The organism is Streptomyces sp. NPDC055749 (assembly GCF_053617235.1).
In genome coordinates this window covers 1-52,634 of record NZ_JBSHFH010000055.1, presented here as the reverse complement: position 1 = coordinate 52,634, position 52,634 = coordinate 1, and the positions used below count along the sequence as shown (strand labels likewise).

General features: G+C 70.4%; 47 protein-coding genes and 1 tRNA gene. 12 read left to right on the top strand and 36 right to left on the bottom strand.

The annotated features are described in order from the left end of the window. Positions 1–31: 31 nt before the first annotated feature. Together ACWGO0_RS30695 and ACWGO0_RS30690 are read right to left on the bottom strand one after the other, a co-directional pair. The gene (locus ACWGO0_RS30695; protein ID WP_453542281.1) at positions 32–2,302 is read right to left on the bottom strand and encodes an MMPL family transporter; all 2,271 of its coding nucleotides are present in this window, start codon (positions 2,300–2,302) and stop codon (positions 32–34) included. Positions 2,303–2,420: 118 nt separating this feature from the next. Next, the gene (locus ACWGO0_RS30690; RefSeq protein ID WP_453542278.1) at positions 2,421–2,993 is read right to left on the bottom strand and encodes a TetR/AcrR family transcriptional regulator; all 573 of its coding nucleotides are present in this window, start codon (positions 2,991–2,993) and stop codon (positions 2,421–2,423) included. A 171-nt stretch (positions 2,994–3,164) separates the two neighbouring features. Here ACWGO0_RS30690 and ACWGO0_RS30685 point away from each other — a divergent pair, with 171 nt between their 5' ends. After that, positions 3,165–6,527 (top strand): S41 family peptidase, encoded by a 3,363-nt coding sequence (locus ACWGO0_RS30685; protein ID WP_453542275.1) that lies wholly within the window; start codon positions 3,165–3,167, stop codon positions 6,525–6,527. A 117-nt stretch (positions 6,528–6,644) separates the two neighbouring features. Here ACWGO0_RS30685 and ACWGO0_RS30680 read toward each other — a convergent pair whose 3' ends face one another. The 4 genes from ACWGO0_RS30680 to ACWGO0_RS30665 form a co-directional block, all read right to left on the bottom strand. Next, on the bottom strand, positions 6,645–6,845 hold the full coding sequence (locus tag ACWGO0_RS30680; protein WP_453542287.1) for a hypothetical protein: 201 nt from the start codon (positions 6,843–6,845) through the stop codon (positions 6,645–6,647). A gap of 87 nt (positions 6,846–6,932) precedes the next feature. Continuing rightward, a complete protein-coding gene (locus ACWGO0_RS30675) occupies positions 6,933–7,817 on the bottom strand; it encodes an SDR family oxidoreductase (RefSeq protein WP_453542273.1) in 885 nt (294 codons plus the stop codon). Then, positions 7,814–8,743, bottom strand: a complete 930-nt coding sequence (locus ACWGO0_RS30670) for an alpha/beta fold hydrolase (RefSeq protein ID WP_453542271.1) — start codon at positions 8,741–8,743, stop codon at positions 7,814–7,816. Before ACWGO0_RS30670 ends, ACWGO0_RS30675 begins: the two co-directional genes overlap by 4 nt. Further along, on the bottom strand, positions 8,740–10,260 hold the full coding sequence (locus ACWGO0_RS30665) for a flavin-containing monooxygenase (protein ID WP_453542268.1): 1,521 nt from the start codon (positions 10,258–10,260) through the stop codon (positions 8,740–8,742). Before ACWGO0_RS30665 ends, ACWGO0_RS30670 begins: the two co-directional genes overlap by 4 nt. 169 nt (positions 10,261–10,429) lie before the next feature. On the opposite strand from ACWGO0_RS30665, the gene ACWGO0_RS30660 reads away from it, so the two are divergent. Together ACWGO0_RS30660 and ACWGO0_RS30655 are read left to right on the top strand one after the other, a co-directional pair. Beyond that, positions 10,430–11,092, top strand: coding sequence for a MerR family transcriptional regulator (locus ACWGO0_RS30660; protein WP_453542284.1), 663 nt, complete (start codon positions 10,430–10,432; stop codon positions 11,090–11,092). Beyond that, positions 11,089–11,784 (top strand): Crp/Fnr family transcriptional regulator, encoded by a 696-nt coding sequence (locus ACWGO0_RS30655; RefSeq protein ID WP_453542266.1) that lies wholly within the window; start codon positions 11,089–11,091, stop codon positions 11,782–11,784. Before ACWGO0_RS30660 ends, ACWGO0_RS30655 begins: the two co-directional genes overlap by 4 nt. A 12-nt stretch (positions 11,785–11,796) precedes the next feature. Here the strand turns inward: ACWGO0_RS30655 and ACWGO0_RS30650 are convergent, their stop codons facing one another. The 7 genes from ACWGO0_RS30650 to ACWGO0_RS30620 all read right to left on the bottom strand — a co-directional run bounded on the left by ACWGO0_RS30650 (position 11,797) and on the right by ACWGO0_RS30620 (position 21,224). Continuing rightward, entirely contained in the window at positions 11,797–13,419 is a 1,623-nt protein-coding gene (locus ACWGO0_RS30650) for a hypothetical protein (RefSeq protein WP_453542263.1), read from the bottom strand. Beyond that, positions 13,416–14,309 carry a protein phosphatase 2C domain-containing protein gene (locus ACWGO0_RS30645; RefSeq protein WP_453542260.1) on the bottom strand — a complete coding sequence of 298 codons (894 nt, stop codon included), beginning with the start codon at positions 14,307–14,309 and terminating at the stop codon, positions 13,416–13,418. The genes ACWGO0_RS30650 and ACWGO0_RS30645 overlap by 4 nt, the downstream gene beginning before the upstream one ends. Before the next feature lie 238 nt (positions 14,310–14,547). Continuing rightward, a complete protein-coding gene (locus ACWGO0_RS30640; protein WP_453542257.1) occupies positions 14,548–15,225 on the bottom strand; it encodes a vWA domain-containing protein in 678 nt (225 codons plus the stop codon). A 20-nt stretch (positions 15,226–15,245) separates the two neighbouring features. After that, positions 15,246–17,021 carry a vWA domain-containing protein gene (locus tag ACWGO0_RS30635; protein ID WP_453542254.1) on the bottom strand — a complete coding sequence of 592 codons (1,776 nt, stop codon included), beginning with the start codon at positions 17,019–17,021 and terminating at the stop codon, positions 15,246–15,248. Next, positions 17,018–19,333, bottom strand: a complete 2,316-nt coding sequence (locus tag ACWGO0_RS30630) for a hypothetical protein (protein ID WP_453542251.1) — start codon at positions 19,331–19,333, stop codon at positions 17,018–17,020. Before ACWGO0_RS30630 ends, ACWGO0_RS30635 begins: the two co-directional genes overlap by 4 nt. Beyond that, positions 19,330–20,256: a hypothetical protein gene (locus ACWGO0_RS30625; protein ID WP_453542248.1), complete on the bottom strand. Its 927-nt coding sequence runs from the start codon at positions 20,254–20,256 to the stop codon at positions 19,330–19,332. Before ACWGO0_RS30625 ends, ACWGO0_RS30630 begins: the two co-directional genes overlap by 4 nt. A gap of 152 nt (positions 20,257–20,408) precedes the next feature. Then, positions 20,409–21,224, bottom strand: a complete 816-nt coding sequence (locus ACWGO0_RS30620) for an exodeoxyribonuclease III (RefSeq protein ID WP_453542245.1) — start codon at positions 21,222–21,224, stop codon at positions 20,409–20,411. Between the two features lie 66 nt (positions 21,225–21,290). On the opposite strand from ACWGO0_RS30620, the gene ACWGO0_RS30615 reads away from it, so the two are divergent. After that, positions 21,291–21,776, top strand: coding sequence for a GNAT family N-acetyltransferase (locus ACWGO0_RS30615; RefSeq protein ID WP_453542242.1), 486 nt, complete (start codon positions 21,291–21,293; stop codon positions 21,774–21,776). An 18-nt stretch (positions 21,777–21,794) separates the two neighbouring features. Here the strand turns inward: ACWGO0_RS30615 and ACWGO0_RS30610 are convergent, their stop codons facing one another. The 16 genes from ACWGO0_RS30610 to galU all read right to left on the bottom strand — a co-directional run bounded on the left by ACWGO0_RS30610 (position 21,795) and on the right by galU (position 36,308). Continuing rightward, positions 21,795–22,595 carry an alpha/beta fold hydrolase gene (locus ACWGO0_RS30610; RefSeq protein WP_453542239.1) on the bottom strand — a complete coding sequence of 267 codons (801 nt, stop codon included), beginning with the start codon at positions 22,593–22,595 and terminating at the stop codon, positions 21,795–21,797. Between the two features lie 68 nt (positions 22,596–22,663). Then, on the bottom strand, positions 22,664–23,410 hold the full coding sequence (locus ACWGO0_RS30605) for a FadR/GntR family transcriptional regulator (RefSeq protein ID WP_453542236.1): 747 nt from the start codon (positions 23,408–23,410) through the stop codon (positions 22,664–22,666). A gap of 5 nt (positions 23,411–23,415) precedes the next feature. Continuing rightward, positions 23,416–24,468: a D-erythronate dehydrogenase gene (denD, locus tag ACWGO0_RS30600; protein WP_453542233.1), complete on the bottom strand. Its 1,053-nt coding sequence runs from the start codon at positions 24,466–24,468 to the stop codon at positions 23,416–23,418. Beyond that, positions 24,465–25,277, bottom strand: coding sequence for a 2-oxo-tetronate isomerase (gene otnI / locus ACWGO0_RS30595; RefSeq protein WP_453542230.1), 813 nt, complete (start codon positions 25,275–25,277; stop codon positions 24,465–24,467). The genes denD and otnI overlap by 4 nt, the downstream gene beginning before the upstream one ends. Positions 25,278–25,329: 52 nt before the next feature. Then, positions 25,330–26,637, bottom strand: coding sequence for an MFS transporter (locus tag ACWGO0_RS30590; protein ID WP_453542227.1), 1,308 nt, complete (start codon positions 26,635–26,637; stop codon positions 25,330–25,332). 51 nt (positions 26,638–26,688) lie between these two features. Further along, positions 26,689–27,363, bottom strand: coding sequence for a class II aldolase/adducin family protein (locus ACWGO0_RS30585; protein ID WP_453542224.1), 675 nt, complete (start codon positions 27,361–27,363; stop codon positions 26,689–26,691). Next, positions 27,360–28,640, bottom strand: a complete 1,281-nt coding sequence (gene otnK / locus ACWGO0_RS30580) for a 3-oxo-tetronate kinase (protein ID WP_453542221.1) — start codon at positions 28,638–28,640, stop codon at positions 27,360–27,362. Before otnK ends, ACWGO0_RS30585 begins: the two co-directional genes overlap by 4 nt. A 1-nt stretch (position 28,641) precedes the next feature. After that, positions 28,642–29,559, bottom strand: a complete 918-nt coding sequence (gene ltnD / locus ACWGO0_RS30575; RefSeq protein WP_453542218.1) for an L-threonate dehydrogenase — start codon at positions 29,557–29,559, stop codon at positions 28,642–28,644. A gap of 308 nt (positions 29,560–29,867) precedes the next feature. Next, a complete protein-coding gene (locus tag ACWGO0_RS30570) occupies positions 29,868–30,368 on the bottom strand; it encodes a hypothetical protein (protein WP_453542215.1) in 501 nt (166 codons plus the stop codon). A gap of 429 nt (positions 30,369–30,797) precedes the next feature. Then, a tRNA-Ala gene (locus ACWGO0_RS30565) sits at positions 30,798–30,871 on the bottom strand. 86 nt (positions 30,872–30,957) lie between these two features. Further along, complete coding sequence (gene sepX / locus ACWGO0_RS30560) at positions 30,958–32,145, bottom strand: divisome protein SepX/GlpR (protein ID WP_453542212.1); 1,188 nt, start codon at positions 32,143–32,145, stop codon at positions 30,958–30,960. Positions 32,146–32,302: 157 nt separating this feature from the next. Next, on the bottom strand, positions 32,303–32,923 hold the full coding sequence (locus ACWGO0_RS30555) for a GNAT family N-acetyltransferase (RefSeq protein ID WP_453542209.1): 621 nt from the start codon (positions 32,921–32,923) through the stop codon (positions 32,303–32,305). Positions 32,924–32,940: 17 nt separating this feature from the next. Continuing rightward, entirely contained in the window at positions 32,941–33,468 is a 528-nt protein-coding gene (locus ACWGO0_RS30550) for a MogA/MoaB family molybdenum cofactor biosynthesis protein (RefSeq protein WP_453542206.1), read from the bottom strand. After that, positions 33,465–33,965, bottom strand: coding sequence for a cyclic pyranopterin monophosphate synthase MoaC (gene moaC / locus ACWGO0_RS30545; protein WP_453542203.1), 501 nt, complete (start codon positions 33,963–33,965; stop codon positions 33,465–33,467). Before moaC ends, ACWGO0_RS30550 begins: the two co-directional genes overlap by 4 nt. A gap of 125 nt (positions 33,966–34,090) precedes the next feature. Then, positions 34,091–35,401 (bottom strand): molybdotransferase-like divisome protein Glp, encoded by a 1,311-nt coding sequence (gene glp / locus ACWGO0_RS30540; protein ID WP_453542200.1) that lies wholly within the window; start codon positions 35,399–35,401, stop codon positions 34,091–34,093. A 4-nt stretch (positions 35,402–35,405) separates the two neighbouring features. Next, positions 35,406–36,308: a UTP--glucose-1-phosphate uridylyltransferase GalU gene (galU, locus tag ACWGO0_RS30535; protein ID WP_453542197.1), complete on the bottom strand. Its 903-nt coding sequence runs from the start codon at positions 36,306–36,308 to the stop codon at positions 35,406–35,408. 94 nt (positions 36,309–36,402) lie between these two features. On the opposite strand from galU, the gene ACWGO0_RS30530 reads away from it, so the two are divergent. Further along, positions 36,403–37,002 carry a 5-formyltetrahydrofolate cyclo-ligase gene (locus ACWGO0_RS30530; protein WP_453542194.1) on the top strand — a complete coding sequence of 200 codons (600 nt, stop codon included), beginning with the start codon at positions 36,403–36,405 and terminating at the stop codon, positions 37,000–37,002. On the opposite strand, the gene ACWGO0_RS30525 is transcribed toward ACWGO0_RS30530, so the two are convergent. After that, positions 36,999–39,749, bottom strand: coding sequence for a penicillin acylase family protein (locus ACWGO0_RS30525; protein WP_453542191.1), 2,751 nt, complete (start codon positions 39,747–39,749; stop codon positions 36,999–37,001). The genes ACWGO0_RS30530 and ACWGO0_RS30525 overlap by 4 nt on opposite strands. Positions 39,750–40,025: 276 nt before the next feature. On the opposite strand from ACWGO0_RS30525, the gene ACWGO0_RS30520 reads away from it, so the two are divergent. The 6 genes from ACWGO0_RS30520 to ACWGO0_RS30495 all read left to right on the top strand — a co-directional run bounded on the left by ACWGO0_RS30520 (position 40,026) and on the right by ACWGO0_RS30495 (position 46,029). Beyond that, complete coding sequence (locus tag ACWGO0_RS30520; protein WP_453542188.1) at positions 40,026–41,696, top strand: potassium/proton antiporter; 1,671 nt, start codon at positions 40,026–40,028, stop codon at positions 41,694–41,696. A gap of 293 nt (positions 41,697–41,989) precedes the next feature. Further along, positions 41,990–43,270 (top strand): MFS transporter, encoded by a 1,281-nt coding sequence (locus tag ACWGO0_RS30515; RefSeq protein ID WP_453542185.1) that lies wholly within the window; start codon positions 41,990–41,992, stop codon positions 43,268–43,270. Positions 43,271–43,336: 66 nt separating this feature from the next. Then, the gene (locus ACWGO0_RS30510; RefSeq protein ID WP_453542183.1) at positions 43,337–43,693 is read left to right on the top strand and encodes an FmdB family zinc ribbon protein; all 357 of its coding nucleotides are present in this window, start codon (positions 43,337–43,339) and stop codon (positions 43,691–43,693) included. An 85-nt stretch (positions 43,694–43,778) separates the two neighbouring features. Then, positions 43,779–44,636, top strand: coding sequence for an S-methyl-5'-thioadenosine phosphorylase (locus tag ACWGO0_RS30505; protein ID WP_453542180.1), 858 nt, complete (start codon positions 43,779–43,781; stop codon positions 44,634–44,636). A gap of 176 nt (positions 44,637–44,812) precedes the next feature. After that, entirely contained in the window at positions 44,813–45,382 is a 570-nt protein-coding gene (locus ACWGO0_RS30500; RefSeq protein ID WP_453542177.1) for an RcpC/CpaB family pilus assembly protein, read from the top strand. A 113-nt stretch (positions 45,383–45,495) separates the two neighbouring features. Next, positions 45,496–46,029 carry a large conductance mechanosensitive channel protein MscL gene (locus ACWGO0_RS30495; protein WP_453542174.1) on the top strand — a complete coding sequence of 178 codons (534 nt, stop codon included), beginning with the start codon at positions 45,496–45,498 and terminating at the stop codon, positions 46,027–46,029. 32 nt (positions 46,030–46,061) lie between these two features. Here the strand turns inward: ACWGO0_RS30495 and ACWGO0_RS30490 are convergent, their stop codons facing one another. Genes ACWGO0_RS30490 through ACWGO0_RS30465 form a run of 6 tightly spaced genes read right to left on the bottom strand, consistent with a single transcriptional unit; the run spans position 46,062 to position 51,539 of the window. Then, complete coding sequence (locus tag ACWGO0_RS30490; protein WP_453542171.1) at positions 46,062–46,289, bottom strand: hypothetical protein; 228 nt, start codon at positions 46,287–46,289, stop codon at positions 46,062–46,064. Between the two features lie 21 nt (positions 46,290–46,310). Further along, entirely contained in the window at positions 46,311–46,760 is a 450-nt protein-coding gene (locus ACWGO0_RS30485) for a hypothetical protein (protein WP_453542168.1), read from the bottom strand. Beyond that, positions 46,757–47,464 carry a Rieske (2Fe-2S) protein gene (locus tag ACWGO0_RS30480; protein WP_453542165.1) on the bottom strand — a complete coding sequence of 236 codons (708 nt, stop codon included), beginning with the start codon at positions 47,462–47,464 and terminating at the stop codon, positions 46,757–46,759. The genes ACWGO0_RS30485 and ACWGO0_RS30480 overlap by 4 nt, the downstream gene beginning before the upstream one ends. Then, a complete protein-coding gene (locus ACWGO0_RS30475; RefSeq protein ID WP_453542162.1) occupies positions 47,461–48,063 on the bottom strand; it encodes a 4Fe-4S dicluster domain-containing protein in 603 nt (200 codons plus the stop codon). The genes ACWGO0_RS30480 and ACWGO0_RS30475 overlap by 4 nt, the downstream gene beginning before the upstream one ends. 6 nt (positions 48,064–48,069) lie before the next feature. Further along, the gene (locus tag ACWGO0_RS30470) at positions 48,070–50,394 is read right to left on the bottom strand and encodes a molybdopterin oxidoreductase family protein (protein ID WP_453542159.1); all 2,325 of its coding nucleotides are present in this window, start codon (positions 50,392–50,394) and stop codon (positions 48,070–48,072) included. Further along, positions 50,391–51,539, bottom strand: a complete 1,149-nt coding sequence (locus ACWGO0_RS30465) for an MFS transporter (RefSeq protein WP_453542156.1) — start codon at positions 51,537–51,539, stop codon at positions 50,391–50,393. The genes ACWGO0_RS30470 and ACWGO0_RS30465 overlap by 4 nt, the downstream gene beginning before the upstream one ends. A 291-nt stretch (positions 51,540–51,830) precedes the next feature. On the opposite strand from ACWGO0_RS30465, the gene ACWGO0_RS30460 reads away from it, so the two are divergent. Beyond that, on the top strand, positions 51,831–52,577 hold the full coding sequence (locus ACWGO0_RS30460) for a DUF6227 family protein (protein WP_453542153.1): 747 nt from the start codon (positions 51,831–51,833) through the stop codon (positions 52,575–52,577). Positions 52,578–52,634 lie beyond the last annotated feature (57 nt).

Sequence of the window (52,634 nt, the reverse complement as noted above, 5' to 3'; positions counted from 1 at the left end):
GCCCGGGTCGGGGACCCGGGCCGACCGGGTCTCAGACCCGGGTCAGCTCGCGCTCGTCCTTGGCGTCCCCGTCGGACTCCCCGCCGGAGATCTCGGGGGCGTCGGGGAGCTCCTTGCGGAGCCCCTCGCCCTCGACGTCCACGTTGGGCAGGGCGCGGTCCAGCCAGCGCGGCAGCCACCAGGCACGCTTGCCGAGCAGGGCGAGCACCGCGGGCACGATCGCCATCCGCACCACGAAGGCGTCGAAGAAGACGGCGATGGCGAGCGAGAAGCCGATCATCTTGATCATCGACTCGCTGGAGCTGATGAAGCCGGAGAAGACCGCCATCATGATCACGGCTGCAGCCGTGACCACGCGGGCCCCGTGCTTGAAGCCGGTCACGATCGCCTGGCCGGGCGACTCCCCGTGGACGTACGCCTCACGCATCCGCGTGACGAGGAAGACCTCGTAGTCCATGGCGAGACCGAAGACCACACCGACCATGAAGATCGGCATCATGCTCATGATCGGGCCGGTCTGTTCGACGCCGAAGAGCGAGCCGAGCCAGCCCCACTGGAAGACCGCGACGACCGCGCCCAGGGCCGCGACGACCGAGAGCAGGAAGCCGAGGGCCGCCTTGAGAGGCACCAGGATCGAGCGGAAGACGAGCATCAGGAGCAGGAAGGCCAGGCCGACGACGAGTGCCAGGTAGGGCAGCAGCGCGTCGTTCATCTTCTGCGAGAAGTCGATGTTCATCGCGGTGGCGCCGGTGACCAGGACCTCGGCCCCGGTGTCCTTCTTGATGTCACCGCCCGCGTCGCGGATGGAGTGGACGAGCTCCTCGGTCTGCGCGGAGCTGGGCCGGTCCTGCGGGATGACGGTGATCGTCGCGGTGTCGCCGGCCTTGTTGAAGACGGCCGGGGTGACGGCCACGACGTGCGGGAGGGCCTTGATCTCCTCCGAGACCCGCTCGACGGCGGCCTTGCCGTCCGAGCTGTTCTTGGTGTCGACGGCGGCGAGCAGCGGTCCGTTGAACCCGGGGCCGAAACCGTCCGAGAGCATGTCGTACGCCTGGCGCTGCGTGGTGCTCTTGGGCTGCGAGCCCTCGTCGGGCAGGCCCATCTCCAGCGAGGCGGCCGGTACGGCGATGACGCCGAGGCCGAGCACACCGACCAGCAGCACCCACACCGGCTTGCGCAGCACGAACCGCGCCCAGCGGGTGCCCACGTTCTGCTTCGGCGCGGCCTTGTTCAACGAGGTCTCGGACCCGGCCTCGGACTTCGTCAGGGCCTCGGCGGCCTTGCGCGCCTTGCGTCCGAAGACCCGCTTGCCCGCGAAGCCCAGCAGCGCCGGGACGAGGGTGAGCGCGATGAGGACGGCGATCGCGACCGTACCGGCGGCCGCGAAGCCCATCTTCGACAGCATCGGGATGTTGACGACGGCCAGGCCGGCCAGCGCGATGACGACGGTGAGGCCCGCGAAGACAACCGCGGAACCGGCCGTGCCGACCGCGCGTCCGGCCGCTTCCTCGCGTTCCCTGCCCTCGGCCAGTTCGGCCCGGTAGCGGGAGACGATGAAGAGCGCGTAGTCGATGCCGACCGCGAGGCCGATCATCATCGCGAGGGTGGAGGTGGTCGAGCCGAGGTCCAGCACGTTGGCCAGGGCCGTGATCAGCGAGATACCCACACCGACGCCGATGAGCGCGGTGATCAGGGGCAGCCCGGCGGCGATCAGCGAGCCGAAGGTGATGACCAGCACCACGGCGGCGATGGCGACACCGATGATCTCGCCGGCGCCGGTGTGCGGCATGACCTGGAGCGCGTCACCGCCGATCTCCACGGTCATACCGCTCTTCTCGGCGGCCGTACCGGTCTCTTCCAGAGCCTCCCGGGTCGCGTCGGTCAGCTCCATGGAGTTGACCTTGTACGAGACGGAGATGTAGGCCGTGGAGCCGTCCTTGCTGACGGCGTTCGCCGCGTACGGGTCGGCGACCGAGGAGACCTGGTCCGAACCGGACTTCAGCTCACCGACGATCTCCGTGACCTCGGCCTTGTTCGCCGCGTCGGTCACCTTCTCGCCCGTGGGGGCCTTGAAGACGACCCGGGCGGTGGCGCCGTCGGCGCTGCCTCCGGGGAAGCGCTGCTCCAGCAGGTCGAAGGCCTTCTGGGCCTCCGTACCCGGAATCGAGAAGGAACTCGAGGTGGCGGGCGATGCGGAGGCAGCGCCGAATCCGGCGAGCGCCAGCAGTGCCACCCAGACAAGGGCGACATAGCGTCGGCGCCGGAAGGCGAGCCGTCCGAGCTTGTAAAGGAAAGTGGCCACGGGGGCGTACTCCCGGTCAGTCGTTGAGTGGAAATGGGCGTGAGGAACCACCCCGACGACGAGAGCGGCGTGTCAGGTGGGGCTTTGGGGAGAGGGCCGTACGAAACGAACGGGGACGTCAGACGCCGAGGGCGGGGAGGACCACGGAGTCGACATAATCGGTGAGAAACGCCTGGTCGACGGCGCGGTCCTCGACCAGCTGCCGAGCGGCGAAAGCGCCGATCAGCATGTGCGGTACATATTTCAGCGCCGGATTGTCCGGGCGCAGCTCACCCCGGTCCACGGCCCGCTGGAGCAGCGTTTCGAGGCCGGTCATCTCCGGCTCGATCAGCAGTTCCCGCAGCGCCTGGTGCAGATCGGGATTGTCATGGATGGCATGGCCCAGACCCCGCATCAGCGCGGAGTCCTTCTCCATCTGGCAATCGTCCGTACGACTGAGTACGGAGTGGAAGTCTCCGCGCAGCGAACCGGTGTCGATCTCGGCGAGACTCACCGGCTTGTTGTGCCGCAGGGCGGTGACGACCAGCTCTGGCTTGCTCCCCCACTGGCGGTAGAGGGTGGCCTTGCTGGAATGGGTGCGCTGGGCGACGGCGTCCATGGTCAGGGCGTCGTAGCCGACTTCGCGGAGCAGATCGAGCACGGCGGCGTAGAGCTCGCTCTCACGCTCTGGCGTGAGCCTGGTGCGCGCCATGTGCCGACCTCCTCCGGATGCATCCGCGTACGACAGTCGCTCGCCAGTCAATCGAACGAAACTGTTTCGTACACCTGAACCGTACTCCCGCCACCCAGCGAAACGAAATCGTTTCGCTTGTGTGCTGCACCACAAGTTGCCGCGGGCCCTGCGCACCGGAAGCATTGGAGGGTGAGTGACGACGTCGCGTATCTCCGGTTCCCGCACCTCCACCAGGACTTGCTCTGCTTCGCGGCCGAGGACGACCTATGGGTCGCTCCCCTCGTCCCCGCGGGGCATCGGCCCGGCCGCGCGTGGCGGGTGACCGTCGACAGGACGAGAGTCAGCCATCCGCGCTTCTCGCCCGACGGCAGCCACATCGCCTACACGACCTGGCGCACGCTCGACCCCGAGATCCATCTGGCCCCCGTCGACGGCGGGCCCGCCCGCAGGCTCACCTACTGGGGCTCGACCGACGCCCGGGTCTGCGGCTGGAGCCCCGACCCGGGCGACTCCTCCCAGATCCTCGCCGTGTCCTCGCACAATCAGCCGTTCTCGTACTTCGCCTGGGCCTACAGCGTCCCCACCGACGGCAGCCCCGGCGGCAAACTGCCCTGGGGTCCTGTCGCCGACATCGCGGTCGCCGACATCGACGGCGAACGGCGCACCCTGCTGCTCACCGGCACGCCACCGCACGACCCGGCGGCGTGGAAGCGCTACCGGGGCGGCGCGATGGGGCGGCTGTGGCTGCACGGCGAGCGGCTGCTGCCGGACATCGGGGGGCATCTGAACTCGCCGATGATCGTCGGGCGCCGCATCGCGTTCCTCTCCGACCACGAGGGCGTCGGGAATCTGTACTCGTGCGCGATGGACGGCAGCGGTCTGCGCCGCCACACGGACCACGACGCGTTCTACGCACGCAACGCCTCCAGCGACGGCTACCGGGTCATATACCAGTGCGCCGGTGAGCTGTGGCTGGTCGACGACCTCGAAGCGCCGGACGCGGCGCCGCGGAAACTGGAGGTACGGCTCGGCGGGCCGCGGGCCGGGCGGCGCCCCTACCAGGTGCCGGCCGCCACCAACGTCGACTCGCTGTCGGTCGACGAGACGGGCCGGGCGAGCGCCGTCGCCGTACGCGGCAGCCTGTACTGGCTCACCCACCGCGACGGCCCCGCCCGCACGATCACCGACACCCCCGGGGTGCGGGTCCGGACGCCGGAGATGCTCGGCAGCGGCGGCCGGGTCGCGTACGTGACGGACGCGGACGGCGACGACGCGATCGAGATCGCCTACCTGCCGCGGGCCAGCGGCGACCGCGAGCCACGGCGGCTGGCCTCGGGGAAGCTCGGCCGGGTGGAGGAGATGACCTCCGACCCGGACGGCGAGCAGCTCGCGATCGCCTCCAACGACGGGCGCCTGCTCCTCCTGGACACGGCGGAGCCGGAGGCCGCCGAGGCGGAGGAGGAGGGCACCGGTTCCACCCGGGCCGATCTGGTGCAGGCCGTGGACACGGACGCCGCGGCGGATGCCGACGACCGGGTCACCGAGCTGATCCGCTCCACCAACGGGCCGGTCCGCGATCTGGCGTTCTCACCCGACGGGCACTGGCTGACCTGGTCGCACCCGGGCATCGGCCGGTCCCTGCGCCAGATCAAACTGGCGCGGATCACCGGCCCCGGCTCCCCCGTCATCGTCGACGTCACCAACGGCCGCTTCGAGGACGAGAACCCCGTCTTCACGGGCGACGGCCGCTACCTCGCCTTCCTCTCCTGGCGCGGCTTCGACCCGGTGTACGACGTCCACACCGGCGACCTCTCCTTCCCGCTGGGCTGCCGCCCCTATCTGGTCCCGCTCTCCTCGGCCACCCCGTCGCCCTTCGCGCTCTCGCCGGACGGCCGCCCGGCGGCGGGCGGACTCGACCCGGTGGACATTCCCGAGGGCGTTACGGGCGAGGGGGCGACGGTCACCGTCGAGTTCGAGGGCCTGGAGAGCAGGGTCACGCCGTTCCCGGTCTCGGCGTCGAAGTACTCGGCGCTGCACCCGGTCAGTGGCGGCGGACTCGTCTGGCTGCGCTGGCCGATCTCCGGCGCGCTGGGCGAGACGTTCGCGAACCCGGCCGACATGTCGGGGCGGCCCACCCTGGAACACTTCAACATCGCCAAGGCCAGGAAGACCGAACTCGTCGACCACCTCGACTGGTTCGCGGTCAGCGGCGACACGAGCCGGCTGGTCGTCATGGACGAGGGCGAGCTGCGCGCCGTACCGGCCACCGAGGCCGGCGACAACGACTCCACGGTCTATCTCGACCTGCGCCGCATCCTGCACGAGGTGGACCCGCCCGCGGAGTGGCGCCAGGCGTACGGGGAAGCGGGCCGGATCATCCGCTCCTACTTCTGGGAGCCGGACATGTGCGGCATCGACTGGGGCGCGGTGCTCGACCAGTACCGGCCGCTGGTCGAACGGGTCGCGTCCCCCGACGAGTTCGCCGACCTGATGCGCGAGGTCCTGGGCGAACTGGGCACCTCGCACGCGTACGTCTCCCCTGCCCGCCGCAACGAGGGCCCGCCGCACTACCAGCGGGCGATCGGTCTGCTCGGCGCGAATCTGGTGTGCCGGGACGGGGAGTGGCTGATCCAGCGCATCCTGCCCGGCGACTCGTCGGACTCCAAGGCGCGCTCACCGCTCGCCGGTACGGGGATCAGGGAGGGCGCGGTCCTCACCCATGTCGACGGGCGGCCCGTCGACCCGGTGGCGGGACCGTACCCGCTGCTCACGGCGGCGGGCGGCACGACGGTGGAGCTGACGTTCCGGCCGGCGGGTGGCGGGCAGCCGCGCCGCATCGCGATTCTCCCGCTCGTCGACGAGCGACCGCTGCGCTACCAGGACTGGGTGGCCAAACGTCGTGAGGTCGTACGGGAGTTGAGCGGCGGCAGGTGCGGCTATCTGCACATCCCCGACATGGGCGGCTCGGGCTGGGCCCAGTTCAACCGCGATCTGCGGCTGGAAGTGTCGCGTCCGGCACTGATCGTGGACGTACGGGGCAACGCGGGCGGCCACATCAGTGAGCTGGTCGTGGAGAAGCTGACCCGCCGGATCCTGGGCTGGGACCTGACACGTAACGCACAGGCGGTCTCCTACGCGTCCAGTGCGCCGAGGGGTCCTGTGGTGGCCCTGGCCGACGAGGCGACGTCCTCCGACGGCGACATGATCACCGCCGCGTTCCGGCTGCTGAGGCTGGGCCCCGTGGTGGGGCAGCGGACCTGGGGCGGGGTGGTGGGGATGACGGGGCGCCACCGCCTCGGTGACGGCACGGTGATCACGGTGCCGATGAACGCGGCGTGGTTCGACACGTACGGCTGGTCGGTGGAGAACCACGGCGTGGAACCGGACCTGGAGGCGCTGCGCACACCGCTCGACTGGGCGGAAGGGCGGCACGCCGTGCTGGACGACGCGGTGCGGGTGGCGCTGAGCCTGCTGTCGAAGCACCCGGCGTCGACACCGCCGACGTACGCGACGGCACCGAACCTGCGGCGCCCGCCGCTGCCTCCGCGCTAGCGGGGGCCTCCCCGGCTGGGGGGCGGGCACGCGGAAGGGCGCACCCGGTAGACCGGGTGCGCCCCTGCATGCGCGGGCGCGCAGACGCGCAACGCGCAGGTGATCAGGCCGCGGACATCAACGGTCGAAACGCTCGCGCGCCTCGTCCGTCATGTCCTGGGCGCGGTCACGCATCCCGGACTGGTCCGGGCGGCGCTCCGACTGCTCGGCCGAGCGCTCGCGCGCCTCGCCCCGCTGCTTGTCGCCCTGCTTCTTCTGCGGCTTGGCCTGGTCGGCAAGCTCCTGCGCCTTGTCCTTGAACTGGTCGGCGATGCCCATGCTGTTCACTCCTATGTGGATGCTTGGGGTGTGGCCCCGGTGGGGCCTCGACCAGATTTACACGCTAGGACATTCCGCGCATTTCGATCACTTACTCTCCGTACGCGCCGCCTGGTCGGCCGCTCCCCCGGCGCCCACCAGACCCGTGCCGACACTGCCCAGCCGGTCCCCGAAACGCGCCATCTCGCGCTGCCCCCCGATGCCGATGACCGTCGGCAGGTAGCCGCGAATCGACTGCATCCCCCGCAGCCACCACTGCGCGTACACATGCGAGGAACGCCGCTCGATGCCCGCCACGATCCGGTCCACGGCAGGACCGAGCGGGTACGTGCGGTTCATGGGCCACGGCAGCCGCTGCCGCAGCTCCCGCATCACGTCGTCCTCGTCGGCGCCCCGCACCATGTCCGTGTCCGTCCAGGACAGATAACCGACGCCGACCCGCACACCCCGGTAGCCGACCTCGGCCCGCAGACTGTGCGCGAACGCCTCGACACCCGACTTCGACGCGCAGTACGCCGTCATCATCGGCGCCGGAGTGATGGCGGCCAGCGACGCGATCTGGAGGAAGTACCCGCGGCTCTCCATGAGCACCGGGAGGAACGCCCGCCCGGTCACCGCCCCGCCGATCAGATTGACCTCGATGACCCGCCGCCACGCCTCCGGGTCGGAGTCGACGAACGGCCCGCCCGATGCGACCCCCGCGTTCGCGACGACCACGTCGACCTTGCCGAAGCGCTGCTTGACCTCCTCGGCGACCCGGGCCATCGCCACATGGTCGGTGACGTCCGCGTACCAGTGGCCGCTCTCCCCGTGCAGCCGCTCGGAGACCTGCTTCAGCTCGTCCGGCTCCAGGCCGACCAGCGCCAGCGTCGCTCCGCGCGCCGACAGCTTGCGGGCCAGCAGTTCGCCCACGCCGCGCGCCGCGCCGGTGACGACGACGACCTGCCCCTCAAGACTCCGCTTGTTGCTCATGCGACCTCCTCCTTGCCCGTGGCTGCCACCGTGACGTACTCGGTCACCAGTTCCCGGATCTTCGCCGTGACCACTTCCGGTGCTTCCACCGGTGTCATGTGGCCCATGCCTGCCAGCTCGGTCAGTCCCAGGCTCTGCGGCAGCGCCGCGGCGACCGCCCGCGCGTGCACGGGCGGGGTCAGCCGGTCCTCCGTACCCGCGATCACCGCGGTCGGCACCCTCAACTCCCGTACGCCCGTGTCCAGATCGAGGTCCGCGAGCACATGCCCCCACGCCACCCGGGCCCGCCGCGGACACGCGTGCACGATCCGGGCGCAGATGTCGACCCGCTCGGGCGCCGAACCGGCGCCCATGGTGCCGTACTTGAGGATCCGCTTCGACAGCGGCGTGACCGGTCCGAGCGGCGCCCGCGCGCCGAGTACGGCGCGGGTGAGCCGGGTCCGGACGGCGCCGGCCTTCAGCGGGACGACCAGGGACTCGGCGAGCAGCCGCGAACTGCCGGTGCTGCACAGCAGTACGGCCGCCGCGTGCTCCCGGAGCCCGGCCCGCCGCGAGGCGGCCATCAGCGTCATCCCGCCCATGGAGTGCCCGGCGAGCACGGCCTTCTCGCCGGGTGCGAGCGTCGCGGCGAGCACCGCTTCGAGGTCGTCGGCGAGGGCGTTCGTGCTGTAGTCCGCGACAGCGCCCTCGGGTGAGCGGCCGTGTCCGCGCTGGTCGTAGGCGATGACCCGGTGGTCGACGGAGAGGTCCCGGATCTGGGCGGCCCAGAAGTGGGTGCCGCACGTCCAGCCGTGCGCGAGCACGACCGCGGGTGCGCCTTCGGGGCCGTGCAGCTCGGCGTGGATGCGCGAGCCGTCGGCGGAGACCACGGACAGTTCGCGTGCGGGTACGGGCGGGGCGTCCTCGCGCCGCAGCAGCCGGCTCATGCGACAGCCTCCTCGGCCGCGGTGGTCCTGGTCTTCTCAGCCGTCCTCACCCGGATCACCTCGTACTCCGCCAGGTCGACCGTCCGGGTCTCCTTGCGGAACTCGCCGGTCGTCCCGGGCCAGACGGTCGTGTTGCGGCCCTCGGAGTCCAGGTACCAGCTGGTGCAGCCGCCGGTGTTCCACACGGTGCGCTTCATCCGCTCCTGGACCCGGTGGTTCCACGCCGTCACCGCCGACGGCCGCGCGCCGAGCGCGACGCGTCCGCCCAGGACGTCCAGCTGGCGCAGATAGTCGGCCATATAGTTCAGCTGGGACTCGATCATGAGGATCATGGAGGAGTTGCCGAGCCCGGTGTTGGGTCCGATGATCGTCATCCAGTTGGGGAAGCCGGCCGCGGTCGCACCGCGCAGCGACTTCATGCCCGTCTTCCAGTGCTCGGCGAGCGTGATGCCCTCCGCGCCGACGACCCGGTCGGCGATCGGCATGTCCGTCACATGGAAGCCGGTGCCGAAGATGATCGCGTCGACCTCGGTCTCCGTACCGTCGGCGGCGACCACGGTCGAGCCGCGCACCTCGGTCAGACCGGAGGCGACCACGTCCACATTGGGCTGGGCGAGCGCCGGATAGTAGGCGCTGGACAGCAGGATGCGCTTGCAGCCGATGCGGTACGAGGGCGTCAGCTTGGCCCGCAGAGCCGGGTCCTTGATCGACTTGGCGATGTTGGACTTGGCGATCCGCTCGACCAGGCCGAGCTGGTTCGGGTGCTTGGTGAAGGCGCTGACCTGCAACTCCCTGATGCCCCAGAGCAGTCCGCGGCGCGCGGTGCCGGTCAGCGGCAGGGTGCGGTGGAGCCACTTCTCGGCGCCGCTGATGGCCCGGTCCATCCGGGGCATGACCCACGGCGGGGTGCGCTGGAAGAGCGTCAGCTTGGCGGCCTTCGGCTGGATGGCCGGGACGATCTGGATGGCGGAGGCACCGGTGCCGATCATGGCGACGCGCTTGCCTGTCAGGTCGTAGTCGTGGTCCCAGCGGGCCGAGTGGAAGACCTTGCCGGGGAATTCGGCGAGCCCGGGGATGTCGGGCATCTTCGGGTCGGAGAGCGGACCGGTCGCGGAGACGACGGCGTCGGCGGTGATCGTGGAACCGTTGGCGCACTCGATGAGCCAGTGCAGCTCGTCGTTGTCCCAGCGCATGAGGGTCACTTCGTGGTTGAGCCTGATGTGCGGGCGCAGCCCGAAGGTGTCGGCGACGTGGTCCAGGTAGGCACGGATGTGCTCCTGCCCGGAAAAGGTGCGCGGCCACTCGGGGTTGGGGGCGAACGAGAACGAGTAGAGGTGGGACGGTACGTCACAGGCGCAGCCCGGATAGCTGTTGTCGCGCCAGGTGCCGCCGACCGAATCGGCCCGTTCAAGGACGACGAAATCGGTGGTGCCTTCGCGGCGCAGCCGGACAGCGGCACCGAGGCCCCCGAAACCGGATCCGATCACCGCCACTCGTACGTGCTCGTGCTGGGCCATGCTGCCGCCTCCTGCGGTACGTCACACGACTCTGCCAGCAATCACTGGCATTGTTGGGAGGGTAGAGCAGCCCGCGTACTGATGGGTAGGGGTCGGACCAAGGAAAGTTACCGGCGGTACAACATAGGGTGCCCCTGTGGCAGAAGGACGCGAGCATCGTGAGTACCGCATGGAGGAACTGGCCAAGGAGGCCGGTATCTCCGTACGGACCCTGCGCTTCTACCGGGAGCGCGGCCTTATTCCACCACCCCGCCGCGAGGGCCGGATCGCCTGGTACGACGACCACCACCTCGCCCGCCTGCGCACCGTGACGGGCCTGCTGGAACGCGGCCACACCCTCAACGGCATCGCCGACCTCGCCGCCACCTTCGACAGTGGCCGCGATGTCGCCGAAGTCCTCGGCCTGGGCGAACCCACCGAGGAGACCCCGGTCCGCCTCACCCCCGAGCAGCTCGCCGACTACTTCGAGGGCGAGGCCACCCCGGAGAATCTCGCCGCAGCCCTCGACCTCGGCTACCTCGGCACCGACGGCGACGAGATCGTGCACATCAGCCGCCGCCTCCTGGACGTGTCGGCGGAGCTCGTACGGGAAGGGGTGCCGCTCGCCACGGTGCTCGCCACGGGCCGCCGCGTCCGCGAACACGCCGACGCGCTCGCCGAGCTGTTCGTCGAGGTCCTGCGCGCCCACATCGCCGAGCAGGAACCGGCCCAGCTCCGGCCCCTGGCACGGGCCGTGATGGACGCGGAGCTCTCCATGGCGCTGGACCGGAGACTGCGCCGCGACGAGGACACCCGCCCCCCGGGCTCCTCAGGCACTACGGCGGGCGCATGACCGTCCCGGTGCCACGGCGCCCCGGCAGCGCCCCCTTCTGGTCCCTGCTCGACGAGCCCGCGCGGGCCGAGCTGTCCCGCCTCGGCCACCTCCGCGGCTTCGCCCCCCGGACGCACCTGCTCCAGCAGAACGAGATCAGCGACCACCTGCTCGTCGTGCGGCGCGGCTGCGTCAAGGTCTCCGCCCACTCCGCCGAGGGCTATCTCGCCGTCCTCGCCCTGCGCAACCCCGGCGACCTGCTCGGCGAACAGGCCGGACTCGACGGCGGCCCGAGGTCCGCGACCCTGACCGCACTGACCCCGGTCGACGCACTCGTCGTGCCCGCCCTGGCCTTCGACACCGCCGCCCGGACCCTGCCCGTCATCACGGCGGCCCGGCAGCAGGTCCTGTCCGCACGGCTGCGCGAGGCCGACCGGCACAGGGCGGCGGCGGGCTCGGACGCCGTACAGGCCCGCCTCGCCGCGCTCCTGCTGGAACTCGGCGGCGTCTACGGGCGCCGCACGGCCGCGGGCTCCGTACAGATCGCGCTCCCGCTCTCCCAGGACGATCTGGCCGGCCTCGTCCTGTCCTCGCGCCGCACGGTCAGCCGCGTGTTCGAGCAGTGGCGCGGCAGCGGCTGGGTGACCACGGGGCGCAACCGGCTGGTCATCGACGACCCCGACGCCCTGAAGCAGCAGGCCGGGGGCCTGTAGGGCGCGGTCCCTTCACACCTCGTCCCAGGCGAGCGTCCGCAGTCCGTACTCCTCCGCCACCGGATTCCAGCCCGCGACGAAGTCCTTCTTCGCCGTGGTCGCGAGCGTGTTCTGCTCGGTCGCCTCGTCCCAGTCGGACGAGGACGTCACCTGCTCCCTGGTGCAGCCGTCGGCCATGTCGGCGGCCAGCCGCGCGTAGGCACGGTCGGCCGCGGCCGACGCCTCCCAGCCGGCCCTCAGGTCGGAGGTGACTCCGGAGGGCAGCTCGTCGACGGACAGGGCCTCCAACTCCCGTACCAGTCGGTCCCGTTCGTCACCTGCCTCGTCGAACACGTCCTTGGCCGAGGCGAGTTCCCCGGACCCCGGGCAGTTCGTGAGCACCGTCACCGCCGCCGCGACGCTGCCGCGGTTGCCGTCGTTCTCGCGCACCAGGGAATCCAGCGCGTTCGCCTGCGCCTCGCGGTCCCCTTCCGCGCTCGCGCTCTCGCTCCCGTCGGCCGTCGAAGAGTCGCCGGCCGTGCCCCCGCTCGTACGCTCGGAGCTCGTGCTCGTGCCCGTACCGCCGCCGTCCTCGAACGGGCCGAGGTCCAGGGACCAGGCCCCGAACAGGGCGAGTGCGGCGAGCGTGGCGAGCACGCGTCCCGCCCGGCCCTTCGGGCGCTGCGGTGACACCTGCGGGCGGCTGAGGTGGGTCGACGGTGTGTGGGCACGCTGCGGGCCCTGCGGAACGGGAGAAGGCGGTGGGGGTGGTGGTGGTTGCGGGTTCGGTACGGCGGCAGCCGACTCCGCCGCTGCGGACAGCGGACCGAGCCAGGCGGCCATCGCGGGCCGCGCGGCAGGATCGAGCGACAGACCGCGTTCCGCGAGCGCGGCCACGGCCGGGTCCGCACGGCGCAGCGGGCCGAGATCCGCACCGTCCTGCTCGCCGAGGAACAGCCGCACGGCGAGCAGGGAGAACTTGTGGACGACACTCTCGGCCGTGTCGGTCCGCTCGCCCTCCGGCAGACTCCACCCGACGGTCTGCGTCGCGGGCAGCGCCTCCCGGCCGCCGAGCACCATGGAATCGCAGTCGATGACGAAGCAGCTCGTCCGGGGCCGGAGCGAGAAGAGGACGTTCTTCGGGGAGAGATCCCGCAGGACGACCCCCATGCCGTCCAGCCGGTCCAGGGTCCTGGCGAAGTCCAGCAGCAGTTCGAAGCGCTGGCGCGGGGTGACCGCGAGCCCGATCCGGTTGAGGTACGCGTCACCGTTGAGCAGGAACTCGAAGCCCGCCGCCTTCACGGGTGCGCCCCGGGACGGCTCGATGAAGAACGCGTCCGGGATCTGGCGCATCAGATAGCCACAGACGCCCGCCTGGTCGGTCACCAGCATCAGCGGCCAGGAGGTGTGCTCGCTCAGCCACTCGCCCGTGGCGGCCGGCTGCTTCGGCAGATAGCCGACCATGTCGCCGAGCACGTCGGCCCGCAGCCGCTGGCGGCTCCCGGCCTTGTACTCCTTGTACGCCATGGGCCACTTGTTGTTGATCCGGAAGTTGGTGACGGCCCAGACCTGGCCCTCGCCGCCCGAACCGAGCTCGTCCCCCTTGACCAGCCTGTCCACGGAGATGTCCGGCGCGGACCCCGGGGAATCGCTCATGGCCGCTGCTCCTCCAGCCGGTGGCGCGGCCAGACCGCGAGAAGGGTGCGGTCGTCGTCGAAGGTCTCCCGGGAGAAGTCCAGCAGATGGGCCAGCATCCGGGGCTCCCGGGGAGGACGCATCAGCGCATCGGCCATCAGCACGCCGACCTGCCCCGAACCGTCGCCCAACGGGTCCCCGAAACCGTCCGTGCCGACGAGCAGCGTCGCGTCCGGCGGCAGAACGTGCCGCCACACCCGCGGACCGGCCGGGACCCGGGGCAGGGCCAGGACGGCCGAGGTGACGACGGAGTCGCCGTCGTCGCCCCCCTTGCTCGCGAGGAGCGGGCGGTACACGCCGTCGCGGAACTCCCACGCCGCGGTGTCGCCGATCTGCACCAGGTGGACGTCCAGCTCCCCGTGGGGCCGTGCGGTGACCGTTCCTGCCACCAGCGTGGTGGCCAGCTTCCGCTGCGTCTCGGCCCGTTGCGCGGCGGTCGGCTCGGCGCCGCCCGTCACACGCATGAACAGCTGCCAGGCGGCGGCGCTCAGCACGCGCTCCCAGTCGGGCTCCGCCCGGTCCTCGTCCAGCTGGGTCAGCAGATCGCGCACGGCGGTCCGGCAGGCCAGCGCGGCTCCGACATGCGAGTCAGGAGCGCCCGAGACCCCGTCCGCCACCGCGAACACCACCGTCCCGGTCGGCTCGTGCACGGCGACGATCAGGTCGTCCTGCCGGGGCCTGCCGTCGAAACGGTGCGCGTCCCCGCGCACGGAGGCGAGCCGCACCGTGAGGTGCGGGGTGGACCAGCCGTCGTACACCGTGTCGGGGCGGTACGGATCCGATGGCGGCGGCTTCGGCTCGAAGACGGAGGTGGGCCTGCCCACGGGGATCCGGTCCCAGTAACCGGACATCACCGGCTGCCGCCGCGCGGGAAGACGGGGCGGCCGGGCGTGCTGGGGGCGCGGCGGTGGAGGAGAGGGCGGTGGCGGTTCCGTCAACTCGCGCTGCACATAAGGCTGATAGGGCTGCGGGGCGTACACCGGCTCCCCGTACCTCCCAGCACCCTCGGAGCCCCCGGAGCCCCGCTGGGTATCCCTCTCGTCCGGATCCGGCTCGTCCTTCCGGTGGCGGAATGACATGGGCGACACCTCACACCTCGTCGATCAGGATCCGGAAGCCCTCCGGCCGCTCCACCACCAGCTCCGCACTGCCCGCCGCCATCGCGTTCCCCGACTCGACCACGCTCTTGGTCAGGGCCGTGAAGAACTTCGCGATCGCCGGGCCGAGCTGGGCCCCGGGAAGCGAGATGAAGGCGAACTGCGCCTGGGTGGCGACGGCGAGGATGGTCTGCTCCTGCGCCTCGCCGATCCCGCAGGCGATGATGTTGGGAGCCGCCTTGGTCGTCGCACGGTCGACGAGCCGGCGATGCGCCGCCTGCCAGTCCTCCCCGTAGTTGGGCTGCCCGTCGCTGAGGAAGAACACGGCGGGCCTGTGCACCCGGTAGCCCTGGCTCTTGAGCGTCTGCACGTCCTGCGGAATCCGCCGCAGGAGCGCGCTGAACGCCGCCTCGTAACTCGTACCACCACTGGCGGTGAGCCGGGGCAGCTCGTTCTCCGCCCGCAGATCGGCGAGGATCAGGCGCTCCGTAACGGAGTTGGAGAAGCCGAGCACGGAGAACCGCACCTTGGCCGCCGCCATCGGCTCGCCGAGCAGCGACTGGTGCAGCGAGGCCATACCGGCGTTGAGATCACCGACGTACGGGTTCATCGATCCCGACTCGTCGACCAGGACGTACACCGGCAGCAATTGCCCCAGAGTCTCGGCCATGACTGTGTTTCCCTTTCTGCTTACGGAAGTGTCGTGCCGGGGGTCAGTCCCTCCGGGCACTCCAGGTGAAGTTCCATCCGCCCCGCCAGCGCGCTGCGCCCGAGGTGCAGCACCGTGTTCTGCAGCAGCACGGAGAACCGCACCGCCGACTCGGACAGGTCCGAACCGGGCACGGCCACCACACCCAGCTCCGGCAGGCTCGCCAGGCGTCCGGTCAGGTCGGGCCGGGCCGCCGCTCCGATACCGCAGACGACGAGGTGCGGGTGGTAGTGGTGCCGCATCAGCTCCGCGTGGACGGCCGGCCAGTCGCCGCCGTCCTCGGCCGGCTGGGCCGTGAGGAAGAAGACGACGGGGCGCAGGACCCTCGGTACCTGCTCCTTGAGCCGCTCCATGTCGAGCGGCAGCAGTTCCAGGAGGCGCTGGAACACCGGCCGGTACCGGCAGGCCGTACCGGGCACCAGCTCGGGCACGGAGGTTCCCCAGGTCAGTTCGACGAGCGGCATCAGCACCTCCGCGCCCTCCGCGTACGTGAGGACGGAGACCCTGATCGCCGAGGCCACGTCGGGACTGTTGACCAGCGCGGTCTGCAAGGACCGCAGGGCATTGGCCAGTTCGATCCGGCAACCGGCGGCCCCCGGTGAGACGTCGAGGACCACATAGACCGGCATCAGCCCGGTGGCGGGCGGGGACTGCGGTGCTTGTGGGGACTGCGGACTCTGCGGGGACTGCGGTACTTGTGGGGTCTGCGAGCCACCGCTGCCGCCCCACCGCACGGGCGCGGGCACCTGCTGACCGGCCGGTCCCGGCCCCCCGCCGGCCCCCTGCCCGCCGCCCCCGGGGCCCGACAGCTGGAGCGGCAGGGGCAGCGGTGCGGCCAGCGGGTCCATCCCGGCCGCGCCGCCCAGCGCCCCCCGGCGCAGACCCGGCAGATCGATCTCCCTGACCACGCCCTTCTCGATCAGGTACTTGACCATCTCGACATGCCGCTCTTCCCGGATCTCGGCCCGGGCGACCTTCGATTCCTCCAGGCGCATCAGGAGGTTCATGGCCTGCTCCGTATCGGCCGGATGCTTGGCCAGGTGTTCCAGGATCATGCCCCTGAAGTCCAGTTGCAGCCCGGCGAGCACCTGGCGTTCCTGCTGCTCGCGCCTGATCCGCGCCTCGTGCTGGATGTCCTTGAGCCGCTCACCGCTGTGCGTCTGGCCCTCGGCCGTACGGTGCTTCTCCCGGCCGAGCACGCGGCCGCGCTCCGCCTCCAGGAGCTGCTGCACGAAGACGCGCGCCGCCGCGTCCGGTTCGATCAGGACCGTGCAGTGGTAGATCGTGATCCCTTCGGGCAGCGGCATGGCCGTGGCGAAGGCGCGGTTCATGTGGTCCTGCGCGTCGACCGCCCGGTCGATGGCGAACTGCGCCGCGTAGACCCGCATCCGGGCGGTCAGATAGCCGTAGACGACGGCGAGGGCGTCCCGGACGTTCCCGCGGACCACCTGCACCGGGTCATGGACCCGGAACCCCACATCGAAGGTCGCCTCGAAGCGGTGCCCGCCGTCACTACAGGTCAGCGGGGTGTTCGAGAGCCTTCCGGTACGCCGGTGGTCGCTCAGGTCGACGACGTAACAGTCCTTGTTCGCGTGCAGGAAGCGCTGCGTCGGCGAGCGGTCCCGCCTCGTCTCGGTCTCCCACGGGCCGTGCTCGACCGGGTACACGATCGCCACGCTCGGCGGCAGGTTCTCCAGTTTCCCCGCACGGCGGCGCACCACGGGCTGTCCGTTGTTCAGGATGAGAGAGAGCGTCATGTCACGTGCTCCAGGTCGAGTCGAGCGTGTACGGCGGCGGCGACGACCGGCAGCGGGGCCAGGTTCTCCGGGTCGGTCCAGCCCTCGGCGAAGCGCCGCAGGGTCTGGCCCGAACGCGGGTCCTGGTAGGCGATCGCGCCGATCATCAGCAGGAACATGTCCCGCAGACGGACGTCCTTCTCGGCCTGCGCGGCCCAGTCACCGATCACCTGCTCGGCCCGTTCGCGCAGGAAGAGATGGTTGAGCGCGTCGCGCCACAGCCCGACGTACGCCTCCCTCATCCCCTCCCTCGTGTGGGCGAGATAGAGCAGGGCTGGCCAGGCGGGCACCACGCCACCGGTCTGCCACTCGCCGCTGTCCACGATCAACTGCGAGCAGACGATGAGGAAGGCGAGCAGCGCAGTCGGCCGGGCCTGGTGCTTCGCCGCTCCGTCCCGCAGCACCCGCAGAGTCCGTTCCGCCCGCTCGTGATCGTCCGCCAGCAGGTCGGTGAAGCTGCGCCCCACGGCCACCGCGACCGTCCAGTGGTCCACCACCGCGAGCCGGCCCAGCTCCTCCTCCGAGCGGTCCCCGAGCACCCCCATGCCATGCACGCGTGCCGCCGTGGCCTGCCCCATCGGCGCGGTCCGGTCGACCAGCCACGCCTCGACGAGCACCGCCGCCTGCTCCTTGACCCAGGCGTCCTCGCAGCCGACGGACAGGGCGTAGGCCACGGCGTCCCGGAGCTTGGCGTCCTCGCTGTGCGCCCACGCGTGCAGGAGGTGGTCGCAGACATAGGTGTACGACTCGGCGGCTATGACGCCGAGGGACGCGGCGCCGTAGATGCGCACCTGTTCGGCGGGGTCGTTGACCAGAGAGGTCAGCCACTCCAGCAGTTCCGTCTGGATGCCGTACTGGTTCCAGGCGTGCCGGATGACGCGCGGCGGATAGCCGGGGTCCTTGTACTCCAGGGCGTCCCCCGGCTCGCCGCGGTCCCGCTGCACGGTGCGGCCCGCCTGGCGCTGCTTGCCGACCGTGCGGGCGCGCAGGCGGGCCAGCCGTCTCCGGCGCGGCTGCGCGAACGGGTCGTGGACATGGGGGAGGCGGCCGTCGGGTCCCGGCGCTCTGAGGTACGGGGACTTGTCGTCCAGCAGTTGTTCCAGGGTGCGGGCGGCCTGGGCGACGTTCTCCTGGGGCAGGCCGTTGAGCACGGCGAGCGCGAGCGCGAAGCAGCGGGTCGAGCGGTCCGGCAGACTCTCGACCCAGATCTCGAAGTCCTCGTCCGCCAGCCGGTTACGGCTCTCCCTGATCCGCTGCGGGTCCAGCTCACCGGCCTCGTAGTCGTCGGCGAGCACCGCCCCCAGCTCGGCGGCCTGCCGGCACGCGGGGTCACCGGCGAGCAGTTCGCCCAGCAGCTCGTTGACGTCCGCCCGCGCCAGCAGCCGGTCGGCGTGGCGCGCGCCCAGCCGCCAGCGCACATGGGCCCGCGTCACGGCCAGCGTGTCCGGTACCTCGGTCAGGTCGAGCACCCCGGCGAGCAGCTCGCTGTCCGCGACCTCCGTGCTCGCCACGGTCAGGACCATCCAGGCGTTCGCGTGGGACAGCGCCCCCTGGACCTTCTCGTAGACCTCGCCGCTGAGGTTGCCGATGTCGGCGGGCTGGTCGAGCAGGAAGCCCACGCCGCTCTCGATGCCGCCGGCGCCGCTCTCCAGACTGTCGGCGAGCGCGGCGAGCGCGACCTTGCTGTCCAGGTGGTGGATGGGCCCCTCGCAGGCGCCCTGGAGCAGACGGACGGCGAGGGCGCTCTTGCCGTACCCGGGCGCCCCGCGCAGGATGATGATCTTCTGCCGGAGGAGGGCTTCCCGGGCCGCGCCGAACTCCGCCGGCTCGTGGTACGCGTGCCGCACCCGCTCGTCGATGAGCGGGGACAGGACGCGCGGCTCCTTGCGTCCGCCGTCGACGAGGACGTACTTGTTCCCGCCGACCACATCGCCCTGGACGTTCGCGAAGGCGTTCTGCAGATGGCCGTGGCGCATCGAGCCCTGGCCCAGCTGCCCGGTGGCCTCCGAAGCCTCCGGCCCGGCACCGGAGGGTGTGGGGGTGGGCTGGCCCCCGCTGTCGGGCCCGCCACTCTGCGGGGGACCGCCCCCGCCCGGCTGGTCCCCACCGGCGGGCGGCGGCTGACCGGCACCCGGACCCGGACCCGCTCCCTGGCCCGGTCCGGGTGGTGCGGGCGAACCGCCCGCACCACCCGTCGGACCCCCCGTACCGCCCGCCGGGCCGCTCCCCCCTGCGGCACCGGCGGGCGGAGCTCCCCCGGTCGTTGTGGTCATGGCCGCCTCTCGGGACGTGAAGTCCCGTACGAGACGGTCTTGTTGCCCGCCACCTGGTCACCGTGGACGACCCCGGCGGTGAAACTCACGGTGGGCGGGGCGGGACTGGACGGAGGCGCGGCCTGCGCTTCCGGCACGTCCTGCACGTCCTGGACTTCCCGCGCCTCCCGCGCCTCCCCCGGGCCCGACGAGTGCGGCTGCCCTCCCGAGCCGCCGCTGCGGTCCCGCTGCTCGCGGCCGCTCCCCCGCGCCCGACCGGACTGACCCGGTGGCTGGGCCTGCGCCGACCGCCCACCGCGCCGGGCCCCCGCCGGTGGCGCCGTCGCCGTCAGGCCGGGCGGCGCGGGCAGCCCGGGGACGGTCACCCAGCTCTCGATCGTCAGCCCGTGCTTGGCCGCGAACGGCATCCGCAGATACGCCGCCGGGTCGATCCCGCGATGCGCGTGCCGGACCAGGCCGCGGTAGATCTCGTCGGAGACGACGAAGACCATCCGGGACGACTCCGCGGCACTCAGCACCTCGCGCAACGGCCCCGCGTCCACGAGCCGGCAGGCCGTGTTGACCGCGTCGCCCGACCACCCCTGCGGGTCCTTCGTGACCAGCCCCTGATGCAGCGCGAGCCGGAAGCGCATGGCGTACGCCCGGCTGAACATCCTTGCGCACTGGACCAGTTCCTCGTCGAGTTCACGGACGAACGGCCCCACGAGCGCGGCCGGCGCGACCGCCCCCGAGACGATCATGAGGACCCCGTCACCGCGGTCCTCGAAGGAGATGTCACCCAGCTCCACACCCGCCCGGGCCAGCGCGGCTTCGAGGACCTCGTACATCGTTCCCCGCAACGACCGCTGCACCGGATCGGGGCGCGTACTGAAGTTCTCGATGTCGAGAACCATGATCCAGCAGTGTGTGGCTTCACCCGTCATGGCCGTACCTTTCCGGAGCAGCTCAGCTCAGCTGCACCAGTAGTACGACACGAACGCGCGTCCGGTCTACGACAGTTGACTCACAGCCAGATATGGCCGAATCACTACCGTAGAGCTCCGGCCCACGGCGTCACGCCCTCCGACTGCCGGGGTCACCGCTCGTACGTGACCGTCACCGGCGCATGGTCGCTCCACCGCTCCCCGTGCGTGGCGGCACGCTCGACCCACGCCTTGACCGCACGCGCGGCCAGCCCCGGGGTCGCCACCTGATAGTCGATGCGCCAGCCCGAGTCGTTGTCGAAGGCGCGACCCCGGTAGGACCACCAGGAGTAGGGCCCCTCGGCGTCCGGATGCATGGCTCGCACGACGTCCACGTACGCCGCCTCGTCGAAGACCCGGGTCAGCCAGGCGCGCTCCTCCGGCAGGAATCCGGAGCTCTTCCTGTTGGCCTTCCAGTTCTTCAGGTCGGCCTCCTGGTGCGCGATGTTCCAGTCGCCGCAGACCAGGACCTCGCGGCCCTCGGCGGCCGAGCGCTCCCTGAGCCCCTTCAGATACGGCAGGAACACGGCCATGAACCGCTCCTTCTCCTCCTGCCGTTCCGTGCCGACCTCACCGGAGGGCAGATAGAGGCTCGCGACCGTGACGCCCGGCAGGTCGACCTCCACGTACCGACCACTGGCGTCGAACTCCGCACCCTCGGCCCCGGCGAATCCGCCGAAGCCGGTCTGCACCCGCTCCGGCGCGTGCCGCGTATAGAGGGAGACGCCGGCCCGGCCCTTGGCCGCGGCGGGTGCGTGCACGACGTGCCAGCCCTCCGGCTCCCGCACCTCGGCGGGGAGCTGCTGCGGCTCCGCGCGGACCTCCTGGAGGCAGATCGCGTCGGCTTCGGTCTCCGCCAGCCACTCGACGAAGCCCTTCTTCGCGGCGGCCCGGAGTCCATTCACATTTACGCTGGTGACAGTGAGCATCAGGGAACAATACCGACAGGCCCGGATCCCCGGATCGCCAGATCGCATACATGTACCATGTTCCGTATGAATATCCAGACGCGGCCTTTCGACCACCCCGATGCCGTCAAGCTCAACGACCAGGTCCAGCTCGAATACATCGAGCGCTACGGGGACGGGGGTGACGTCACCCCCCTCGACGCCACCATGTTCGACCCCCCGAACGGGCTGTACCTCCTCGCCTACGACGAGTCCGACCGCCCCGTGGCCACCGGCGGCTGGCGCTCCCAGGAGCGGAACGAGGAGGGCTACTCCGACGGCGACGCCGAGATCAAGCGGATGTTCGTGGTGCCCGAGGGCCGCGGACACGGACTGGCCCGCCGCATCCTGGCCGCCCTGGAGGCCGACGCACGCGCCGCGGGCCGTACGCGCATGGTCCTGGAGACCGGCGACCGGCAGCCCGAGGCGATCGCCCTGTACACCTCCAGCGGCTACGAGACCTGCTCGAAGTTCGGCCACTACCGCGACTACCAGAGCAGCATCTGCATGGCCAAGCCGCTCCAGGAGTCCTGATCGGGCTCACAGGCAGGCTCACAGGCAGGCGAGGAACCCGAGCAGGGCCGCGTTGAACCTCTCCGGCTGCTCCAGGTTGGGCAGGTGGCCCGCCCGGTCCACGACGGCGAGCCCGGAGCCCGGGATCAGTCCGTGCGTCACCCGGGCGTCCTCGACCGGCGTGTAGCCGTCGTCTGCGCCGACGACGATCAGGACGGGCACCCCGGCGCCCGCCAGCGACTCCCGGTAGTCGGGCCGCTCGGCACGCCCGCGCAGGGCGGCGGCGGCCCCCTCGGGCGCGGTGCCGCGCATCATGCGCAGGACATGGGCGGCGACTTCCGGCAGCTCCGTGACGTTGTACGGGGCGAGCATCCGGTCGATGACCTCGTCCGCGTACCCGCCCATCCCCTCGGCGAGCAGCCGGTCGGCCATGGCGTTACGGAAGACCCTGCCCTCCTCGGTCTCGGCGAGCGGCGAGGTGTCGGCGAGGACAAGACCGAGGACCCGCTTCCCGTACGCGCGGTGGAACTCCATGGCGATCTGCCCGCCCATGGACAGCCCGCAGACGGCCGCCCGTTCCACCCCGAGGTGGTCGAGGAGTACGGCGATGTCGTCCGCGAAGTCCGACAGCAGGGTGCGGCCCGGTACGACGCCGCTGGCGCCGTAGCCGCGCAGATCCGGCGCGATCACCCGGAAACCGGCCCGTACGAGCACTTCCACCTGCGGCTGCCACATGCTCCGGTCGAACGGATGCCCGTGCACGAGGACGACGGGCAGTCCGCCGGACGGTCCCAGGTCGTCGTAGGCCATGCCGAAGCCGTGCCGCGTGGTGAATTCCATGCCGCTGTGTCCCATCCCCCAGGTCCGAAACCTCTGCGATCACCCTAGGGCCTCGCGTTCGGACCGCGTCAGGGAGCGGCGTCGAGATCCACTTCGAGGTCGTCCGTCTCGGTCCAGAAGCGCTCGTCCGCCTCCTGGAGCCGGCGGGCCGCGTGCTTCATGTGCCGGCGCACGGCGGCGCGCGCCGTCCGGGAGTCGCCGGCCTCGATGGCGACCAGGATGGCGTGGTGCTCCTGCCGTACCGCTTCGATGAAGTCGTCCCGGCGCGCCTCGTTGGCGCGTGTGACGCGGATGCCGCTGCGCAGCACCTCTCCGAGGTAGCGCACCGTCGAGACCATCACCGCGTTCCCGGTCGACTCGGCGATGGACCGGTGGAAGGCGAGATCCTCGTCCACGCCGTCGCCGCCGGCCGCGACCGCCGCGTCGATCGCGTCCAGGGCGAGGCGCATCCGGGCGAGGTCGGCCGGTGTGGCACGGGTCGCGGCGAGGTAGGCCGCCTCGCCCTCCATGGCACGGCGCACCTCAGCGATCTGCAGCACCTTGGACTTGGTGTCGGCGCTCTCCAGGTCGAGCGGCCGGGTGCGCCGGGGCATCACGAACACCCCGACCCCCTGGCGCGCTTCGACCAGGCCCGCGTTGCGGAGCCTGGACACGGCCTCGCGCACCACCGTGCGGCTGACGCCGAGCTGTTTGCCCAGCGCCACCTCGGTCGGCAGCTTGTCGCCCTCCGCCAGCCGCCCGGACTCGATCTCCTCCGAGAGGATCGCCGCGACCCGGTCCGAGAGCCGGACGGAACCACTCACCTTGGAAAACATGGTCTTCAGTCTATCGGCGCGGACCCCGCGGCTCCGGCTTCGTGCAGCGCACCGGCCGTGACCGCGTCGGCGTGGTCGTCGAGATAGTCCCGTACGACCGACTCGAAGCTCGGGTCGGACTCCAGGCCGAGCGCGAGGGCGCGCGCGTTGTCGAAGGCGGCGGGCCACGAGCCCACGATGGCCTCGATACCGGGATCGGGTGCGATCGTGACGAGTCCGGCGACGGCTTCGCCTGCCACCCGTCGCAGGGTGTCCAGCATCTCGGCGACCGTGACGGTGAGCGCCGGAAGGTTGACCGGCACCCCGCCGTCGAGCAGGCCGGGCCCGTCGCCGCGCTCGGCCTCGGCGACGCGGAGGATTCCCTCGACGGTGCGCCGCGGCGAGGCGAGGGCGACCCGGAGGCCGGGGCTCACCGGGCAGATCGCCGGGAGGCCCGCGAGAGGCTCGCGGACGATGCCCGAAAGGAAGCTGGAGGCCGCCGCGTTCGGCTTGCCCGGCCGTACCGACACGGTCATCAGGCGGGTGACGCGTCCGTCGACGAAGCCGCGGCGCGTGTACTCCGCGACCAGTTGCTCGCAGACGAGCTTCTGGGTCCCGTAACTCGACCGCGGCGTGGGCAGGGTCGACTCGCTGACCACCTGCGGCAGCGGCAGCGCGGAGTCGGAGCCGTAGACCGCGACACTGCTGGAGAACACCACCCGCGCCGTCGGCCCGCCGTCGGCCGACTGCGCCCTGGCTGCTTCGAGCAGCGCGCGCGTCGTGTCCACGTTGGCCCGCATGCCGAGGTCGAAGTCCGCCTCGCACTCGGAGGAGACCGCGGAGGCGAGGTGGATCAGCACATCCACCGGCTTCGCGAACAGCTCGTCGAGACGGTCGGTCAGATCGCCCCGCACGATGTCCACGAGCGGGTCGGCCGCCATCGGCGACTCCTGCGGTACGAAGCGGTCGGCGAGCACCAGCGCGTCGACCGGCGTACCGCGGAACGTCCGCTTCTTGAGCAGTGCGGCGGCGACCTGCTGTCCCAGGAAGCCGAAGCCACCCGTGATGACGATCCTCATGCGTTGTCTCCTGTGTAGTCCTTGTAGCCCTTGAGCCAGCCGAGGCCCTCGCTCGTACCGGCCCGGGGGTTGTACTCGCAGCCGATCCACCCGTCGAAGTCCAGGTCGTCGATGACGCCGAACAGATGACGGATGTTCAGTTCGCCCTGGTCGGGCTCGTGCCGGTCGGGCACGCCCGCGATCTGCAGATGGCCGACGCGTCCGGTCGGTACGTCACGGCGCAGGGTCGTGGTGAGGTCGCCCTCGGTGATCTGGCAGTGGTAGAGGTCGAGCTGCACCCGCAGATTCGGGGCTCCCACCTCCCGCACCACGGCGTGGGCCTCGGCCTGTGTACTGAGGAAGTAGCCGGGCATGTCCCGGCCGTTGATCGGTTCGATCAGGATGTCGACGTCCACCGCGGCGGCCCGCTCGGCGGCCCGGGCGAGGTTGGCCAGGTAGGTGTCGCGGTGCCGGGACGACTGCGCGGGCGTCGCGCCCGGCTCCACAAGACCGGCCATCACGTGCACGCGCGGGCAGCCGAGCGCCGCCGCGTAGTCGAGTGCCCTGTCGATCCCGGAGAGGGCTTCCGCCTCGCGCCCGGGGAGCGCAGCGATCCCGCGCTCCCCGGAATCCCACGCTCCGGGAGGCGCGTTGAAGAGCACCTGCCGCAGGCCGTGGTCGTCGAGCCGACTGCGCAGGGCGGTGGCTTCGTACGCGTAGGGGAAGAGGTACTCGACGGCCTGGAAGCCGTCGGCCGACGCCGCCGCGAAGCGGTCGAGGAAGTCGTGCTCGGTGTACATCATGGACAGGTTCGCGGCGAACCTCGGCATGTGCCTGCTCCTGTACTTCGGACCGGGGCCTGACCCGGTCAGCGGTTGACGGTCAGCGGTTGACGGTCTGCTTCTTGGTGGTGAGTACCGCGCCGGCGCCGATGACGAGGCTGAGCGCCAGGATGTACATCGGCAGCGAGGTCGAGCCGGTGGCGTCCTTGACCGCGCCGATCATGTAAGGGCTGACGAAGCCGGCGAGGTTGCCCACGGAGTTGATCGCCGCGAGGCCGGCCGCGGCCGCGGTACCGCCCAGGAACGCGGTGGGCAGCGACCAGAACAGCGGCGCACAGGTCAGCACACCGGCCGCGGCGAAGGACAGCGCGATCAGGGACAGCACGGTCGAGCCGCTCCAGCTCGCGGCCAGCGCGAATCCGACGGCGCCCATGAGGCTCGGGACGACCAGGTGCCAGCGGCGCTCGCGGCGCTTGTCCGCCGAGCGGCCGAACAGGTTCATCGCGATGAGCGCGGCCACGAACGGTATGGCGCTGAGCACGCCGATCTCGAGGCCGCCTTCGATGCCGGTGGACTCGATGAACGTGGGCATCCAGAAGGTCAGGGCGTACTGGCCCATGATGAAGCAGAAGTAGATGAGGCACATCAGCCACACCTTGCGGTCACGGAAGGCGTCCAGGACGCGGCCGTGCACCGAATGGTGCTCGGCGTCCTTGGCGATCGCCTGCTCGACGACGGTCTTCTCCTCTTCGGTGAGCCACTTCGCGCTGCGCACACCGTTGTCGAGGTAGAAGAACGTGACGACACCGATGATGAGCGCGGGGATCGCCTCGATGAGGAACATCCACTGCCAGCCGTTCCAGCCGCTGACGCCGTCGAACGTGTCCATGATCCAGCCGGAGAGCGGGTTGCCGAAGATGCCTGCCACCGGGATGGCCGACATGAACATCGCGATCACGCGGGCACGGCGGTGCGAGGGGAACCAGTACGTGCAGTAGAGGATCACCCCCGGGTAGAACCCGGCCTCCGCGGCTCCGAGGAGGAAGCGGAGCACGTAGAACGTCATCTCGTTCGTGACGAACACGAACGACGCCGAGACCAGACCCCAGGTGATCATGATCCGGGCTATCCAGGTACGGGCACCGATGCGCTGGAGCATCAGGTTCGAGGGGACCTCGAAGAGGAAGTACCCGATGAAGAACAGGCCGGCACCGAGGCCGTACGCGGCCTCGCTCAGCCCGAGGTCGTCGGACATCTGCAGCTTCGCGAAGCCGACGTTGACCCGGTCCAGGTACGAGAAGACGTAACAGAGGATCAGGAAGGGGACGATGCGCCGTACGACCTTGCGGAAGACGGCGTTCTCACGGGCGAGGTCGGGGGCCTCTGGCTTCGTGACGGGGATGGACATGGCGGAAACCCTTCGTGCGGCTCAGGGGATTCTCGGGTGAGCGGGAGTCGGTCACCACGCGGCGTCGAACGTGTCCCTCAGTTCGTCGAGCGCGTGGGCGGGCAGTGGCTCCGGCCGGCGGCCGGTCAGGAGCCAGAGACGTGCGGTCTCCTCCAGTTCTTCGAGTACGGCGAGAGCGGTCGCCGCGTCGGGGCCCCAGACCACGGGGCCCAGCCGGTCGAGCAGGACGGCTCTGATCGGTGTGCCGTTCGCTGCGCGGCCGGCGATCAGGCCGTCCACGAGTCCGGCCACGCGTGGGTCGCCGGGCCGGTGGTAGGGGACGAGCGGGACGTGGCCGACCTTCATCACGTAGTAGGGCGTGAGGGGCGGGAGCACGTCGTCCGGTTTCCACACACCGGCCAGGGTGAGCGCGACCAGGTGCGTGGAGTGGGTGTGAATGACGAACCGGGCCGTGGGGTCGGCCGCGTAGATACGCCGATGGAGCGTCAGGGTCTTGCTGGCGCGGTCGCCGCCGGTCTGCTCGCCCCGGTCGTCGACCAGCGCGAGGCGCCGGGGTTCGAGGAAGCCCAGAGCGGCGTCGGTGGGCGTGATCAGAAAACTGTCGCCGACGCGGGCGCTGATGTTGCCCGCACTGGCGTGGACGTATCCGCGGCCGAACAGGCTGGTGCCCACCCGGACGATCTCCGCGCGGGCCTCGTCCACGGCGGTGTCGGGGAGCCGGGTCACGCGGCCTCCTCGTCCAGGAGGGCGAACGCGGTGGTGAAGAAGCCGGGGCCACCGAAGTTGCCGGACTTGAGGGTGATGTGGAGCGTGTCCCCGTCGGGGAGGGCCGCCGCGCACCACGGCACACCGGGGTCGATCTGCGGTCCGATCCGCATCCCGGTGATGCCGAGCGCCTGGACGACCGCTCCCGATGTCTCGCCGCCAGCGACGACGAGCCGGCGGACTCCCTGCTCCACGAGCCCCTGGGCGATGCGGGCGAGGGTCTGCTCCACGAGCGCTCCGGCCTCGGCGGCGCCGAGCCGGCCCTGGACGGTTCGGACCGCGTCGGGCGCCTCGGTGGAGTAGACGAGGACCGGTCCGTCGGCCAGGTGCGATCCGGCGAAGGCCAGGGCCTGACCCGCCACGTCCTCACCGGCCGCGATACGCAACGGGTCCACGCTGAACGCGGGCCGGCCGCTGCGCAGGAACTCCAGCACCTGGCTGTTCGTGGCGGCGGAGACCGATCCGGAGACGACTGCCTGGTGGCCACCGGCCGGTGGCAGCTGCGCGGCGGCGCGGGACGGCTCGAACTCCCAGTTGGCGGGCAGTCCGATCGCCAGGCCGGAGCCGGCGGTCACCAGGGGCAGCTGCCCGACCGCCTCGCCCAGGCGCACGAGGTCGTCGTTGGACACGGCGTCGACGACGGCGATCCCGATGCCTTGCTTGCGGAGGTCGTCGATGCGGGCCCTGATCGCCCCGGCACCGCCCGCAACGACGGTGTGGTCGATGAGGCCGACCGTACGCCCGGTCTGCGCGCCGAGGACGTTGACCAGGTTGGAGTCGGTCATCGGGGTGAGCGGGTGGTGGCGCATGCCGCTCTCGCCGAGGAGTACGTCACCGACGAAGAGGTGCCCCTTGAAGACCGTGCGTCCGTTGTCGGGAAACGCGGGCGTCGCGATCGTGAAGTCGGCGCCCACCGCGTCCATCAGGGCCTCGGTGACCGGCCCGATGTTCCCGGCAGGCGTCGAGTCGAAGGTGGAGCAGTACTTGAAGTAGATCTGCTCGGCGCCCAGGGACCGCAGCCATTCCAGTGCCCGCAGCGACGCCTCGACGGCTTCTGCGGCCGGTACGGTACGCGATTTGAGCGCGACGACGACGGCGTCGGCGTCCATCGGCAGGCCGGTGCCGTCCGGTGGTACGTCGATCACCTGGACCACGCGCATGCCGGCCCGCACCAGGTTGTTGGCCAGGTCGGTGGCGCCGGTGAAGTCGTCGGCGATGCATCCCAGTCGGATTCCCATGTCAGACCTCCTCCTGCCCGGGCAGGTCGATCCCCGGGAAGATCTTGATGACCGCGCTGTCGTCCTCGGCGCCCAGACCGGCCGCCGACGCGTGGAGGAACATCTGGTGGGCGGTGGCGGCGAGAGGGAGCGGGAACTTCTCCGGCCGGGCGGAGTCGAGCACGAGGCCCAGATCCTTGACGAAGATGTCGACCGCGGAGAGCGGGGTGTAGTCACCGGCGAGCACGTGCGCCATGCGGTTCTCGAACATCCACGAGTTCCCTGCGCTGTGCGTGATGACTTCATACAGCGCCTCGGCCGGCACGCCAGCCCTGATGCCCAGCGCCATCGCCTCGGCTGCCGCGGCGATGTGCACCCCGGCGAGCAGCTGGTTCACGATCTTGACCTTCGAGCCGAGTCCGGCGCGTTCGCCCAACCGGTAGACCGTACTGCTCATGGCGTCCAGCACCGGACCGGCGACCGCGTACGCCGCGGCGGCTCCCGAGGTCATCATCGTGAGCTCACCGGCCGCCGCACGCGCGGCGCCACCGGAGATGGGCGCGTCCAGGTAGAGCACGCCCATCTCCGCCAGGCGCCCTTCCAGCTCGGCGGACCAGCCGGGATCGACGGTGGAACACATCACGAAGACGGAACCGGGCCGCAACCGCTCGGCCGCCCCGTCGGCGCCGAAGAGCACCGACTCGACCTGCGCGGCGCTGACGACCACCCCGACCAGGACGTCCACGACGGCCGCCAGCTCACCGGCGGAGGCAAACGCGGTCCCACCCTCACGGGCGAAGTCGGCCGCCACCTCGGCCCGCCGGTCGTGGACGTCCACGACGTAGCCCGCGTCCCGCAGGCTGCGGGCCATGCCGAGCCCCATGGCCCCGAGTCCCACCACGCCCACGCGCGGCAGCACCGGACTCTCCTGGTCGTTCATGCCTTCCTCATCTCGCTGTAGGGATCGGGTCATATGATGACCTGAAGACAAGGAAGTGCATACTGTGATGCCGGTCACACAGAACAGCGGAAAGCGGCGAACCCGGTGGCATGCCTGGAATCCGCCCGACAGAACTCGTCGAATCCGAACAGGATCTTCATCGGACCGATAGCCCGCCCCCACTACTCATCCGGACTCATCCAGACCTGAGTAGCCACCCCGAAGCGGCACGCAGCGCAGGGCGCGAAGCACGCCGAAGAAACAACCCGCCCGCCCGGTCGCGTGATTTGAGTGAAAGCTCCGTTCCGCTAGGAGCCGGGCGGCAGCAGTTCTCGGGTCAGGGCGAAGGCGGCCGTGGCGGTGGACAGGAGGGCGTTGATCCTTCCGAGGATGCGGGCCGTCTTGTCGGCGTCCTGCGCGTCGACGGCAGAGGCCAGGTCGTCGGCGTACTCCCGCGCCCGCACCGCCTCATCGGGCGTCGCAGTGCCCGCGTCCGCCTGCAGGGCGTCGATCAGGCGCTGGTGGGGGATGTCCGCCGCGTTCGTACGGTTGCCGAAGCCGCCGTGCGCCACCGCTTGAGCGCTGTTGACGTTCGCCACGACGAAGCCGCCCGTTGCCGAGGAGATGTGCACTCCGCCGTCTCCCGTCCAGAGGAACTTGCTCTCGTATTCGGCCCAGCCCTTGCGCGTCACGCCGTACGCGCCGAACCGCCAGCCCTTGACCTTGATCAGTTTGTGCTTGAGCGGCTCGTCCAGGATGCGCATCGCGTCAGCCCGGTTCCATCCTCGCTCGATGAAGTAGTCCGCCATCCTCACGTGCGAATGCGGGCCCACGGCCCGCCGGCAGATCTCGCGGAATGCCTGCCCCTGACACATCTCCAACTGGCCCGGAGCAAGTGACGGCGCGGGCAGCCGCCACCTATGCACGGCTCCGCGGATCCACACGAACAGCGTGTAGCCCGCCCAACAGAGCAATCCGATCAATACAACGGGTGCCAGCTCCACACTCATCACCCTCCCCCGTTGACCTCAAGTCAACGCATGCTAAGGCGAGTTGGTGCGCAATGAAACGGATTCCGGCCGACGAGTGCGGGCGCCGAGGCGAGGGGTGTCTCGAAAGCGCGGCGACTCGGCGCATTCAGTCATTCACCCTGTGTCGCGACAGCTTGCTGCACTCCACTGCCGCACAACAGCTCAAAGCCCCTACCAGGTGAACCCGGTAGGGGCTTTGACGTGCGGTGGACCTGTGGGGATTTGAACCCCAGACCCCCTCGATGCGAACGAGGTGCGCTACCAGACTGCGCCACAGGCCCTTGCAACGAGTGAAACTTTAGCACCCCCACAGGGGTGCTTGGAAATCCGTTCCCCGCTGGTCAGCGGAGTCGGCGTCCCGTGGGTCTCACTCGTTGGCCGCGCGGGGGCGGTCGCCCTCGTCGTACTGGTCGAAGAGCGGGGTCCGGCCGCGGTCGCGGTTGCGGCGGGACTGGTTGCCGCGCTGGCGTGGCGCCGGGTCCACCGGGGGTGCGACGGGGTGCGAGGTGCCCGTCTGGGTGGGTTCCGCGGTGCTGGAGCGCGCGGCGCTCCACGTCTCCGGGTCGTTGACCTCGACGCCGCCCGTGGCGCGCGGGGCGACCGGGGCGGTGACGTAGGTGGGGAGCGGGACGGGGACCGGTTCCCAGCTGTCGCCCTGGACCCGGCCGCGTTCGCGCTGCTGGTCGACCCATTCCGCGTGGTCCGTCTGCTCGACGAGCGCGCGGCGGCCGGCCTCCTGCGGGGAGACGGTGGGGGTGGGTTCCGGCTGGGAGTGGCGCCCTTCGGGCTCCTCGTCGGGCTCGGCGGGAGCCGTCGTCGCGGGCTGGTGCCTGCGGGGGCGGTTCTCGCGGAGCCGCTGGGCCGCGATCTCGGCCCGGCGCCGGTCCATCGTGAAGGCGAACCGGTGCCGCTCCTTGGCGCGCAGATGCACGATGTACGTGCTCAGCAGCACGGCCGGCACGGCGGGTGCCCACAGGAAGCCGAGTCCGCCGACCGCCGCGACGACCGCGCCGAGCGTGAAGGCCAGGAAGAGGACGACGGTGGTACGCCGACGGCGGGCCAGGACCTGCGAGCGCTGGGCCCGCCTGGCGCGCTCGGCATCCGCCTGGGAGGTGCGCGGGCGCCTCACGGGAGCGGGCCGCTCCTGCGCCGCGCGCTCCTGCGCCGCCCGGCGCTCCCCGGACGTGGGATCGGGCGCCTGGCGCTCCGGAGCCGGACGGCCCGGCGCACGCTCCGGAGCGTGCGCCGGGTCGTGCATCCGGGCTTCGGTGTGCGCCGGAGGCGCGGCAAAGGCCCGGACGTCCACGGAATCCATTCGGTCCGTGACGGCGTCCGGGTCGACGTCGGGCGTCGCCTCCTCGGAGGTGCGCTCCTCCAGCTCCTTGGCGTATCGGCGCTCCATGGCCGCCCGTCCGGACAGCAGCCGGATGGCGGTGCTGAAGCGTTCCGTCGGACGTGCTTCGTTGAGCTCGTCCTGCCGGCGAAGCCACATCGGCACCAAGTAGGCGGCCCAGGCCCCGACGATGACTGCGTAGATGAGGCCGCTGCTGCTCACGCTCACACCGTAGAGGGGTTTGCGCGGAGGCATCCGCCAATTGGCCCGGTGTGTCGCACGATCTAGCTGATATCACGGACTTTTTTTGTGATTGTTCAGATCAACAGTCGACGTTTGCGGCTTCGTTAGCTGTCAGAGTGCGATCAATTTCGAACACTTATTTCATTTCACGGGGCGTGCGCGGTGTACTGGGCCTCGACCGGTGCCAACGCCGCAGCAGCCCCTCGGGGACCTCGTCCGCGGTGAGCGCATAGATCAGATGGTCCCGCCACGCACCGTCGATGTGGAGATAGCGTGGCCGCAGCCCTTCCTGACGGAATCCGAGTTTCTCCACAACTCTCCGGCTGGGCGCGTTCTCCGGGCGAATGCATACCTCGATGCGGTGGAGTCCGACGGTGCGGAAACAGTGGTCGACCGCGAGCGCGACCGCGGTCGGCATGACACCCCGGCCCGCCACCCCCTGGTCGACCCAGTAGCCGACATGACCCGAACACATCGAACCCCAGGTGATCCCGGCGACCGTCAACTGGCCGACGAGCTCGCCCTCGTACTCGATCGCGAAGGGCAGCATCCGGCCCGCGCCCGCCTCCGAGCGCAGGTGGCGGATCATCTGACGGTACGTGGGACGGTGCGCCACCGGGCCGCCCGGTGCGGGCGGCGGGACGGTCGCCTCCCAGGGGCGCAGCCAGTCACGGTTGCGCCGGTTGACCTCACGCCATACGCGCTGGTCGCGCATCTTTATGGGGCGCAGGACGATCTCGCCGTCGCGGAGGGTCACCGGCCAGGTCGGGACGTTCAGCTCGGGCTCCCCGGTCGGGGGTGGTCGCCGCCACGCAGCTGGTCGACGGCGTGCACCAGGATCCGGCTCAGGACCGCGAGCCCGTCGCGTACACCGCCGGTGGAGCCCGGCAGGTTCACGATGAGGGTGCCGTTCGCGACGCCCGCGAGGCCGCGGGAGAGCGCGGCGGCGGGGACCTTGTCACGGCCCTCGGCGCGGATCGCCTCGGGGATGCCGGGGATCTCGTGGTCGAGGACGCGGCGGGTGGCCTCGGGGGTGCCGTCCGTGGGCGAGATGCCCGTACCGCCGGTGGTGACGATCACGTCGTACCCGGCTGCCGCTCCCGCGCGCAGTGCGGCCTCCACCGGATCGCCGTCGGGGACGACCTGCGGCCCCTCGACGGTGAATCCGAGACCGGCGAGGGCCTCGGCGATGATCGGGCCGCCCTTGTCCGCGTAGACACCGGCGGAGGCCCGGTTCGACGCGGTGACGACAAGTGCGGTGTACGGGGCGGTCGGCGCGCCGCCGGTATCCGGGCCGCTCATGACTCGACCCCTTCCGACGGCTGGCGCCGGTAGTCGCCTGATTTGCCGCCCGACTTCGCCTCGACCCTGACGTCCGTGATCACCGCGGCCTTGTCGACCGCCTTGACCATGTCGATGACGGTGAGCGCGGCGACCGAGACGGCGGTAAGTGCCTCCATCTCCACGCCCGTACGGTCGGTCGTCTTCACCGTGGCGGTGATCTCCACCGCGTCGTCGGCGACGCTCAGATCGACGTTGACACCCGAGACGGCCAGCGGATGGCAGAGCGGGATCAGGTCCGGGGTGCGCTTGGCGCCCATGATTCCGGCGATCCGGGCCGTGGCGAGCGCGTCCCCCTTGGGTACGCCCTCGCCCCTGAGCAGTTCGATGACGCGCGGCGAGACGAGGACCCGGCCACTGGCCCGGGCGACGCGCGTGGTGACGTCCTTGTCGGACACGTCGACCATCCGGGCCGCGCCCGCCTCGTCGATGTGCGTCAGCCTGTTCTGCGTACTCAACTAACTCCGCCTAGCGGTAGGGCGCCGGTTGCCCGCTCGGCCCGCACCGTGGTGCGGGCCGGGGGTCCGGGGGGTGTCCCCCGGGAAGGCACAGCGGCAGACACCGTACCGCCACCGGGCGGGAGTCAGCGGAGCAGGATGACCTGGGTCGCCGTGCCGGGCTCGGCGGATGTGACGTCCTCGGGCAGCACGATCAGCGCGTCGGCCTGGGCGAGCGCGGCGATCAGATGCGATCCGGAACCACCGACGGGAGTGACGGTGCCCGCCTCCGCGTCGTACGTCCCGCGCAGGAACTGGCGTTTGCCGGCCGGCGAGGAGAGCGCCTTGTCGACTGTGAGCGTCGCGGTGACCGTCGGCCGGTGGACGTCTTCGAGGCCCATCAGGGTGCGGATCGCGGGCCGGACGAACAGCTCGAACGAGACGTAACTGGAGACCGGGTTGCCCGGCAGCGCCAGCAGGGGGGTGTGGTCGGGGCCGATCGAGCCGAAGCCCTGCGGCTTGCCGGGCTGCATGGCCAGCTTGCGGAAGTCGATACCGCTGCCCGGCTCGTCCTCGTCGCCCACCGAGGACAGCGCCTCCTTGACCACGTCGTACGCACCGACGCTGACGCCACCGGTGGTGACGACGATGTCGGCGCGGATCAGCTGGTCCTCGATCGTGGCCCGCAGTGTCTCGGCGTCGTCGGTGACGGCGCCGACCCGGTACGCGATGGCTCCCGCGTCCCGGGCCGCGGCCGTCAGCGCGAAGCTGTTGGAGTCGTAGATCTGGCCGCCGGACAGCTCCTCGCCGGGCTGCACCAGCTCGCTGCCGGTGGACAGGACCACGACGCGGGGGCGCGGGCGCACCTTCACCGTCGACCGGCCGATCGCGGCGAGCAGCCCGATCTGCGGCGGTCCCACGACCGAGCCGGCGCGCAGCGCCAGGTCACCGGGCTGCACATCGCTGCCCCTGGCCCGGACATGGGCGCGGGCCTCGACGGGACGGTGGACCCTGACCTCGCCGCTCGCGCCCTCGGGGGCGTCGCTGTGGGCGCGCATGGTGGCGGCCGGGCCCTCGCCCGTACCGCCGTCGGTCCACTCGACCGGGACGACCGCCTCGGCGCCCGGGGGCAGCGGGGCGCCGGTCATGATGCGGGCGGCCTGGCCGGGGCCCACGACCTGATCGTCGGTCAGTCCGTCGCTTCCCGCGGCGACATCACCGATGACGGTGAGGACGGCGGGGAACTCCTCGCTGGCGCCCTCGACATCGGCGATACGGACGGCGTAGCCGTCCATCGAACTGTTGTCGAAGGGCGGCAGGGCGACCTCCACCATGACGTCCTCGACCAGGACACAGCCCTGGGCGTCGGGCAGCTGCAGCTCGATGGGTTCGAGCGGCTTCACCGAGCCCAGGATGTCGTCCAGGTGTTCGTCCACCGACCAGATCGTGCTGCTCACGGTGTTACATCTCCTCGGTGACATATCTGCGCAGCCAGGACCGGAAGTCCGGTCCCAGGTCTTCACGTTCGCACGCGAGTCTGACAATGGCACGCAGATAGTCGCCGCGGTCGCCGGTGTCATAGCGGCGGCCCTTGAAGACGACACCGTGCACCGGGCCGCCGGTCTTCTCGTCCTCGGCCAGGAGCTGCAGCGCGTCCGTGAGCTGGATCTCGCCGCCGCGGCCCGGCTCGGTGTGACGCAGTATGTCGAAGATGGCCGGGTCCAGGACGTACCGGCCGATGATCGCGAGGTTGCTGGGCGCGTCCGCCGCGTCGGGCTTCTCCACCAGGCCGGTGACACGCACGACGTCCCCGTCGGCGGTGGGGTCCACCGCCGCGCAGCCGTACATGTGGATCTGGGCGGGGTCGACCTCCATCAGCGCGACGACGCTCCCGCCCTCACGCTCCTGGATCTCGACCATCCGGGAGAGCAGCGGGTCGCGCGGGTCGATCAGGTCGTCCCCGAGGAGAACGGCGAAGGGCTGGTCGCCGACGTGCGGAGCGGCGCAGAGCACGGCGTGGCCGAGGCCGCGCGGGTCGCCCTGGCGTACGTAGTGCATGGTGGCCAGGTCGCTGGACTCCTGGACCTTGGAGAGCCGTTCGCCGTCGCCCTTGCGGGTGAGCGCGTTCTCCAGTTCGTAGTTGCGGTCGAAGTGGTCCTCGAGGGGACGCTTGTTGCGGCCGGTGATCATCAGCACGTCGGAGAGACCGGCTGCGACGGCCTCTTCGACGACATACTGGATCGCGGGCTTGTCGACGACCGGCAGCATCTCCTTCGGAGTGGCCTTCGTGGCCGGCAGGAAACGTGTGCCGAGACCTGCGGCCGGGATGACGGCCTTACTGATCCTCGGGGGCGACTGAGTCATGCGCAGAACCATAACGCGTGCACATGGGCGGAAGGTGAGCGTCCGGTTAACTTTGTACTCATTTATGACCGTACGAGAATAGTGTGAGTGCCCGTTGAATGACGAAACATCAGGAAAGGCGTCCCTCCGACGCGAACTGCTGGCCGCCCGAGCCCTCCTGACCTCGGAGGACGTGCAGGCCGCCGCCGTGGTTCTCGCGACGTCGGCGCTGGAACTCCCGGAGCTGGCCGGAGCACGGACGGTCGCCGCGTATGTGTCCGTGGGGCGCGAGCCCGGGACCCGGGCGCTGCTCGACGCGCTGCGCGCGCGGGGCGTGCGGGTCCTGCTGCCGGTGCTGCTGCCCGACAACGACCTGGACTGGGCGGCGTACGAGGGACCGGAGCATCTCGTCCGGGCGGGTCGCGGACTGCGGGAACCCGACGGCGTACGCCTCGGGCCATCCGCCGTACTCGACGCGGACGCCGTCCTGCTGCCCGGTCTCGCGGTGGACGGGCGCGGGATGCGGCTGGGGCGGGGCGGTGGCAGTTACGACCGGGTGCTGGCCCGGCTGTCGGCTGCCGGGGCGCATCCGGCGCTGGTGGTCCTGCTGTACGCGAACGAGGTGGTCGCGCTGGTTCCGGAGGAACCGCACGACCACCCCGTGGACGCTGTGGTGACGCCGGCCGAAGCGCGGCGCTTCACCGGGAGGCGCTAAGGCTTTTTGAGCGTCAGTGTGTCGACCGTGGACTGCTGCACCGCGTCCGTACCGAAGGACCAGTCGAGCAGTTCACCGTCGGCCCACTTGTCGGTCTGATCGGTGTAGTGCGAGCTGAACGCGTGCCCGGAGGCGCCGGTCAGGTTGATCCAGCGGGACTTGTCCCAGTCCCCCACGTTGACGACCATACGCATCGAGGGCACCCAGATGACCTCGTAGCCGCCCGCCGCGTTCCAGCCGGTGGCGTTGACCGTGGCCTCGCCGCCGCTCAGGTTCCACGGGCCCCGGTTGAGGGCCCGCTGGAGAAGACCGGGGCCTTCGGTACCGAGGGTCTGGTTCTTCAGGGTCAGCTGGTGCAGCCGTCCCCAGCTCCAGGTGGACATGTCCTTGCCGAGCTTGGCGGTCAGCTCCCAGCGGGCGTCCTCCATGGCACGCCCGAAGAGGTCGTCGCGGCTCTCCAGCGCCTCTTCGCGGCCCTTGGCGGGCACCTTCCACCACTCGTTGTCCGTGTCGTTCACGATGTTCTGGACGACCTGGAACCAGCGGTCTCCGCCGTCCGGCTGCGCCGAGTCCGCGTCACGCTGACCACATTCGCGTACGAGCTTCTTCTGCTCGTCCAAGGGGCCCGTGCTCTTGGCCGGCGGCACGTTCAGACAGTCGCCCTCGGCGCGCAGTTCCTTGGGGAGCTTGTCGCCGAAGGCCAGCTTGAGGATGTTGCGCCAGACGGCGTTGAAGTACGCGGCAGCCGCCGAGTCGGAATCCTGGATGTAGTCCCAGCCCTCCAGCAGCTTCTGCGCCTCGCGGACGTGCTTGTCGGAGACACCGATCTTCATCAGCTTGGGCACCAGCAGGGCGGCGATCTCGCTGCTGTTGTCCATCTGCATCTTCTGCATGTCGTCGGTCGAGATCTTCTCGCCGCCGCCGATCTTCTTCGCGATCAGGTCGTTGATCCGCTGGCTGCGGGCGCCGTATCCCCAGTCCTTGGTGAGCATGTACGGGTACTTCTCGTCGATGACGGCCTGGTTGGCGGTGACGATGTAGCCGCGCTCCGGGTCGTACTCGTAGGGCAGCTTGTCGAAGGGGACCGGCTCCTTCTTCCAGCCGTACTCCGAGGTCCAGCCGGGGCTGGGCAGCCTGCCGTCACCGTTGATCCGGACCGGGATCCTGCCGGGGGCCTGGTAGCCGATGTGGCCCTCGGTGTCCGCATAGATGAGGTTCTGCGAAGGCACCTCGAAGTGCTCGGCCGCCGCCCGGAAGGTCTTGAAGTCCTTGGCGCGGTTGAGCTCGAACACCGCGTCCATGGTCTTGCCGGGTTCCAGCGCGGTCCACTTCAGGGCGACCGCGTACCCCTCGGCGCGGTCGGGGGCCGAGTTGGTCACGGGGGCCTTCTGGCCGACCTTCTCCAGCTCATTGCTGCGGTCGGAGACCACCGGGCCGTTGTTGGTCTCCCGGACGGTGATGTGACGGTCCTTGCCGCCCGCGACCTTGATGGTCTCCTCGCGGGTCGTGAAGGGCTTCATCCTGCCGTCGTACTGGTAGCCGTCGCCCGAGACCTTCTCCAGGAAGAGGTCGGTGACGTCGGCGCCGAGGTTGGTGAACCCCCAGGCGATGTCCTGGTTGTGACCGATGATGACGCCGGGCATCCCGGAGAAGGTGTAGCCGGCGGTGTCGTACTGGCAGGACGCCGAGACGGTCCGGCAGTGCAGCCCCATCTGGTACCAGAGCGAGGGCAGCATCGGCGCCAGGTGCGGGTCATTGGCGAGGAGCGGCTTGTCCGTCGTCGTGTACTTGCCGGAGACGACCCAGGAGTTCGATCCGATACCGCTGCCGTTCGGGCCGAGCAGCGCGGGGATCTCGTCGAGGGTGTCGGCGAGCGAGGCGAGCTGGGTGCTGACACCCTCGGTGGCGCCCGCCGCGGTGCCGGCTCCGGTGCCGATGCTGTCCGACGGCCGGGCGGCCGGGTCGAACTTTCCGGTCACCGGGGAGATCGCACCCTGCTCGACGATCGGCTGGTGCTTGTCGAAGGGGTAGTCCGGGTACAGCTCCTTGATCTGCTTCCCGCTCAGCCTGCTCGTCATCAGGGAGCGGTCGATCTCGTCCTGCATGTTCCCGCGCAGGTCCCAGGCCATCGCCTTCAGCCAGGCGACCGAGTCGACCGGGGTCCACTCGGTGGGCTTGTAGTCGTTGGTCAGCCCCAGCGCCGCGTACTCGACGGAGATGTCCTTGCCGTCCTTGCCCTTCAGGTACGCGTTCACACCCTCCGCGTACGACTGGAGGTTCTTCTTGGTGGACTCGTCGAGGACGGTGTCGTACTCCTCCTGCGCGACCTGGCGCCAGCCGAGGGTGCGCAGGAAGGCGTCGGTCTCCACCTGTCCGGAACCGAACATCTCGGAGAGCCGGCCGGACGTCATGTGACGGCGGACGTCCATCTCCCAGAAGCGGTCCTGGGCCTGGACGAAGCCCTGGGCGCGGAACAGATCGGCGTCGGAGTCCGCGTAGATCTGCGGGATTCCGTAGTCGTCGCGTTTGACATCCACATCGGCGTCGAGACCGTCGAGTTCGATCGAGCCGGTTGTCTGCGGGTACGAGGCCCGCACCGTGGAAACGGACCAGAACGCGCCGTATCCGACACCCGCGACAAGCGCCAGCACCAGGACGATCACGAACAGGCGGGCGCGTCGCCCCTTCTTCCTGCCGGGCTTCTTCGCATCGGAAGAACCGGAAGAGGCGGTTGTGTTGGCGGGCATCGCTGTCCTTCGAGGGGCAGGGTGGTCCTGGGAGTGCAGGAGCAACCATAGGCGCAGCCTGGAAGCCACTCGGACGCGGTATGGAGATGCATCCATATGCGCACTGCTCGCACGAACACTCGAACGCATCAAGAAAACGTTAAAGATTAGGTAAGGTAACGAAGTACCGACCGCCGGCGACCGGTCCGGCAGGCGCACGCAGGGAAGGGACGGACACTGACAGTCCACACGCTCAACGAACTCCTGCTCGTCTGCTCACTCGTTCTGCTCGTCGCCGTGGCGGCGGTACGCATCTCGTCCCGCAGCGGGCTCCCAAGCCTGCTCCTGTACCTCGGCATCGGTGTCGCCATCGGTCAGGACGGCATCTTCGACGTCCACTTCGACAATGCGGAACTGACGCAGGTGATCGGCTACGCCGCACTGGTCGTCATCCTCGCCGAGGGCGGTCTGGGCACCAAGTGGAAGGAAATCCGTCCCGCACTTCCGGCAGCCGCCGTGCTGTCGACCGTCGGCGTGGGCATCAGCGTGGGCGTCACCGCGGCCGGGGCGCACTATCTCGTCGGCCTTGAGTGGCGGCAGGCGCTGATCATCGGTGCGGTCGTCTCGTCCACCGACGCCGCCGCCGTCTTCTCCGTACTGCGCAAGGTGCCGCTGCCGTCACGGATAACGGGTGTCCTGGAGGCCGAGTCCGGCTTCAACGACGCCCCTGTGGTGATCCTCGTGGTGGCGTTCTCCGCCGCAGGCCCCGTGGAGCACTGGTACGTACTCGTCGGCGAGATAGCCCTGGAGCTGACGATCGGCGCGGCCATCGGTCTCGCGGTCGGCTGGCTCGGCTCCTTCGGACTGCGCCATGTGGCGCTGCCCGCGTCCGGTCTCTACCCGATCGCCGTGATGGCCATCGCGGTCTCGGCGTACGCGGCGGGCGCCCTGGCGCACGGCAGTGGATTCCTCGCCGTCTATCTGGCGGCGATGGTCCTCGGCAACTCCAAGCTGCCGCACTGGCCCGCCACCCGCGGCTTCGCCGACGGGCTCGGCTGGCTGGCCCAGATCGGCATGTTCGTGCTGCTCGGCCTGCTGGTCACACCGCACGACCTGGTCGACGACTTCTGGCCCGCGATGGTGGTGGGCCTGGTCCTCACGGTGGTGGCCCGACCGCTCTCGGTCTTCGTCAGCCTGGCACCGTTCCGCCTCCCGAAACGCGAGAAGTCGCTGATGTCCTGGGCCGGACTGCGCGGCGCCGTACCCATCGTTCTCGCGACCATTCCGATGGTCTCCGGGATCGAAGGCAGCACCAGGGTCTTCAACATCGTCTTCGTCCTCGTCGTGGTCTACACCCTGATCCAGGGGCCGACCCTGCCCTGGCTCGCGAAGGCGCTGAAGATCTCGGAGGATCCGTCCGAAGCGGCGGACCTCGGCATCGAGTCGGCGCCCCTGGAGCGGCTGCGCGGGCACCTGCTGTCGGTGGCCATCCCGGCCGAGTCGAAGATGCACGGAGTGGAGGTCGGCGAGCTGCGCCTGCCCGCCGGGGCCGCGGTCACCCTCGTGGTCCGGGACGGCACGAGCTTCGTACCGGCACCGTCCACGGTGCTGCGCCGCCGCGACGAACTGCTGGTGGTGGCGACCGATCCGGTGCGCGACGCGGCCGAGGCACGGCTGCGGGCGGTCGGCGAGGGCGGCAAGCTGGCCGGCTGGCTGGGCGCGGGCGACTCCGGGGCGAGCGGTGGCGGCTCCAGGGCCGTGGCGCGCTCCAGGGCCCGGGGAGGACCGGGCCGCCCCGGGCACTCGGGCGGATCGGGGCGTTCCGGCGGGTCCGGGCGTTCCGGTGGATCGACCCGGGTCGGGGGTACGAAGATGCCGCAGCTGTCGAAGCTGAGGAAGAAACTCGTCAAGGGCCTCGGCTCCGTGGCGAGCGGCAAGCGGACCGACTCCACGAAAGCGCACCACTGATCACAGGCCAGGCAAGGGCACCTGCACGCAATCGCAGGCGCGCAGGCGCCCTTGCCTGTAGCATGAAGGAAATCTCATCGACCCAACCTGATCGACCACCTCTGCCTGACGCAGAGCTGGCGCGACCGTATGGCGGTCGTGGCGTCCCTTCGCCTCTGTAGCGAGCCGCCCGGCATCTACCGCAGTTCCGCGCGAAGAGGACAGCTCTCGGCAGCTCCCGCACGAGCCCCGCACCCATGCGTGGCGGACGTGCCGCAGGAGCCAAGCCACCAGGCGGCAGAAAGGCATGGACCGTGGCGTCCACGGTCTCCGACCGCCCCGGTTACGGGCAGCTGCTGCGCACCCCTGGTGCGTGGACCTTCCTCCTCCCGGGCTTCGCCGCACGGCAGCCCTTCGCGATGCTGACCATCGGCATCGTTCTCCTTGTTCAGCACACCACCGGTTCGTACGGCAGCGCGGGCGCCGTCGCGGCCGTCTCCGGCGTCTCCATGGCGCTGTTCGCACCGCAGGGCGGCAAGCTCGCCGACCGCTTCGGACAGCGGGCCGTACTGCTGCCCGGCGTGGTGCTGCACGCCGCCTCCGTGGTGGCGCTGACTGCGCTCGCGCTGGCCGACGCACCCCTGTGGGTGCTGTTCCTCGCCGCAGTGCCCACCGGAGCCTCCATCCCGCAGGTCGGACCGATGGTCCGGGCCCGCTGGGCCGCCGTGCTGGGCGCAGCGCCCGGCCGCCCCGCCTCCCCGCTGATGTCGACGGCCGCCGCGTTCGAGTCGGTCACGGACGAGTTCACGTTCGTCGTCGGACCCGTGCTCGCCACCGCCCTGTGCACGGGCGTGCACCCGGCGGCCGGTCTGCTCGCCGAAGCGGCGCTGACGCTCGTCGGCGGTCTGTTCTTCGCGGCACAGCGCTCCACCCAGCCCGCTCCGCGGAGCGCGGCCACCGCCGCGGCCCCGCACAGGTCCGCCCTCTCCGTACCGGGCGTCCGGGTGCTCGCGATCACCTTCCTCGGGATCGGCATGGTCTTCGGCGGAATGCAGGTCTCCCTGACCGCGTTCTCCGAGGAGATCGGCCGTCCCGGAGTGAACGGTCTGCTGTACGGGATCTTCGCCGCCGGCAACATGCTGGCCGGAATCGCGTGCGGCGCCATCGCCTGGAAGAGCAGTCCCAGGCGTCGGCTGGTCATCGGATACGTGGCCCTGACGCTGACCGCGTCCGGCCTGTGGGCCGTGCACTCCGTGCCGCTGCTCGCCGGGCTCGGCCTGCTGGTCGGGCTCTCCATCGCACCCGCGCTGATCAGCGGATACACGCTGGTCGACGCACTGGTTCCGGCGTCGGCGCGTACCGAGGCGTTCACCTGGCTGACGGGCGCTGTCGCGCTCGGCCAGGCGGCTGCGGTGACAGTGGCCGGACAGCTCGCCGACAGGCATGGCGCGAGCACCGGGTTCCTGGTTCCGCTGGTGGGGACCGTGCTGGCGCTGGCGACCCTGCTGGCGCTGCGCTCACGGCTCACCCCGAAAGCCTCCGGACGTCTGGTGGCACGTGGTGTCGGTCACCGCGAGCCGGTCACGGTGGACTGATCGAGCGGAATACGTCAGTATGGAGCGTCGTTAGCACTCATTGAGTGAGAGTGCCAGGAGGAGCAAGTGCCGACCTATCAGTACCAGTGCACCGAATGCGGCGAGGGCCTCGAGGCGGTGCAGAAGTTCACCGATGATGCCCTGACCGTGTGCCCGAGCTGCGAGGGACGCCTGAAGAAGGTGTTCTCGGCGGTCGGCATTGTCTTCAAGGGTTCCGGTTTCTACCGGAACGACAGCCGTGGCTCGTCTTCGAGCAGCACGCCGGCTTCGTCGCCCGCGAAGGCATCCGATTCCGCTTCGTCCTCGTCGTCGTCCTCGACGGGTTCGGACTCGAAGTCGACGGCTTCTTCGTCGTCCTCTTCCTCGTCGTCCGCACCGGCTTCGTCCGCGTCGGCTTCGTCGAGTGGTACGTCGGCCGCCTAGCCCTCGTACGGACATACTTCAACGGGACCCCGCCGATCATTGGATCGGTGGGGTTTTCGTGCCGTGCGCTGGCTAGTGTGACCACATGGTTAATGCAGAAACAGGGAACGCGGGCGGCGCGGAGATCGGTGTGATCGGCGGTTCGGGGCTGTACTCCTTCCTGGAGGACGTCACCGAGGTCCGCGTGGACACTCCGTACGGGCCGCCCAGTGACTCGGTCTTCCTGGGCGAGGTCGCGGGACGCCGTGTCGCGTTCATGCCCCGCCACGGCCGCGGCCACCACCTGCCGCCGCACCGCATCAATTACCGGGCCAACCTGTGGGCCCTGCGCTCCGTCGGGGTACGCCAGGTGCTCGGTCCGTGCGCGGTGGGCGGACTGCGGCCGGAGTACGGGCCGGGGACGCTGCTCGTACCGGACCAGCTGGTGGAGCGCACCAAGGCCCGCGCGCAGACGTACTACGACGGTGAGGTCCGGGCCGACGGCGTGCAGCCGAACGTCGTGCACCTCGGCTTCGCCGATCCGTACTGCCCCCAGGGCCGCAAGGCGGCCCTCGCGGCGGCACGCGGTCACGACTGGGACGCCGTGGACGGCGGGACGCTGGTCGTGGTCGAGGGACCGCGCTTCTCGACCCGGGCGGAGTCGCGCTTCCATGCGGCGATGGGCTGGTCGGTGGTCGGGATGACCGGGCATCCGGAAGCCGTGCTCGCGCGTGAACTGGCGCTCTGCTACACGACGTTGACACTGGTGACGGATCTGGACGCGGGCGCCGAGGCCGGCGAGGGCGTCTCCCACGGGGACGTGCTGAAGGTGTTCGCCGCCAATGTGGACCGGCTGCGGTCGGTGCTGTTCGACGCGGTGGCCGCGCTGCCGGAGACCGGGGACCGCGACTGCGCCTGCGCGCACGTGCTGGACGGGATCGATTCGGGGATCGAGCTGCCGTAAAGCTCGTGTGGGTGTCGGAGATATCCACAAGCTGTGCGCTGTCCACAGGGCCGAGCGGGATTTTCTCGGACGGTGGATCGTGAGGGGAGTTCGGCGGGGCGGCCCGCCGGGCTCCCTTCGTTGTTCTTCCCTCCGGATGTCCCGCGCGGATGTCCCTGACGGCAGGTGGTGCAGCCATGTCCCCGTCCACGCCCGATGTACGCAGGCCCGATGTACGAACTCCATCGCTCCCCGCACCGTGCGGGGTGCCGCCGTTCGCTCCGCTGCGGGTGCGCGGGGGCGCCGCGCACCGGCTGCGGAGGGCGCTGCGGAGACAACGCCGCGCCATGGCTGCCGGGCTCGCGCTGACGGCTGCCGCGCTGGCCGCTTCGGGGCTGGGTGCTTCGGGGCCGGCCGCCTCGGCCCCTGACGCTTCGGGACCTGCAACCTCGGGGCCTGCCGCCTCGGGGCCTGCCGGACAGGCCGTGCGTCTGGTGTCGGCGCCGGTACGGATCGCCGACGCGGCCACGGTCCGGCTGCTGCGGCCCGGCGACCGCGTCGACGTGATCGCCGCCGACGACGCGGATTCCGATGCGCGCGTGGTGGCGAAAGGGGTGCGCGTGGCGTCCGTGCCGCGCACGGACGACGGGCCGGACTCGGGAGGGGGCGCGCTGGTCGTGCTCTCCGTGGAGCGTGAGACCGCAACAGCGCTGGCCGGCGCCGGGGTCTCGGGACGACTGGCGGTGGCGGTGGCCCATGCGCACTGATGTTCTGCCAAGTCACCTGTTAGAAAAGATGAATTGGACAGTGTCGCCTTCAGGCGCCTTAGGTTGCGGAGCGGTTTGCTCCCCTTACGGCACATACGAAGGACATCTCACTCGTGAGCGAGAAGAAGAAGGTCAGCCTGATCGAGGGCTTCAAAGCCTTCCTGACGCGCGGCAATGTCATCGATCTGGCGGTCGCCGTCGTCATCGGCGCGGCGTTCACCAATGTGGTGAACGCGGTCGTCAAGGGACTCATCAACCCCTTGGTCGGCGCGTTCGGCACCCAGGGCCTGGAGGAGTACACCTTCTGCCTGGAGGATCCCTGCACCACGAATCCGGAGACGGGTGCGACGGAGGGCATCGAGATCCTGTGGGGGTCGGTGCTCAGCGCGGCGCTCAGCTTCCTGATCACGGCCGCCGTCGTCTACTTCCTGATGGTCCTGCCGATGGCGCAGTACCTGGCGCGGCGGGCAGCCGCGCAGGCCGCCAAGGAAGGTGTGCAGGAGACCCTGGAGGTCAGCGAGCTGGAGGTGCTGAAGGAGATCCGGGACGCGCTCGTGGCACAGCGGGGCGCCGGGGGCGACGGCGGTGCGACGGGCGGCACAGGTGGCACGGGCGGCACGGCCCCGGGCAGGGGGACCGGCGAGTAGGAAGCGTGCGGGGAAGGGCGCGGCGGCGGGGCTCAGATGTGGTGGGGCGGCTTCTCGTCGAGGAAGCGTGCCAGATCCGCGGCGCTGCCGCCGCTCGGAGTCCGCTCACCCCACCCTCGGTCCGTGTCGTCCGAGGACTGCCGGTCCAACGGATCGTCGAAGACAAGAGCCGGCTTGGGCTGGGACGCCTGCGAGGGCGGCTGGTCCTGCGGCTGGTGCGGCTTCGAATCTCGCGGTCCGTGGGCGGGGGCGGTGCTCATATGTCCAGGATACGGCGGTGGTCAACGGTCCTTCGGGTCGAGCAGCCACAGTCCGAGAACCACGACGAACGAGAGGCAGAGGAAGCCGGCACCCCACCATGCGGTACCGGTGTTGCCCTCCATCCACTCGTCGACGACGACCGTAAGGCCCCAGAGCTGGCCGATGACCACGGTCATGGCGAGGGTCAGCCGGGCGGTCAGCTTCGAGGAGCGCTCGGGTTCCTGGTCGGTTCCGGCGCCCGGTCCCGGGCCGGTGCGACGGATCCGCGAGTCGCCGTATCCGCTGGTGGGGCGGATCTGCGGATACCGCTCCCGGACGGGCCGGTTCAGCTCGGGGCGGGCGCTGCCCGGGTGGTACTCCGGGTATCGCGGTCCCTGCGACGGCTGCGGGCTCTGTGGGCTCTGTGGGCTCTGCGGGCTCCGTGGGTCCTGCGGGCTCTGCGGGTCGGGTGGCTGGTGGGGTTCTGTCATGTCGTCCGCCCGGCAGAGGTCTCGGCTTCGGTGGCGTCGGCGCGGGACGACGCGGCCTCGGGTGGTGCCTCGGCGCCGCCGTTGGTGCCGGGGCAGCCGATACGGGCGGCGAGACCGGGGTCGTCCTTGCCGATCTGCCGGCACAGACCGTCCTCGATGCTTTCGCCGGAGCGGGTCGTCCCGATGGCCCACACGCTTCCGTCGGTCCGCTCGGTGAGCACCACCTTGGGCAGTCCGCGCGGCGGCGGGCCCGCGGCGACCTCGCCGGTCCTGGCGTCGAAGACGCCCTCGTGGCAGGGGCAGTACAGCTCGCCCTCCGTACCCCGGTCCTTGCGCCAGAGCACGGCGCAGGCGAGATGGGTGCAGATCGCGGAGTAGCCGACGAGGGTGCCGTCGTTGAGCCGCACGGCGACCGCCCGGTCCTCGTCCCCCGGATACCGGAAGGCGAGGGACTCACCGGGCAGGAGCTGCTCGGCCACCTGCTTCGGCTCGGGCGACTTGCCGTCGGCCTCGTCGCCGTGGCGGTGCAGGATGCCGCCGGCCACGCCGAGCCCGCCGATCGCGAGACCGCCGGAGACGGTGGTGACGATCCGGAGGTAGTCGCGCCGGGTGGTGAGGGAGTCGGCGGCGATCCTGTCGTGCAGGGCGTCGCGCTCGTCGCCGGTACGCCGGTCGCCGCCGGGGTGCTGGTCGGTGACGCTCATCGGCGGACGTCCTTACCGTTGATCTCGACGACGGGCAGCCCGCCGGGCACGGGCCACTGGACCTTCTCCGCGGGGACGACCATGGCCACCCCGGTGCGGACCTCGGTCTCGCCGAAGACGAAGGTGTCGGCGACCTGCACGCCTGGGCGCTCCGCCTGGAGCTCCTCAAGGGTTCCGTAGAAGAGCGCACCCGTCGGGCAGACCGTGGCGCACATGGGGGCGAGGCCGTATGCGGTGCGGTCGTAGCAGAGGTTGCACTTCAGCTGCAGCTTCGCCTGGAGGTCGATCTTCGGGACGCCGAAGGGACAGGCGTTGACGCAGTTGGCGCAGCCGATGCAGCGGGTGGTGTCGGCCTGCTGCACCACCCCGTCCGCGGTGACCAGGATCGCGTCGGCGGGACAGACCTCGGCGCAGGGGGCCACGGGGTCCTCGCAGTGCATGCAGACCGTGGGAAGGGAGGCGACCGACTGGCCCTCGTCGGTGTAGTCGAGATGGATCATGGACTTGCCGCGGTGCGAGTCGCACTCGCGGCAGGCGGAGACACACGCCTGGCAGCCGATGCAGCGGCCGGGGTCGATGAAGATCGTCCTGCCCATCATGCGGGCTCAGCTCCTCTCCGAGGTGCCACGGCCCTGGGGGGCCGAGGGCGGCAACGGATCAGTACGGGAGACCTGGGTCTCCGGGTAGGCGACGTGCCCGGGTGCGACGGGCGGTGCGGGGACCTCGTCGATCTCGGCGGCGTGCTCGATGCGGCAGGCGCAGACCTTGTACTCGGGGATCTTGGAGCGGGGGTCCAGGGCGTCGATGGTGAGGGCGTTCGCCGCGGTGGGGACCGGCCAGTGGTAGGGGATGAAGACGGTGTCGGGGCGGATCGCCTCGGTGACCAGGGCGGGGAAGACCTCGCTGCCGCGGCGGGTCACGACGCGGACGGGTTCACCGTTGCGGAAGCCGTGGGAGGGGTGGATCTCCGCCCAGGGGCGCGGGGTCTGTTCGACGAGGGCGCCCAGACGGCGGGTCTGGTTGCCGGAGAGAAAGTGGGCGACGGTGCGGCCGGTGGTCAGTGACATGGGGTGTTCTTCGTCGTACGGGTCCATCGGCGGGTGCCACTCGACGACCTGCATATGGATCTTGCCGTCGGGGTGGTAGGTCTTCCCGTCCTCGAAGAGCCGGGGGGTGCCGGGGTGGTCGGTGGAGGGGCAGGGCCAGGCGATGCCGCCGGTCTCCTCCAGCCGTTCGTAGGTGATGCCGTAGTAGTCGTTGACCGTTCCCGCGGAGGCGATCCGCAGTTCGTCGAAGACCTCGCGGGAGTCGGCGAAGGCGAATTTGTCGCCCGCGCCGAGCCGCCGGGCGAGCTCGCACATCACCCAGGTGTCGGTCCGTACACCGGGCGGCGGGTCCTGGGCCTTGTTGTGCTTGACCACGCGGGCCTCGGCGTTGGCCATCACCCCTTCGTCCTCGGCCCAGGTGGTGACGGGGAAGACGACATGCGCGTTGGCAGCGGTCTCGGAGAGGAAGAAATCGAATTGGGCATGGAATTCCGTGGCGTCGTACCCCTCCTTGACCACCTTGTAGTTGGGGAGGGAGACGAAGGGGTTGTTGCAGATGCCGATCAGTCCGCGGATCTCGCGGCGCTGCATCTGCCAGACCATTTCCATCATCGAGGTGCCCGCGGGCGGGAGTTCGGACTCCTCGATGCCCCAGATCTCGCAGATCTGCCTGCGGTGCTCCTCGTTCATGATCGAGCGTCCGCCGGGCAGCAGGTCGGACTTCTGGCCGTGTTCCCGGCCGCCCTGCCCGTTGCCCTGGCCGGTGATGGTGCCGTAGCCGGCGCCCGGTTTGCCGATGTGGCCGGTGGCCGCGCAGAGGTTGATGACGGTCAGGCAGTTCTCGACGCCCTGCGAGTGGTGCTCGATGCCCCGGGCGTGCCAGGCCATGGCCTTGGGGGCGCGGGCGAAGGTCCGGGCGACCTGGACGATCTGTTCGGCGGGGATGCCGCAGATCTGGGCGGCGCGGGCGGGCGGGTACTCGGCCGCCTTGGCGCGGACCTCGTCCCAGCCGGTCGTGTGCGCGGCGAGGTAGGCGGTATCGGTGAGGCCCTCCTCGACGACCACGTTGAGCACGGAGTTGAAGAACGCCGAGTCGGTACCGGGCTTGAGCGCGACATGGATGTCCGCGGTGCGCGCGATCGCGGTCTCGCGCGGGTCGATGACGATCAGGCTGGCCCCGCGGTCCCGGGCTCCCCACACGTACTGGGTCATCACGGGGAAGCACTCGCCGATGTTGGAGCCCGCGATGAGCAGGCAGTCGGTGAGCAGGATGTCGGAGAAGGGGTTGCCCGCCCGGTCGATGCCGAACGCCAGCTTGTTGGCGCCCGCGGCGCTCACCATGCAGAGGCGGCCGTTGTAGTCGACGTGCCGCGACTTGAGCGCGACCCGGGCGAATTTGCCGACCAGATACGTCTTCTCGGAGAAGAGGCTGGCGCCGCCGAGGAGTCCGAAGGCGTCGTTGCCGTGGGCCAGCTGGATGCGCTTGATCTCGGAGACCGTGAAGTCGAGCGCCTCGTCCCAGGAGACCTCGCGGAAGGCTTCGTCACGGGAACGGCGCATGAGCGGGGCGGTGAGCCGGTCGGGGTGGTTGACCTGCTGGTAGGCGTTGATGCCCTTCGGGCACAGGCGCATCCGGTTGATGTCGTGGTTGCGGGGTTCGACACCGAAGACCTTGCCGCCGCGGTCGACGCGCAGATACATCCCGCACTGGACCCCGCAGAAGCAGCAGTGTGTGGGGACGAGCGTCTCGCCGTTCTGGTCGGCGTGCCACTGGTCGGCCGGGATCCCGCCCGCGTCGCGGAAACCGCGGGTGCCCGGCGGCGCCAGGGAGGGGTCGAGGGGGATGAACGTACGACGGTCGGCGGCGGGCGTATCCGCGGTCACTTGAAGCCCTTCTTGACCTGGGAGAGATAGGCGCTGCCGCGCAGCACCCGCTTGCAGCGCGGGCAGTACTCGGCCCATTCGTCGAAGCCGAGCCGGAGATCGCGCATGGTGCCGCGCAGGTTCTCGACGTACGGCGCGGTGTCGATGGGTTCCTCGCAGCGGCGGCAGACGAAGACCTTGTCGTCCTTGCGCCCGGTGTACTTGAACAGCTGCATTCCGACGGCCGCCGGGCGCTGCACGATGTGGAAGAACTTCCCGAACGGGATGTAGATGAGGGTGAAGACCACCGACACCATGTGGAGGATCGCCAGGAACTGGTAGCCGCCGCCGTGCAGGAAGATCGAGGAGAAGGTGAGCAGCAGGCCGGTGACGGAGATGACGATGAGGGCGATCAGCGGCACCAGGTCGTAGGCGAAGCGCTGGCCCGTGATGGCGCCGCGGTCCTTCATCCGGCGCCAGAGGAAGTACGAGGCGCCGGGGATGACGAGCACGGCGGCGATGTCCAGGCCGTGGAACATCAGCCAGCCCAGGATGTTCAGCGCGTCGAAGCCGAGGACCTTGAAGCCCCAGATCCGCATCTCGTAGCCGGGGCCCGAGCCGCTGCCCGAGGTGAAGGTGAACCAGCCCCAGGTCAGCGGGAAGGTGATCAGGGCGGCCAGGATGCAGCCCCAGAAGATCAGCTGATGGGCCGCCCAGCGGGCGTGCGACCTGGCGCCGAGGAATTTCTGGAAGCCCAGATAGGTGGCGATCATCTTCGGCAGGGCGGTCGGGGCCTTGCGGAAGTTGTCGGCGGAGAAGAGGCTGCGCCACCCCTGTTTGAAGAGGCGTCGGGCGCCGGGCGCGGAGATCCAGACCGTGTAGCGGTAGGCGACCCCGAAGGCGAGGAAGACGGAGGCCACGGCGTACGGGAGGAGAGCCGAGTCGAAGTTGCGCAGCATGCGGCTGCCGAACACGATCGCGATGATCAAGAGAACGGATACGGCGATGCCTGCCGCGGTCGCGCGTGCGGTGACGGAGCGGAGAGCGCCGGCCGCCTCGGGCCGTTCCGGGCCGGGGACGGGCGGCCGGACGTCGGCCGCGCCGGGAGACCCCGTACGGGCCCCGGCGGCCGCTTGCTCGGCGGAAGTTTCAGGTGGCTCGGTCACCGGGCCACCGTATGACCGTATAGAGCGCTTGGCCCTGTTTTAGGTGTTTACCGGGTGAGCGCGTCGCCCGGGGGTCTCGCGGCAGCCGCGCGCCCATCGGCGCCCGGAAGGGGCCGCCCGGGGGGCCCGACTCGCCCCCACGGCAAGGCAGTTCACCCGAAGTGCCCGAAAAGCGCCGGGAACTTTCTGCGTGCGCCCTACGTTTTCCCGATCCCCGGTCACGATGTCAGACCCAGGGACTACGTTAAGCACGCATCAAGTAACACGCGGCGACGGCCTGGAGACAGCACCTTGAGCGATTCGTACGAGACAACCGAGCAGCACCTCGAGCGACTCCTGCGACGGGCACTCAACTCCTTCGACCTGCCCGACAGCACGGTCGACCGGCTCGGCAGCGCGCTGGCGCACAGCAGCTCCCTGCATTCCTCCCACCACAGTTCGGTGCTGCACCGCGAGACGTACCGGCACACCTATCTGCTGCCCGACGGCTCCGCGCTCACGCTCTGGGAGCTGGTGCACAGCAGCGGCCGGGACATCACGGCCCCCCGCCGCCACGAGCTGTACGACGACGAGGCCGACGCGCACGTGGCGGCGGTGCGACTGGCCGGCAGTTTCTCCGACGCCCCGGCCTTCGGTGACGAGACCACGCACGGCGACATGGAGATCCTCACGGTCCTGATGTCCGCTCCCCCGGTCCCGCTGCCCCGGATGTACGCCCCGGACAACTCGGCGGACCACGCGCGCCGCGTCCTGCGCCGCGCGGAGAACAGCGACCGGCCTGGCGAGGGGACCGCTCGTCTGCTGCGGGCCGCGTTCGCCCACCACATCACCCAGATCTTCGGGCGCCAGTGCCGTGTCGAGGGTCGGGACGCCGGCTTCACGCTCTACGAGCACGCGTTCCTGCTCCTGGACGGCCGCGAGACCTGCCTGTGGGTGGTCGAGCACACGGCGACGCCGGACGGCCGCCACATGTGCGAGGTGTACGGGGACGAGCACACCGCGCGCCAGGCCATGGAGAGCCGTACGCGCATCTGCTGACAGGCCGCACACTGACGCGACGGCGGCCCGTGCGCCTCCCACCGGTGGGAGGCGCAC

Coding starts and splice junctions, on each gene's coding strand:
- ACWGO0_RS30690 (WP_453542278.1), bottom strand. CDS start 2,993: ATGGCGCGCACCAGGCTCACGCCAGAGCGTGAGAGCGAGCTCTACGCC.
- ACWGO0_RS30680 (WP_453542287.1), bottom strand. CDS start 6,845: ATGGGCATCGCCGACCAGTTCAAGGACAAGGCGCAGGAGCTTGCCGAC.
- ACWGO0_RS30675 (WP_453542273.1), bottom strand. CDS start 7,817: ATGAGCAACAAGCGGAGTCTTGAGGGGCAGGTCGTCGTCGTCACCGGC.
- ACWGO0_RS30670 (WP_453542271.1), bottom strand. CDS start 8,743: ATGAGCCGGCTGCTGCGGCGCGAGGACGCCCCGCCCGTACCCGCACGC.
- ACWGO0_RS30665 (WP_453542268.1), bottom strand. CDS start 10,260: ATGGCCCAGCACGAGCACGTACGAGTGGCGGTGATCGGATCCGGTTTC.
- ACWGO0_RS30660 (WP_453542284.1), top strand. CDS start 10,430: ATGGAGGAACTGGCCAAGGAGGCCGGTATCTCCGTACGGACCCTGCGC.
- ACWGO0_RS30655 (WP_453542266.1), top strand. CDS start 11,089: ATGACCGTCCCGGTGCCACGGCGCCCCGGCAGCGCCCCCTTCTGGTCC.
- ACWGO0_RS30650 (WP_453542263.1), bottom strand. CDS start 13,419: ATGAGCGATTCCCCGGGGTCCGCGCCGGACATCTCCGTGGACAGGCTG.
- ACWGO0_RS30645 (WP_453542260.1), bottom strand. CDS start 14,309: ATGTCCGGTTACTGGGACCGGATCCCCGTGGGCAGGCCCACCTCCGTC.
- ACWGO0_RS30640 (WP_453542257.1), bottom strand. CDS start 15,225: ATGGCCGAGACTCTGGGGCAATTGCTGCCGGTGTACGTCCTGGTCGAC.
- ACWGO0_RS30635 (WP_453542254.1), bottom strand. CDS start 17,021: ATGACGCTCTCTCTCATCCTGAACAACGGACAGCCCGTGGTGCGCCGC.
- ACWGO0_RS30630 (WP_453542251.1), bottom strand. CDS start 19,333: ATGACCACAACGACCGGGGGAGCTCCGCCCGCCGGTGCCGCAGGGGGG.
- ACWGO0_RS30625 (WP_453542248.1), bottom strand. CDS start 20,256: ATGACGGGTGAAGCCACACACTGCTGGATCATGGTTCTCGACATCGAG.
- ACWGO0_RS30620 (WP_453542245.1), bottom strand. CDS start 21,224: ATGCTCACTGTCACCAGCGTAAATGTGAATGGACTCCGGGCCGCCGCG.
- ACWGO0_RS30615 (WP_453542242.1), top strand. CDS start 21,291: ATGAATATCCAGACGCGGCCTTTCGACCACCCCGATGCCGTCAAGCTC.
- ACWGO0_RS30610 (WP_453542239.1), bottom strand. CDS start 22,595: ATGGAATTCACCACGCGGCACGGCTTCGGCATGGCCTACGACGACCTG.
- ACWGO0_RS30605 (WP_453542236.1), bottom strand. CDS start 23,410: ATGTTTTCCAAGGTGAGTGGTTCCGTCCGGCTCTCGGACCGGGTCGCG.
- denD (WP_453542233.1), bottom strand. CDS start 24,468: ATGAGGATCGTCATCACGGGTGGCTTCGGCTTCCTGGGACAGCAGGTC.
- otnI (WP_453542230.1), bottom strand. CDS start 25,277: ATGCCGAGGTTCGCCGCGAACCTGTCCATGATGTACACCGAGCACGAC.
- ACWGO0_RS30590 (WP_453542227.1), bottom strand. CDS start 26,637: ATGTCCATCCCCGTCACGAAGCCAGAGGCCCCCGACCTCGCCCGTGAG.
- otnK (WP_453542221.1), bottom strand. CDS start 28,640: ATGGGAATCCGACTGGGATGCATCGCCGACGACTTCACCGGCGCCACC.
- ltnD (WP_453542218.1), bottom strand. CDS start 29,559: ATGAACGACCAGGAGAGTCCGGTGCTGCCGCGCGTGGGCGTGGTGGGA.
- ACWGO0_RS30570 (WP_453542215.1), bottom strand. CDS start 30,368: ATGGCGGACTACTTCATCGAGCGAGGATGGAACCGGGCTGACGCGATG.
- ACWGO0_RS30550 (WP_453542206.1), bottom strand. CDS start 33,468: ATGAGCGGCCCGGATACCGGCGGCGCGCCGACCGCCCCGTACACCGCA.
- galU (WP_453542197.1), bottom strand. CDS start 36,308: ATGACTCAGTCGCCCCCGAGGATCAGTAAGGCCGTCATCCCGGCCGCA.
- ACWGO0_RS30525 (WP_453542191.1), bottom strand. CDS start 39,749: ATGCCCGCCAACACAACCGCCTCTTCCGGTTCTTCCGATGCGAAGAAG.
- ACWGO0_RS30505 (WP_453542180.1), top strand. CDS start 43,779: ATGGTTAATGCAGAAACAGGGAACGCGGGCGGCGCGGAGATCGGTGTG.
- ACWGO0_RS30500 (WP_453542177.1), top strand. CDS start 44,813: ATGTCCCCGTCCACGCCCGATGTACGCAGGCCCGATGTACGAACTCCA.
- ACWGO0_RS30490 (WP_453542171.1), bottom strand. CDS start 46,289: ATGAGCACCGCCCCCGCCCACGGACCGCGAGATTCGAAGCCGCACCAG.
- ACWGO0_RS30485 (WP_453542168.1), bottom strand. CDS start 46,760: ATGACAGAACCCCACCAGCCACCCGACCCGCAGAGCCCGCAGGACCCA.
- ACWGO0_RS30480 (WP_453542165.1), bottom strand. CDS start 47,464: ATGAGCGTCACCGACCAGCACCCCGGCGGCGACCGGCGTACCGGCGAC.
- ACWGO0_RS30475 (WP_453542162.1), bottom strand. CDS start 48,063: ATGATGGGCAGGACGATCTTCATCGACCCCGGCCGCTGCATCGGCTGC.